Below are 56,848 nucleotides of genomic sequence, written 5' to 3' on the forward strand. Positions count from 1 at the left end.
GCGCTGGCCGGGCCGTTGGAGGCTCCAGCCCCCGCTGCTGCGCTGCCGGCCCCCGCCATCCTGCCGCCGCTGGAGCCTGCCGTGCCCGCCCCGCCTCCGGACGGTCGGGCGGCCGGTGCGGACGGTGCTGCGCCACCGGGGCGGCCTGGGCCGCCGGGGGATCCCGAGCTGCCGGTGGTGCTGCTTGCTCCACCGGCACCGCTGACACGAAGTGCCCCAGACGCGAGTTGCCCGGCGCCGGACGCCGCGGCGAGGGCGACGCCACTGGATCCGCCACCGGAGGTGAGCACCGACACGGCCGGGGCGATGAGCCGCATCAGGGCGGGCAACGCCACGATGGCCATGCAGAACATCACCATGCCGGTGAGTACGTCGGTGAGGGTTTGACCCTGACCGAGCCAGAACACCGTGGCGTAGATCGTGGCGGCGGCCGGCTTGTAGAGCAGCAGCGCGAGCAGCCAGGTCAGGTACCGGCTACGTACCGAGCCCCCCACGGCGGCGGCGGCCGGGAGTAGCCCGGCGAGCAGGACCAGGCCGGCGTTGCGGGCCAGCAGCAACAGCAGTTGCACCATCGAGGATAGGAACACCATGATCGAGATGCCGATCACCACGATCGCTGGCATTCCACCGGTCGCGGCGGCGGGAGCGAGCAGCAGGAGCCGCTTGCCGAGATCGCCGTTCGCGGAGGCGCTGAGGATCCAGTCGGCGTAGGCGTCACCGATCTCGATGAGCAGTTGTACGGCCGGCACACCGGCTCCGGCGAGCACGACCAGCGTTACCAGGTTCTTGGTGAGCGTGCCGGCCTCCTGGCCGTTGCGTTGCCACGCGATCTTGAGCGCGGCGAACAGCACCGTGCCCACGGCGATCGCCGCAACCGCCCAGTTGGTGTACGCGCGCAGATGTTGGACCGCTCCCTCGGCCTGCGACACCACCGGGGTGGGGATGGACAGCCACCCGGTGACCAGCGTCTTGAGCATCTCGGCGGCGGCCTGCGACGACTGCTCGGCCAGCTCGTCGAGGAACCGGGAGGCCGTGTTCTCCAGGATCTTGCCGGGGATGCACGTGGGGAGGACTGGGGGGCAACTGGGCACTACCGCGGCCCCCATTCGACGACCCCGGCGAGGTCGTTGGTGCGGCGGTTTACCGAGATCCAGGAGCCTCCCGGGGGCGCCTGCATCCGCCAGTCGCCGTCGCGCCAGAGCAGGGTCAGCGACAGGATGTGGTACTGCGGGGAACCGGCCGAGGGCGCGCGTAGAACGAGCCCGATCACTGCAGTGTCGGGGGTGTAGGACTGGTACTGGTAGCCGGCGATCTGGCTGAGTGAGCCGGGGTCAACGTCACTGGTGTCCACGCTGCTCATCTGGGCCAGCAGCCGGTCACGGTCTTGGCTGGGCACGAATTGCCCTTTGATCGTCGGCTCCCAGTATTCCCTGCCCAGAGACGACCTCATGAGGACCTGGGCGGCGGCGATGAGGGCACCGTCGGGGGTGTGGGTGAAGCCGGAGGCGGTGGTGCCGTTGACCCGGCTCGGACCTGCGGTGGTGCTGACCGGCACGGGCAGGGATCCGACCAGCTCCCACCGCACGCCGGCCGGCGCGGTGGTCGGTACGGCGGTGGGCAGGTCCTGCGGCGATGTGGTCTGGCTCGGGGTGGGGGTCGCTGGCGGCGGCGTGCCGGTGGTGCTGCGGTCATCGCTGTCGGAGGCGATGGCCACCACCACGCCGGCGATGACGACGATCAGCACGAGCGCTGCGGAGGCGATGAAGCCGGGCCGCGTCCACGGCGGACGGTCGGCGAAGTCCTGGGTTGCAGACGAGCGCGGCATGACGTTTCTCCTAGATGAGCGCGGTGACCACCGAGGCTGCGCTTCCGATGAGAATGCAGGCGGCGAACACCCAACCGAGCGCCGAGACGTTGGTGTCGTCGCCCCGGCGGTGCGCCAGCGCCATCTTCCCGGCCGTGAAGAGCACCCCACCGACGCACGCGGCGATGGCCAGGTTCGCCACCCACTTCAGGAGCGTGAGCACCTTGTCACCGACGCCGGGGGGAGCCTCGCCGACCCCCGGGTCCGGTACGGCAGGCGGCGCAGGGTTGCTCGGCTCGGGTGCCATGCCAGCCAGGAAGTGCTGAGCGTGGTCTATGTAGTCGATCAGGGTCATCGTTTCCCATCCAGGTTCATTCGTGCCCTCTGCCAGATCGTGGTGCGCAGCGCCTCGATGTCCGGAGGGGCACCGACGTCGCGGGGGTCGTCGGCGGCGAGTAGCGCGTCGACCCAGCCGACGCGCCAGATCTGCGGGGCCCAGCCGCGTAGCAGTTGCAGTCGTTCGGTGGCGATGCGCGGCGGCCGCCGCGGCGATGCGGCGACCGCGACGACGCCCAGCAGCGTCATTGAGGCGGACATTCCCGAGCGGCGGCGCCACTGCTCGATGGCGCCGGTCGCGGCCCAGGTGCCGGCCGCGGACGTGCGGCAGACCAGCACCACCTGTGTCGCCGGCATCGCCGGTGTCAGCGTGGGCCAGCCCTTGCCGAAGTCCAGCCCGAAGCCGACCAGTCGGGCAAGGGTGCTGACGCCGGCGCCGCCGTGACACCCGACCCACCACAGCGGTGGCCAGGCGTCGAGATTCGGCGGAATCAGCGCGAAGGGTAGCGCTGGGGCGATCCCGGGGCGCGTGCGAGACGCGGCGACAGGGGCAGCCTTCACCGGCGATTCCACCAGCGCACGCCGATAATCCCCGTCATCCGATGCCTCCCCCGTGTGTCAAGGTCACCGACGAGTACCAGACAGTAGCACTGCGTTTGTGAATGGATCTATGGTGTTGGCTCTGCCGCAACGGACGCGAAAGGGCACCACGGGGAGGCGTCGAATGGCACGCAGAGCAGGTGAACTCACGCGCGCCGACTTCGTCCGTCGGTGGGCTCGCGTCTCCCATGGCGTTGTTCTCGCAGGGGCGATGATGGTCGGCTGCGCGCCCGCGGCTGAGCCGGACGCAGCGGCGCGGCAGGGCAGCGGCGCGGTCTACCCGACGACCGTCGCCAGTGGTGCCTCGCCGTTGGCGGCGGGGGAGCGGCCGGGGACGGACGACCACGACCAGGCGTCAGCGCTGCCTGCACCGCCACCGGCGGCGCAGGCAGCGCCGGTCGTGGCGGCGTTTGCCGCAGCATGGGTGCGATCCGACCTGCCAGCGACGGTGTGGTGGCGCGATGTTGCCCGAACGTGCGACGAGGGCTTCACTGAGGCGCTGCGGACCGTCGACCCGGCCCGGGTGCCAGCGACACGGGTGACGGGCCGCCCGGTGGCCACACAGGCGCCATCTGACGGCGCAGCGGTATACGAGGTGGCGACGGATGCGGGCAAGCTCACCGTCACGCTCGCCGCCGTCGACGGCCGCTGGGTGGTCACCGGCAACGACTTCGTCCGGTCGGTGAACTGATGGAACGCAAGCCGGTCCTGCTGGGCGTCGGGGCGCTGGCCGTGGTGATGCTGCTGTGCGGCGCCACGGTCGGGTTGCCGATGCTGATGTTCGGCCAGGCGGACGCGGAAGCCGCCGCCTGTGAGGTGCCATCGGCGCCGGGGTCATCGCCGGAGCCGGGAGCGGGACGGTGGGACGGCGTCGCGACGACGAACGCGGCCACCATCGTCGCGGTCGGCCGGCAGCGCCAGGTGCCGCCGCGCGGGTACGTCATCGCGCTGGCGACCGCAATGCAGGAGTCCACGTTGCGCAACCTGGCCAACGCCAACGTGCCCGAGTCGCTGAACCTGCCGCACGAGGGCGTGGGCCGCGACCATGACTCCGTCGGGCTGTTCCAGCAGCGCGCCGGTTGGGGCAGCGTGGGCGAGCGAATGACGCCTAGCTACGCCGCGGCGAAGTTCTACGAGGCGTTGGTCAAGGTCGACGGTTGGCAGCGGATGCGACTGACCGACGCGGCGCAGGCCGTGCAACGCTCCGGCCTGCCGGAGGCGTACCAAAAGTGGGAGGGCGACGCCGAGCAACTCGCCGCGCTTGTGCTCGGCCTGCCGAACATCGACGACATCGGCGGCGGTGCACCGACTGCCCCGTGTGGCACCGACGATCTCGGCCCAGTGCCGGTTGGCCCGGGCGGGTGGGTTCAGCCGATCAGGGCCGCCATCGGCAGCGACTTCGGCCAGCGTGGGCGCAACTTCCACGCCGGCGTGGACATGTCGAAGCCCGACGTGCGAGGCGACACGATCCGCGCAGCAGCGACCGGCGTCGTCGAGCAGGTCAAGTGCGACTGGTACACCACGTGCGACCGCGACGGCCACACCAGGGCGCGGGGATGCGGCTGGTACGTCGACATCCGCCACCCGGGCAACACCGTCACCCGCTACTGCCACATGATCCAGCGACCCGAGGTGGCGATCGGTCAGCAGGTCACCGCCGGCACGGTCATCGGCTTCGTGGGCAACAGCGGCGGCAGCTCCGGAGCGCACCTGCACTTCGAGGTGCACCTCAACGTTCCAGAAGGACAGTTCCACGCCAACCGCGACAACGCCGTGGACCCGGTCCCGTTCATGCGTGCCCAAGGCGCGCCTTTGGGTTTGACGACGTGAGCAAAATCAGCACGACGGCCTCCCCCCGCGCAGCGAAGGAGGCCGTCGACGTGTTCCTGTTACGGCTGGGCAGGCTTACTCAGCATGGGGGCCGGCTCATCGGGCATGGAGGGTGTCGCCGGTCGCGGTGCACGGCGACGCCGCGCTGGTGCGGGCGATGGCGCGTCCAGACCGAGCTTGGCCAGTTCGCCCTGCGTCCAGCCGCCCTGCACGGCGGCGGTGTACGTGGCGGCGTAGCGATTCATGGCCTCGACCAGCGCTGCGGCGAGTTGGTCGCGTTCGTGCCGCGCTGTGGCCGCCTCGCCGACCAGGTTGGCGCGCTCGCGCAGCAGTTGCAGTGCCGCCTTCTCGGTTTCGCCGCGAACGGCCTTGGCGCTCTGTTCGGCCATGGAGTCCTCCCCGCGATGACTGTGCTCTGGTGGCTGTGGACGCCGAGCTTAGCCGCCAAGATCGATGCTTGGGGGACGGCTTTTCCACCCTTCCGGCCGGCCGGTGGGGGCGCCATCAGTGCCAGCCGAGGACGTCGACCAGGATCAAGGGTGGGCCGCAGGCCCATCGCGCAGCGACGCATTGCGCCCTTGATGCTGGGCGTCGTCTGGCTATCGTCTCTGGCACCCACGGGGTGGGTTCATGGTGCGCGCCGTCAGGTGCGCTCGACTCGCCCAACGACACGGCCCGCGTCCACACGACCACCCTCCTTCGTCGGAGCAAGTTGGAGTAAAAGTCTGACTTTTGGTCAGACGGGCCGCATTGCGGCCGGCCGATACACGGCGGTCAGCGTCCGCCGGGAGGGTGGTCGACGTGGCTGATCCGTCGCAGGTCGGGGTGGTCCGGTTCGGTGCGAGCCAGCGCCGGCGGCGTGCCCACAGCGACGATGATCCGCGGGTGCACCGGGTGACCGTGCGGTTGTCCGAGGCGGAGATGGCGGCGGTCGAGGCGAACGCGGCGGCGGCTCGGATGGCCACCTCGGCGTACCTGGCGGAGGTCGGATCGGCGCCGCTCGTACCCGCTCCGGCCGGTCCGGCCGGTGCTGCCAACACGGGGCCGCTGCTGGTCGAGTTGATGGGCGTGCACCGGCAGGTGCGGGGTGCGGCGCACAACCTGAACCAGGCCGTAGCGCGGCTGCATTCGACCGGGGAGCCCGGTGGGGACCTGGCCGCTGCGGCTGCGTACCTCGCCCGGGTTGCGGCGCGCGTCGACGAGCTGGTGACCGCGATCGCCGCCGCGCAGACGGGTCGCCGATGATCCCGAAGGTGACCTACGGCAGCCGGGTCCGTGGTCTGCTGGAGTACCTGTGGGGGCCGGGGAAGGCCGAGGAGCACGTCAATCCGCACCTGGTCGCCGGGTACGACGACGTGGCGCTGCTCGCCCCCGAATACCGCGACCGTGAGGTTGGCGGGTGGTCGCTGGAGGAGTTGGCGGCCCGGCTGGACGCGCCACAGATCGCCGCCGGCGAGCGTGGGGTGCAGCAGTACGTGTGGCAGTGCTCGCTGAGCCTGCCCGCGCAGGAAGGGGAACTCGACGACGCGACCTGGTCGCGGATCGCGGGCCGGTTCGTGGCCGAGATGGGCTTCACCGGCGACGCGGAGCGGGCCGGGTGCCGGTGGATCGCGGTGCGGCACGGCCTGTCGGCCAAGGGCAATGACCACGTGCACCTGGTCGTCACCTTGGCCACCGAGGACGGGGCGCCGGTGTGGCTGCGGCAGGACAAGCGGCGCAGCCAGCAGGTCGCCGACCTCCTGGAGGACGAGTTCGGGCTCGGCAAGTGGACGCCTGGCCGGGCCGGGGCGACCAAGCGGCCGGAGCTGAACCGGCCGGAGGTCGACCGGGCCCGGCGTAGCGGCCAGGCGCCGGACCGGGAACTGCTGCGCCGCCAGGTCCGTGCGGCGCTGGCCGGCGCCCGGAGTGAGGCCGAGTGGGTCGCACGGATGAAGGGCGCGGGGTTGCTGGTCGCCCCGCGGACCTCGGCGAAGGACCCGAACCAGGTAGTCGGGTACGCCGTCGCGCTGCGGCCGAGCGGAGCGGGCACGCCGACCTGGTACGCCGGGCGGAGCCTGGACGGCGACCTCAGCTTGCCCCAGGTGCGTAAGCGGTGGCCCGAGGCCGAGCGGCCCTCGACCGGCCAGTGGAAGGCGGCGGATTCCACGGAATCGAGCCTGCGCAGCGAGGACCGCATGGCGGTGTGGCGGTCGTCGGCCGCCGCGCTGGAGGCGACCAGCGGCCGACTGGCCGGGGCGGCACCCGACTCGCCGCAGTGGCCGGCAGTGGCGCGGGCCAGCGCCGAGCTGCTGGCGCGCGTGGCGGCGGCCACCGAGCCGTCGGGACGCGGCCCGGTGAGCCGAGCCGCCGATGCCCTGGCTCGCGCGGCGGCGCCGCCGCGTCGCGCGCCGGCGCCCACGGCGTCGTCGGTGGCAGGGGAGTTGGGTCGCGTGGCGGACGCGCTGCTGGTCGCCGGACATGCCCGCGACGGTGGGGAGGCCGCCGTCCTGCTCGCCGTGGTCGTCCAGGCGGCCCGGCTGGTCGTGGCCCTGGCCGAGTTGCGCGCCGCGCAGCAACAGGCCCATGCCGCAGGCGCGGCTGCTGCTGCCGCCGCGCACCTGATGCCCCTGCTCCAGTCGGGCGCCCAGGTCGTCGACCAGGTGCATGTGCCGACCCAGGGCGGGCCGCCGCAGCGGCCGGTTCACAGCGTGCCAGGCCCGGCCCGGCCCCGCGTTGACCCGAACGTCGACCGGGATCCGCAGCGTTGAGGAGGACGAGGTAGTGCCCGACAACGAGATGGCTGAGATCCACCAGCGGGCCACCGCGGCGGTCACCGCCGCGATCCAGGCCGCCGGTCAACTGGCGCAGGCGGCCATCGAGATCCGCATCGCTCAGCTGCAACGCGCCGCTCGGGCCAGCGAGGAACAGGCCCGTCGTATCCGCGCCCAGGTGCGCGCGGCCCAGCAGGCGGGTGTGAGCGTGTGGCGGCCGGCGACCCGGCCGTCGTGGTGGCAACAGGCGTCGGCTGAGGACATCGCGCGGGCCTGGCGGGCTAGCGCCGAATGGGCGGCCGTCGACCCGCGCGCCGAGGCCGCCCAGCGGGTCATGGTTGTGCGGCTCGCCGAGCGCGGTGTCCACGTTGACCCGCAGACCGGTGCCCGGCCGGGGGACGAGGCGTGGCTGTCCGACCAGCTCGACCGCGCCGCCGTGGATGACGTTGACCGGCCGGCGGAGTCCCGGCCCGATGACGTCGGCGAGCGACGTCGCAGCGCCCAGGAGCGCGAGGAGGCGATGGCGGTGCACGTGCGGGAGGTGTGGACCGTTGACCGGGCGGAGCGGGTCATCGCCTCGGCGGCGTGGCCGGCGCTGATGTACAAGCTCGACCAGTTGGAGCGCGGCGGGCACGATGTGCGCGATCTGCTGCGGCAGGTGCCCGGCTTCGTCGACCGGGCTCACACACCCGCCGCGTACGCGTTCCGGGTGGTCGACGACTACGCCACAAACCAGAACGCCGCTGCTGAGCGAGGCGACGCTCATGGCGGCGAGGACCGGCGCGCCGTCACGCTCGACGGTGAGTGGCGGGAGGGCGGCGCCGCCACCGAGGAAAGCCCTCGCGAAGCGCGCCCGGATGCCGATCAGCCTTCAACGGGGACTGGTGAACGCGATGTGCGTGGGGCTCAGCTCGCGGGCCAAGCCTTTCCCCAGTCGACCGCAGCCGCCGTCATTGACGCCGCGTCGGCGGGCCGGCCCAGTCAGGACGCGCAGGGGCCGACGCCGTCCTCTTCACAGGTCGTGGCTGTAGAGGCACGGGGCCGGTAGAGGCTGGGCCGACGTGGTCAGTAGCGGACCATAAGCGGCGGCGGGACGCTCTCGGCGGGCGATATCGCTCGAGTTCCTCGTCGGCCGGGTATAAGAAGTGCTGCCTGCCAGGCTCGCGGGACTGATCGCTCGCGTCCACGGGTCAGGTTGGCAGGGTGAGACCGAGAGCGGTCGCCTCGTCGGGGTGGTCGCCGCGTTCGACACCGAGCGCGCGGAGTGCCGTGTTCACCGGCCAGTCGGTACGCGGAGAGCTGCCTGGTACGCCCGCCACCTTGGCGCGCTCGGCCCAGGCGGTGCCCGGCCAGTCGCGGACCACGGAGATCTGGGTCGCCTCCGCAGGGACCGGCACGCCGTCGCCGGCCTGGTGCAGGACGATGCTCGCCTGTTCATCGGTGCCTGCCCGGATCAGCGCCACGGTGCCACCCGGGTGCACCGTGAGGCCGAGACAGCGCAGCGTGGCGGTCACCAGGTAACTGCCGTGGCCGGGGTCGACGTCATCATCAAGCCTCTGGAAGTATTCGTCGGTACACTCCCGGTCCCGCGAGGTGACGGGAACGAACGACATGCCCTGCCGCAGCCGGGTGCGGGACGGATGCGTGCCGACGACGCTGTGTTCGGCGAAGACGAGCAGCCAGACCTCCACCTCCTCATCATCGCGCACGGTGACGTGTCACCCCTCGATCGGTACGAACTGGAGAACGATGTTCTTCTGCGCGGCCTCTTCCTTGATGCGCTCCAACGCCGCCAGGAACTTGGCCTGGCCGCTCGGCGTCGGGAAGAATTCCGGGTTGGACGTGCCGGCCGGATAGGCGATCCTCAGGACCCACACCGAGACGGCGTCGGGCGGTACCAGCGGATTCCACAGGTCGAATCCCCTGCGGTAGTTATCGATCGCCTTGACGTAGCCGATGCCTACGGAAGCGATTGTGCCCGGTTCGACCGAGTACGAATCGGATCTCGGGTCGATCGACTTCATACTGATCGCGGTGCCGCCGTCGTGCGCCGAGTAATAGTCGATGTCCCGTACTCCGTCCGGCAGGTTGCCGCCGAGCGCGTCCTCGATCAGCAGGCCGTCCTGGCGCTGACCCTTGGGCTTATTGTTGTCCCACTTGTTGGCGGTGAGGCCGTCGACGCGGATCGGGGCGGCGGTGCCGCTCTGCCGGGCGCCAAGGCTGACCGGGCCGACCTTGATCCCTTCCGCAGGGTAGACCGGCGGCGCGCGGCTGCCACGTGCCTGCTGCCGCTCCTGCTTCTGCCGGTCGACCTCTTGCCGCACCTGGGCCGTTGTCAAGGCTTTCGCGTACACCTCGACCTGCGCGGTGACGACCACCGACACGACGCCGCCCTTGCCACCCGCGGCGGCCTTCTTCTGCGCCAGGACGGCTTGGGCGAGCGCGCCGGACGCCGGATCCAGGCAGGATAGCTGCCCTGCGCCGTTGGTCTGGATCGGAGTGGGCGGACTGACGCAGGTGCCGCCCACTCGTCCGTCGACCGAGATGGTGGCGGTCATCTCGGCGGTTACCTGGGCGCCGGTCACAGTGGTCTCGTCTTGGCCGGTGACCTGGTTCGTCACCGAGGCATTGACGGTGCAGGCGCCGCCGCAGGCGATCTGACCGGTGACCTGGGCGGTGAACTGGACGTTCGGGTCGGCGGCCTCGACCAGTTGGGTGCCGGAGGAGATCAGGTCGGTGTAGAGGTCGTCGGTCTGCTCCGGGGTCAGCGGAGAGACGTCGAGGCCCGGCGGCTGCTGGGCCTGCGCGCCGCCCGGTGGCGTGGGCTGCCGGTGCCGGACGCCGACCAGGGCGCCGCCGGGAAGCGGGGGCAGCGTAGGCAGCGACGGCAGCGACGGGATGGCTGACGGGTCGGGTAGGGATGGCCGCGACGAGGGGGGCGGTGGCCCGGAGGACGCCTGATCAGCCGGTCTCCCGGGCATGGTCGGCAGAGAGGGCAGAGAGGGCAGGTTGGCGATCCCGCGGGGGGTGAACCGGAGCACCCGGTGCGGCTTGGCGGACGTCACGAAAAGGTTGCCGTCCGGTGCGCGCGCGACGTACGCCTCGTTGCCGTTGACCGATGACCGGTTGAACGTGGTGGCGTGGTCCACGACGGCCCTCAGGCGCTGGGCGAGTTGCGGCGGTGCGACGCCGCCCTGGCCGAGACCGGCGAGGCCGGAGTTCCCGACGAACCAGCGGTTGCGCATCCCGGCCACGGCCGCGCCGCCGGGCAGCGCGCCGGACGGCGCCTTCAGGTAGTTCCGGCCGTTCACGGTCATCAGCTCAAAACGCTGCCCAGCCAGGGTGAGAGTGCCGATCGAGTCGCCGTGCCGGGTGACCCGGGTGTCGGTGGTGAGGCCCCCCAGCGACGTCTGGTAGGTGACGGCCTCGGCGGCCGCGAGGCCGGCGACCGCCTGGTCGAAGGGCTTGCGGTCCGGGCCCTTGGGCCACACCCACCAGGTGACCGCGCTGGCTAGGACGACCAGGACCAGGGTGACCACTCCGATGAGCAGAGGTCGACGAGGGTTCCACGCCCGCGGCGGAGCTTCCCTTCCGTCGTCCGTGCCGATGCGCCCCATCCCTGCCCCCCTGCCTCGCCCCGTCTCCGTCAGCCAACTCAGCGTAGTGACCGATGTCGAAGCTGTGTGGCGCCAGGACCGGCCGCCGGGGTAGTCAGAGCGGGCTCTCTAACGTCCATGCACAGTGATCTAAGCTCGACCAGTTGGAGCGCGCCGGGCACGATGTGCGTGACCTGCTGCGGCAGGTGCCTGGCTTCGTCCACCGGGCGCACACCACCGCCGCGTACGCGTTCCGGGGTGGTCGACGGCTAGGCCGCAGAGCAAGACGTCGTCGTGGCGGGAGCCGACGGTGACGCGGCGTCGCCGGGCGTGACCGCCGAGGCGCCGGGCCGGTAGAGGCCGCGCCGACGCGGTCAGGGGCAGGCGTCGCAGAGCGTTAGGGTGGACGCCACCGGGACGGCCTCGCAGCCGACACAGACGTACAACCCGCAGTGATAGCAGGTCAGGGAGTCACTGTCGGCCAGGTCGAAGAACATGCCGGGGTTGGCGCGGTGCAGCACCCGGTTCGTGGACTCGCAGCCCTGGATGCAGCGCCCACCCGGGCCGGTGGGTTGGCGGGGCGGGAAGACGGTGCACTGGGTGTACCTGCGGTCGGCCTGGTGATCGCGCTGGTCGGTGCAGCCGCGCGTGCAGGGCCAGTTCCTCGGTGGGCGAAGCGTGCAGGTGGTGCACGCGCGGGGGTCACCGCTGTGAGAGCAGGCGCGACGGATGGGGAAGTCCTGGCCGTTGACGGGACGCAGGTACCCGGGTGGCGCGTGCAGCGGCCAGAGGCGGTAGGCGCAGTTGTAGCAGTTGGTGTGCTGGTGCCAGTCGACCGTCGGGACGGTGCGAGTGGCGCCCGCAGGCACCGGCGCACCGCACCAGGTCTTGATCCCGTCCTGGCTGACGTGGACCCTGCCGGCCTTCCACCGCACCACGAGCATCGGAGCCCGGCCGGGCGCGGTGAAGCCTTCCGCCTGCTGCATGGTCAGACCGTACGGCCAGCGTCCGACATCGCCCTACGCGGCGGCAGGACGCTCTCGCCGGGCAACCTGAGCCAGCGCACGGACGACGTCAGCAGGCCGCACGGTGATCGACTCATCGCCGGCGGCGTCAAGCGTGGCGTAGTGCGCCTCAACGATCTCCCGCAGGATCGCCCCCGGCTTCACGCCCCGGGCCTCCGCGTCCTCCATCACCCGACGGGCGATGTCGCTCGGGTACCGGGCGGACATGCTCACCTTCGTCGTCGGCGGGGTGTCATCGACCACCGCGTCGGACCAGTCGTGGCTCTCCAACGACTCCTGCGCCGCCCTGATGTCCTCTGCTCGGCTCATCGTCCGCCCCTCTCCATCAACTTGCGCAGCGACTGCGCCTCGTCCTCGTCGAGCCACCGCGCCCCGACCACCACGTACTCGTCGTCGGCCTCCTCGATGAGCGCCACCGCCAGCAGACGCCCGTCCGGCACCGCGCCGACGACGTGCATCACCGCGCCGATGTGGCGCACGATCCGCGGCCGGGAGGCGGTGAGCACGTGCAGGGCCCGCCTGCCAGCCCACGCCGGCGCGGTCGAGCGCCTCATTGATGGTGTACGAAAACCGGTACGGGTCAACCGACATGGAAAAGTATACAAACGCATACGCGGCGTGGAGTGGCTTCCGTCTGGGGCCTCGCCGAGCGGCCGGGAGGTCCGCCAGCTCCTCTTTACCGAAGGTCATCGGCGCATTACGAGGAGACATATTGCCTGGTGAAGGGTGGTATAACGCTCCAATAGTGGCTCAAGTCACACCGAGGAGCCAGGCTCAAGGTGAACCGCAATCAACTGGTGTGACAGCAGCGTGAACCACCAGCGTAAGCGGTGACATAGGGCTGTCGGTGACATTGCGAAGGTGGTCGATGGAACGATCGGACGATGCCCCACTGCCCGACAGGGTGGGCAAGCTTCACGCACGTCTAGTTACTGACTGGTTACATAGTGGCTTGGGTCACGTTTTCCCAGGTCAAACAGTGAGGGGCCGACCGCGCCCACGGTCGACCCCTGCGCCCGATGACGACCCAAGTCCTTGAGAGAAGCGTCTACGGGTTAGCGGCGAAGCGGAGTCCGGTGTACGCCGGTGTTCCATCGTCACTGCCGACAATAGAACGTTGTTTACATCCTGTCCGGCAACTCTCTGGGGCTAATCAGTAAACAACTCTGGCGCGTTGTTTAGCGGCTTTGGGTGCCCTGAACGAGTAAACAACTCGCGTTGCCTGATCCGCGATAGCGAGTTTTGCCGATGTGAGAGCGGATCGCGAGTGTGTCATCTGCCAGACTGTGTAACGCGTGGCAGCCAGTCCTTCTCGGGCGCCCACCCGGGCGGGACACGTTGCGCGGCCACGCGTTCCTTGTACGACCCAAGTCCGGGTAGGTGACCCGCAGAACGGGGCTGCGGGTCCTCTACTCACCATCGAGAGAGGACTCCACCTGTGTGCGCGCAGCGTTCACGGGCCGATGGCGTCGCGAAGTCGTACGCCTCGGACGACCACCCGCCCGTAGTTTCCACCATCGCCGTCACCACGATCATGATCCTGTTGATGGCGTTCAGCCTCATCTCCTGGATCCTCGGGAACATCACCCTTGCCGCGATCGCCGGCACCGCCGCCTGCACCCTGGCCGTCGATGCTGCCCGCCGCCTGCTTGATCTGAAGCGGCGGCCGCACCAGATCGCAGGTAGTGCCCTTGACATGGGCCCGCCCATGGGCGAGGTCGGGGCCGGGGAGGCCGGACGGAGTGACCAGTGACCGGCCGGCCGGAGAAGCCCATCGACCCGCTCGGGGGGTCGGTGGCGCAGTTCGCCATGCTGCTGCGCCGGCTACGTCAGCAGATGGGTGCACCGTCGTACCGGAGCATGGCCAGCAAGAGCTTCTACTCGGTGGCGGCGCTGTCCGTCGCCGCCGGCGGCACCCGCTTCCCGAGCTGGGAGTGCACCGAGGCGTACGTCCGTGCCTGCGGCGTCGACTCGGACGACCGCATCGCGCACTGGAAGAAGGTGTGGGCCACCTTCCACCGGCAGATCCAGGACGAGAAGCGGGCGAGGAAAGAGGCCGCTCAGGCCTTTGCCGCCAATCTCGAGGAGACAGACGTGCCGGTGCACGTACTGGGCCCGCCGGCGCCACTGCCCGTGCCCGGTGAGCAGTACATGTACACCGACCGCGTGCGCTACGTTGACGCTGACCCCGCCGAGGTGGAGACCCTAGAGGAGTTCCTCACCGCTCTCGACCAGATGCGTGTCGAGAAGGGATTCAGCCTCCGCCAGGTCGCCGAGCGGGCACGGAAGGTAAAGCTGCCCGGCACCGATGTGTCGGGTGGGCTCAGCCGCTCCCAGCTGCACGACATGCTCAACGGCCGAGCGCCCCTGCGCAAACGGCACGTGCTCGCCTTCCTCATGGCCTGCGAGGTCTCGCAGGACCGCATTCCCGCCTGGATTGCCCGGCTCTACCAGCTGCATGACCACGACCGGCGCGTACGCGCGGCGCTCGCCGCCCTCAAGACACGACCCGACGAGGACCTGCCGGTCACAATCAACCGGCGTACGGGAAAGGCCCGACGCGACGGCCGAGCCCTAAACGAGGGACCGGCGGTGGTGAACATTTCGCCGGAGGTGCCGGCCGCTGAGACCGACACGAAGTCCGTCCCCCGCGGCAAGCACCGTCAGGCGAGAGGCTGGACAGGCCTGTTCCGTCGGGCAGCGCTCGGGCTCGCCGACGAGGAAGACCATCTCTCGCACTCGTAGCACCTGACGAGGCAGGGCCCTCACCCGCGCGAGGGGTGAGGGCCCTGCCTGCCGTGCGCCCGGCTAGCTCACCGGCTGGCCGGCGACGGGGGCGGGCCGGGCTGAACAACCCCACCCTCGAGAACCAGTGGAGGCAGCGGCTCGGTGTGGTATCCCGGGTCGGCCCCGGAGATCGGAAGTGGCCACAGACTGGCGACCGGCGGAGAGCTCGCGCCGGGACGTGCACGCCGGGACGTAACCGTCACTGGACGCGGACGGTGACCACGGAACCCAGGAGCGAGAGGACCGCGGCCCGCGTCGGTGCGGATCACCGCTCGGGCAAGTGGGCGTGGTCGTGGTGGGCGACCCGGTGGGTAGTGGCGGGAGTGGGTGAGACCGGCGCTGCCGCCGCGGCGGCGGTCGCCGGCACGAACGCCGTGGCGGCTACCGCCGCCGCGTTGACGGGCGGCGTGCCGGCGCCACTTTGCGGATCTGCTGGCCGGGGGGTGAGCTTGTCCCAGACCAGGTTGGTCAAGCCTTGGCGGAACGCCTGATCGCCGTGAAGGTCGGCGAGGCGGACCACGTCAGCGGGATCGTCGAGCTGCCCGATGGCGGTGGTCATCGCGGTGGCGAACGTCGTGCTGAAGGCGGTCTGGTCCCCTGCGCGCGCGGCGGCCTGGACGGCGTCGACGCGCAGGGTCTGCTGAGTGCAGGCGTCGAGCAGCGCCCGATCCGCCGGCGTCGTGGCCGCGATGATGGCGGCTGGCGCCAGCGGGCTGATCACCTCGGACTGGTCCGCTCGGCGGTCGCGCTGCGTCGACGAGCCCGGCGGGGGTGTGTCGCGGACTGCCTGGTGCACGGCCTGCCCGGCGGCGCTGTAGAGGGCTTGGCGCCAGGCCGGGTCGTCGCACTTGAGCATCACCGCGACGGCCATCTCCGTGTTGCTGGGGTCGGCGAGGGCGTGGGTGAGCGCCTTGTCGAACGGGGCGACGAAGGCGGTCAGGTCGGTGGTGCGGGCCGCGTCCTGGATGGCGCCGCCGCCGGCGACGTGTTGCACGCGCCGTTCCAGCCATGCTTGTTCGTCGGGGGTCAGGCTGTCGCGCAGGTCTGTCGGCATCCAGTCGCCGACCGTGACGGGTACGGCGGGCGGGGCGCCCGACGGTGGTGGGGTGGTGTCGGCCATCAGGTCGATGACGGCGTTGATCGCGCGGAGCCGGCGGCGGGTGTCGAGCAGCTCGTTACGGCGGGGGAACGGCTGGTCGAGCTGCTCGGTGGCGCGGGCGATCTCTTCGTGCTGGCCGGCGATGCGGGCCTGCACGGTGGTCCGGGTGCCGTCCAGGTCGGTGAGCTGGTTCTCCAGGCGGCGGACGAGGCCGGTGGGGTCGCCCTCCACGGCGGAGGTCAGGCCGATGGTGGTGGAGGAGTCGGGGATTCCGTCGAATCGCAGGGCGACGAGCATGCCGTCGCGGCCGGACCAGAACACGGCGTCGACGCCGAAGCCGCCGAGCTGGGCGACGCTGGCGGCTTCGCGACGGTCGGTGGAGGCGACGCCCTGCGCGGTGGCGGTCAGGGCGTGTTGCAGGGCTCGGCCGGCTTCGGCGCGTTTGGTGAACCGGTGCCCGGCGACGGTCATGGCGAACTTCTCGCCGCGGGTGTCCTGGCGGCGGGCGATGACGTCGTCGAGCACCTCGACGCGGCGGGTGTCTTTGGTGATCCACGCCTTCAGCTCGCCGACCTGGCGGCGCAGCGCCGCCTGGGTGTTGTGGTGGGTCCGGTCGGCGCGTTCGAGGCGGGTGAGGTCCTGGGCGACCTGCTCGCGGTCCATCAGCAGCGGGTTGCCGGTGGCGATGGCCTTGATCTGGTGAGCCTGGAGGGTCTCGTCGCTGACGTCCTCGATCTCGCGGGCGGAGGTGCCGCGCGTGATCTGGTCGATGAAGGTGCCCTTGCGGGCCACGGTCTGCCAGGAGAAGGCGTCGAAGCTGCCGGCGACGACGTAGCGGTAGATGCTGACCTCGGGGTTCTGGTTGCCCTGGCGCAGGATGCGTCCCTCGCGCTGGGTGACGTCGGCCGGACGCCACGGGCAGTCGAGGTGGTGCAGGGCGACCGCGCGGGCCTGCACGTTGGTGCCGACGCCCATCTTGGCGGTCGAGCCGATGAGCACGGCGACGTCGCCGGAGCGGCAGGCGTTGAACAGGCTGGCCTTCTTGGCGTCGGTGTCGGCCTCGTGGATGTAGCGGATCTTCTCCCGGGGCATCCCCCGCTCGACCAGCAGTTCGGCCAGGGCGTCGTAGGCGTTCCAGCGCTCGGGGTTCGGGGTTGACTGGTCGCAGAAGACGATCTGCAGCGCACCCGGGGTGGGGTGCGGGACGGGGTCGGCCGCGTCGGGGTTGACCAGGTAGACGGTGTCGCGGGTGTCGCGCCAGATCGCCGCGATCCGCTCCGCCGCGGCGTCGATCTTGCCGGGTGCGGTCTGCTGCTCGCCGATGAGCCGCAGGTCCAGGGAGGCGGCGCGGGCCTCGCCGGAGACCTTGAGCATGTTGTCCTGCTGGGGCTCGACCTGGCGGTTGCGGATCCGCTCGACGCGCTCGTCCAGGCCGGAGATGAACTCCTCCAGCTCCGGGGACGGGTCGAGGGTGACGATGTGCGGGGCACGTTCGCCGTCGTCGCGTTGGGTCAACTGCGGGGTGGGCAGGGCCAGGTCCTCGGGGGTGCGGACGTCGCCGTAGGTCCGCATCATCAGCGACAGCTCGGGCACGTTGGCGTACTTGGCCAGCCGGGCGCGCATCTGGAAGCCCTGCCCGGTCGGGGACACCTCGATGGCGGTGACGACCTTGGCGAAGGTGGCCGCCCAGGTGTCGAAGTCGGTGGTTCCGGTGGCCTGTAGGAGGTCGGGTCGGAGCTGGCGGGTCACCACGTACAGCTCGCGTACGGAGTTGGCGATCGGGGTAGCGGTGGCTCCGCACACCACCCGTTGGCCGCGCTGGCGGCGCAGGTAGGACAGCTTCATCCGGAAGTCGACCGCGCGGTCGGAGCCGTCGTTGCCAGCGTCGGGGATGGAGCTGGTGATGGTGTCGTTCTTCAGCTCGTGCAGCTCGTCGCGGTAGACGTAGTCGATGCCGGTCTGCTCGAACGTGACGCCCGGGTCGCGGGCCTTGTCGAGCTTCTCCTTGACCCGCTCCTCCTTGCGCAGCAGCGCCTTTTGCAGGCGCTTGACGCTGCTGGAGCGCTTGGCGTCCTCGCCGTTGGCGATGGCCTGCTCACCGGCGCGGACGATCTTGTCGCGCAGCTCGGCCAGTTCCTCGTCGAGGAAGCGGCTCTGCTCGTCCGGGGACAGCGAGAGCCGCTCGAAGAACGAGGCGGCCATGATGATCGCGTCCCAGTCGCCGGTGGCGCAGCGGGCGACGAACCGGCGGCGCCGGTCGGTGCTCATGTCGTCGCGGCCGGCGGCCAGCAGCCGGGCCCGGGGGTAGATCTGCAGGAACTCGCGGGTGAACTGCTCCAGCATGTGGTTGGGCACCACGATGGCCGGCTTGTTGACCAGGCCGAGGCGGCGCTGCTCCATCGCGGAGATGGCCATCACCGCGGTCTTGCCGGCCCCGACGGCGTGGAACAGCCCGACCGCCGGCTCGGCGACGATGCGGGCGACCGCTTCCACCTGGTGTGGGCGGGGTGTGAAGCCGACTGCGATGCCGGGCAGGGACCGGGTTACCCCGTCGTAGCTGCGTGGCACGGTGGCGTTGAACATCTCGTTGTAGCGGGTGGCGACCTGCTCGGCGCGGTCGGGGTCCTCCCACACCCACGCGCCGAAGCGTTCCTCCAGCTCGATCGCCTTGGCCTGCGCGGCGGCGGTGGCCTCCACGTCGAGGGCGCGTTTGCCCTCCTCCACCTCCACGAACACCCGGATCGGGGTCTTGATCAGCAGCCGCTGCGCGAGGTCCGGCGCGGCCATCCCGGGGGTGCCCCAGGTCGAGCGGGCCAGGACGCCGGCGCGGGAGCCGCGGACCCGCCAGTCGGACCCGCCGACGTGCTCCACCCGCAGGCCCGGGTCGCGCAGCGTCTCCTGGAGGAACTGCTGGATGAGGGGGGCGGGCAGGAACGGGGCGCCGAACGCCGCGTCGATCTCCCCCGGTCCGAGGTCGCGGGGGATCACCCGTTGCAGGGCGCGCACGTTGGTCTCGAAGCGCGGGTCCGTCTCGGCGGCGGCCTGGGCGGCGCGCAGCTTCACGCGCACGTTGCCCGACAGGTACTCCGGGGCCTCCACGAGCCGGCCCTGGCCGGGGTCGTCGTAGACCAGGTCGCCGAGCGCGGCGCGGGCCTCCGGCTCGCTGACCCCGAGCAGCCGGGCGACCTCGGGCAGCCGCACGTCGCCGTGGGTGTCGACGCAGATGGCCAGGGCGTCGGCCGGGGTGTCGGCGCCGAGCTGCGGCGCCCGGGGCAGGATCACCCGGCGGGCGAAGATGTCGGCCTTCGTCGCGGTCTGGGTGGTGTCGTCGAAGTGCTCGAGGGCGAACACGGTGGCGGCGTGCGGGTCGGTCTGCCGGAAGCGGCCCATCGGCGGGTTGATCCGGGCCATCTTCTGCTCGCCCGTCTCCGGGTCGGTCCGGCCGGTGCGGCGCAGGGTGTAGCGGTTGAGCGGCCCGTGGGCGGCGACGTAGGCGTCGTACCGGTCGTTCAGCTCGGCGCGCAGTGCCGCCGGAGACCCCTGCGCGGGCGGGCCGCCGTGCTCGTCGCCGTCGTCGACGGTGGCGGCTTCCGCCGTCAGCAGCGCGGTCACGGTGTCGCGCAGCCTGAGCAGCGCTCGCAGCTCGTCGGCCTGGCTGGCGGGCACCTCGTGCGGCACGATTTGGCCGTCGGCGACGGTGGTGAAGGTGCCGTCGTCGCGGGCCTCGATGTGGCCCTCGGCGCGCCAGTGCGGCGCGAGCACCGCCAGCGGCTCGGCCGGCCGGTCGCCGTCGACGCGCGGCGTCATGGTCAGGCCCTCCCGGCGGGCCTCGTCGACGACGTCGCGCAGCACCCGGGTCAGGGCCTCACCGGTGTTGTCGCTCGCGCGGACGACCAGCTCGCCGTCGCGGTTCATGCCCCGCCCGAGCGTCATCTCGCCGAGCACCCGCTCCGGCCGGTCGACGAAGTATTCGTTGACCTGGTCGGCCTGCTCAGCGGCGGTGTCCAGGTCCAGGGGGCGGGTCTGCTCCCAGGCGATCGGCCCAGGCTCGCGATCCGGCTCGCGCCGGCGCAGGATCAGCAGGTCGGTGATCGCCTGGGTGCCGGCGGTGGCCTGGTGCGCTCCCGACGGCAGGCGCACCGCCGCGACCAGGTCGGCCAGCGCCGCCATCTCCCGCCGGGCGGCGGGGTTCGCCGAGTCCAGGGTGTAGCGGGAGGTGAGCACCGCGACCAGGCCGCCGGGCCGGGTCAGGTGCAGGGACTTGATGATGAAGTGGTTGTGGATGCTGTGCCGGCCGGGGTTGTGCCGCCGGTCGGTCAGCCGCACGTCGGCGTACGGCACGTTGCCCACGGCCAGGTCGAAAGCGCCGGACGGGGCCCGGGTGTCGGCGAAGCTCTCGGTGCGGATCTCCGCGTGCGGGTACAGGGCGGCGGCGACGCCGGCCGTCACCGGGTCTAGCTCCACGCCGACCATCCGGGCCTGCGGCGGGGCCAGGCCGATGAAGTTGCCCGACCCGCAGCCCGGTTCGAGGACCGCCCCGCCGTCGAAGCCGAGCTCCCGCACGGCGTCCCAGATCGCGCGCACGTACGCCGCGTCGGTGTAGTGGGCGTTGAGGGTGGTCAGCTCCGCTGCGGCGTACTCCTGCGGCGACAGCAGCTCCCGCAGTTCGGCGCGCTGCTGGGCGAACCGGGCGTAGTCGGGGTGGTTGGTGCGGGATTCGAACACCCCGGGCACCGCGCCCCAGCTCGCCCACCGCGCGAGCACGGCCTGCTCCTGCTTCGTAGCCGGGCGGCCAGCGGCTTGCACCTCGCGCAGGGCCCGCAGGGCGGCCAGGTTCGCACGGAGCTTGGCCATCTCGCCGGCGGGCGCCAGGTCCTGCTGCCCGCCGGGGCGGAACGATTCCGCGGCATCACCGGCGCCGGCGCGGGCGTCCGCGTCCGCCCCGGCGCTCTGGTCCGGGGCAGTGTCGCTGGCCTCTTCGGCCTGCCCGGCTACCGGGTCGGGGTCTGCGGCTCGTCCTCGTCGTCCTCCTCCTGCGCGACCCGCTGCCACCACGGGTCGTTCGGGTCCTCCACCAGCGGCGTCCACGTCGGGCTGGCCACCGGCGTCGTCGACCCGGTCGGCGTCTCGTCCGCTGGCTGCTCGGCGTTCGGGTCGATCAGGATCAGCTCGGGGAGGATCTCCTCCTCCGCCATCTGCTTCGCCGCGTTCAGCCGGCCGAGCTTGCCGAGGTACCCCTCGCCCGGCTGATCCGGACCGGCCAGCTCCCGCGTCCGCTGCTCGATCTGCTCCGCTGCCTGCTCCCCCAAAGTCGAGAAGAAGCTGCTCGGGTCCTCGATGGTCGCGTACCGCTGGGGCAGGTACGTCCGCCAGTGCTTCTGGGCCTGCGCCCCGTAGTGATTCATCCGTCTCCTCCGCGTCGGCCGGGCCGTCCTGGTCACCGTCGGCGGGCGGGTCAGCGGTCGCCGCCTCGCCCGCGTCGACCACCGGCGGCGCGTGCGCCGTGGCCGCGCCGTCCAGAACGGCCGGAGCGGGAGCCGGCACGTCGACCACGGGCGTGGCCGGCTGCACCTCGGGGGCAGGCTCCGGATCCAGGTGCCGGGCGACGTACGCCTCCAGGGCGGCGATGTCCACCCCGCTCGCGCCGACCTGGTAGCGCAGCAGCGACCGCGCTGAGCGGGCGACGCCGGCGCGGCCCGCGGGCGTCTGGTAGGTGCGTGCCGCCCACTCCACCCGGGCGGTGACCACGGCCTCCAGCAGCGGCCGGGCACGGTCCTGCGGCCGGGGGCCGATCGCCCGCAGCGCTCCCGGCGTCGTGGGGTGGGCCTGCACGGCGGGGGCGAGCAGGTGGTAGGCGCGCTCGGCCGCGCGCCGGCCGGCCTCGCCGGCGCCGATGGCCACGGTCACGCCCGCGGCCACGTCGGTCTGCTCGGTGAGCATCGCGACCTGTGCGGGTGTCAGCGTCGGCCCGCACGGTGCGACCACCACCGGGGCGTCCTCGGCGGCCGTCGCGGACCGCGCGATCGCCTCCAGCGCCGTGGCGGCCACCACCACCGGCCGGCCGGTCCGCTCCGGCTGCTCGGCGAGCCCGACCAGCGCGTCGGCCGGCCGGTGGATCGCGGTGGCCGGGCCATGCAGCACCGGCGGCACCGACTCATCGGCGCCGGGCGGGGCGTACCCGACGAAGCTCACCACGGCGTGCGTCTGGGGATCGCGCACGCCGACCACGACCCGGTCCTGGAAGCGGTCGACCAGCAGTCCGCCCCGGCCGGTCGAGGCCAGCCCGGAGGCCAGGATCTCGGTGTCGGTGAAGCCGGCCCGGCGCAGCTCGTTGACCAGCGCCGTCGGGCGGCCTGGCGCGTACCCGAGCATCCACCGGCCGTCGACCGGCACGCCCTGCCCGGCAAGCCACCGGCGCGGCCCCGCACCGCCCGGCCCGTCGAGCTGCGCCCGGTAGAAGCGGGCCGCCAAGTCCTGCGCGGCCAGTAGTCGGTCCTGCTCGGCGGAGGTCACCCGCGACCGCGTCGGAGGCCGGGGTGCGACCTGGGCGTCCAGGGACGCCGCGCGCAGCGTCAAGGCCGCAGCCCGGTCGCGTGCCGCGTCGACCCGTTCGGCGACCTCAGCCGCCACCTGGTCGTCGCTGCGGTCAGGCATCGTCATCAGGCCCGCTCGTCGTCGGGCTCACCCGCTGCCAGCACCCCTTGCGCACGCAGCCGCTCGAACAGCCGTTGATGGTGCTCCAGCGTGGACGTGAGCTGGTCGATCTGGTCCTGCAAGCCCGCGATCGTGCTGTCCACAGTTCGCGGCGGTGCAGGCTGCGCAGCTTCGTCGGTCATCGTGCCCCCGTAGTGATCGACTCCCCGCCCACGGTAGTCAGCCCCGGCACGCTACGTCGAGATAGATCCGGGCCGCTACCGCCGACGCCCGCCCGAGGGGTTGATGCCGCGGAATCACGGCCAGGGGTAGCGAACCGGGCCAGGAGACGCCGGCCGGCGCCCGGTCGTCGTGGTCGCGCTTTCCAATATCGACGCCTCCGGCGGGGCCTCTCTCGGAGATCCGGGAGGGACCACAGGCGCTAGGTGGGTGAGTGGTCACCCAGAGGTGGGACCTCCCCGCGCCGGCCGCCCAGAGGGCTACCAGACCGTCTCTGGGACGGCCAGGCCAAGCCGCTTCGCGGTCGGCTTCGCCGAGCCTGGCCGCCCCAGAGACGGCCCGGTTGATCGGAGATCGGCCGACACGAGGAGATCCCACCCCACCCCCGGCACCGCGCGCGGGCAAGCCCGCAAACCCCAGCTCAAGGGCCTACGCCGATCCTTGCGCCGCGTCGTGCCGGTCGAGCACGTACTTGACGCTGCTCTTGGCCCACTGCCCCTTCCCCGACGGCGTCGGGACCTGCTCGGCGTTCAACGCCGTGGCGATCGCGGCCAGCGACAGGCCCTCACCCCGCAGCTGCACCGCCCGGGCGGCCGAGGGAGGCAACGGCGCCGGCGGCCGGCCCAACCGCACACCCCGGTCCCGGGCCGCCGCCATCCCCGCCGACACCTCAGGCCGGCGCATCTCCGATTCGCTACTCATGCCCCTCACCGTACGGCAAAAAGGTACAGAAAAAGACCCCCAAGAGAACTTTTCCTATACCTTTTCCTGTACGATAGGAGAGCAAGGAACGGTCCGACCAGGTGAGCCACCACCCAGCCGGACCAGGAAGAACAGCCCCTCTGCGAAAGGGAGTTCCATGACCCAGCGTACGACGAACCCAATTCGCCCCGCCCAGCTCGCCCCCGTCCGCGTCGGTCGCGGGAAGGCCGTGCACCTGGGCAGTCTGAGCAGCATCACCGGCCCCGACGGCAGCCCGCGCTACGTCGCCTCCTGGTGCGGTGCCAGCGGTCGCGGCGACGACGTCCGCGCCGGCGAGGCGATCACCGACCCCATCGGCTGCCGCACCTGCCTGCGGACCCAGCCGCGCCCTAGTGAGCTGATCAACGCCAGCCTGACCGGTGAACCCACCACCCTGCCCCACACCGGTCTCGTCGTCCCCCACACCAAGCTGCGCGTCACGGACGTCCGCCGCGTCCCCGGCACCGGCGGAACCCGCGCCCGGCTCATGCTCGGCGAGCACTTCATCGGCTACATCAGCAGCAGCGTGCACTTCCAGCCCATCGGCGGAACCTGGATCGACACCACCGACCTCGCTGGCTACGCGGCGGACTGCCGCACCGCCGCCGGAAAGACCCTCAACGTCCGCGACGTGCTCGGCACCCTGGTCCGCGAGTACGAGGCCGCAGACCATCGGCACGCCATCCCGGCTGCGGAGTTCGACCACAACAACGAGTGCGTCGGCTGCGGCACCGCCGGCCACGACGAGCCGTGTGATCCGACCTGCCCCTTCAACACCGGCACGTTCGGTCCGGCCGTCACCCTGCGCGCCGCCGCCGGCCGCCTGACGCAGCACCCCGGCAAGATCGGCTACCAGGTCCGCAGCGCGATCCGTGCCGCTGCCCGGCACCTCGCCGGCAGCCCTCGCTGCTACGACCTCGCCGAGGCCGCCATCAGCGTGCTCGGGGACCACCTCAGCGAGCAGGCAGACCCGGCATTCAAGCAGATGACCGGCGGGGAGTTGATCACCTGGTACGGCCAATGCGCTTCCCTGCGCACCATCACCGTTGCCCTGTACGCCGCTGCGGCCCGATACGACGGCAACGACTTCGACCCGACCGAGGACTTCGCCGCTCTCCCGGCGTAGACGCGAAGCGGGCCGACCCCGAACGTGGGTCGGCCCGCCGTCAACCCTCGCCCGTCACCGAGCACCCCGCCGCTGGCCAGCGGTGCGCCTCGGTGATCACGGGCACCAGGCCGCCACCGGCCCCAGCCACAACGCGGGAGAACACTATGACCAGCAGCTACCGGGCCGACGCCCGCACCATCCTCGCCACCGCCACCCCGGCCACTCACCGCCCTCTGCTGGCCTGGGCCGTCGGGATCACCGCGTGTAGGCACGCCATCGACCCCCTGACCTACTGGCGCACCCGAGACGCCCGGCGAATCGCCCCTGACTACAGCGGACAGACGCTGCCCGCCGGCCGGATGCTCCGGCTCACCCGGGCGCGGGTCGAGATCACCGACGGGGACCTCCACCAACCGTTGCGGTTGGCCTGGACCGACCTGGGCGACGTCCTCGACAACGGCCGGGTCACCGACGAGCTGATCGGGCGCTGCGAGCAGGCCGTCATTGCCTGGCGGGACCACCCGGGCGGATTCCGTGGTGTCGGCTGGGCCGACGTCGTCGACGGCTGCTCCCGAGCCGGAGAGGCCGTGTGGACAGCGTGCCGGCCGTCCGACCCCGGTGAGCAGCTCGACCTGTTCGCCCTGGAGCTACGCGGGCCTTGACGGCGACAGCCGTCGACCGCCTCCGCAGGGGCTGAGCTAGCCGACCCTCGATCGGACCCACTACCGTGCCAGCAACGGGAGGTGGGACGTGCGGATCGGCCGGGGGACATTGTGGGCTGCGCTGTCCGTCGTAGTCGCGGTCTTGCTGGCAATGCCAGCGGCGTGGGTGAGTGGCCACGGCACTGGCAGGCAGGAGGGTGCCGGATATTTGCTGGGCCTAGCCCTCGCCGGGGCAGCCGTGTATTTCTATCGCCTCCGGGGCACTCCGGGCATTGCAGGCTTCGCAGTAGGTGTCCTGATAGTCGTCAGCGTGGGCGTTTGGATTCTTGCCCCGAGGTGTTATCTGGCGTCGGAGGGGCACCTTGTCGACGCGGTCGTCACCGAGATCGGGCGGACGCCCAGGCCACCCGGCCCATACGAATATCACTATCGTCTGGCCAACGCCGAGGGTCGTGATCTGGGCTGGCTCCGACGGCCGGACGAGCCCACGGACGAGCCCAGTCGGGTGGGCGACCGCCGTACGGTGGTCGCCGACCCGGGAGGCTGGTTCGTCCCGGTGGAACCGCCAGTGTGGACCCGGACGCACACTATCTACCTCTGGGTGGTGGCGCTGGCGGCGGTCAGCTTGCTACTTGTTGAGATGCGAATCGACTGGGCTGAGTACCACGCTGAGTACCACCCGTGGCAGCGCCCCTAGGCTTCGATAGTCAGATCGCGATGACCGGGCCGCCGCCGGCGATGCCGCCGTACAAGCCGGGCTGACCGGTCAGGACGTGACAGCCCAGGTCAATGGCGGCCAGCACCGCGCTGGCCGCGTCGACCCGGCCCACAGTGTCGAGGGTGACCGCGAGAGCGCGCCAACTGTCCGGATCCGGGCTGAGTACCTCGGCGGCGCGGTGTGTGACGAGCAGCGCCAGACGGTCCTGATCGGCGACGACCCGAGCCGCCTCAGCGAGACACAGCACCGGCAGGCCGAACACGGAGCCCTCTTCGTCGGCGACCTCGGCGATGACCTCGCCGACGTCGATCGACTCACGGCAGAACGCGATGATCGCGGACGCGTCGAGGATGACCCTGACGGCCGGGTCGGTCACGCGGCGCGGGCCGGCAGGCCCAGCTGCTCGCGGGCCTCCGCCTCAAGCGCTGGCGTCCATCGGGCGCGGGCGTCGTCCAGGCGGTGCCGGGCACGCGCCCGGCCTTCGTCGGTGACGACGATGCCGGCCGCAGCGAGCATCGCCGTGGTGTCGGTGGCGGTGTCCGGATCCTGGTCGGCCATCTTTACAGAATACCCCTGGCCAGCCCAGATACCCATGGCCAGACCCGCAGCACCAACACATTGTGAGGATGCCGTGTCAGGTGTGATCAGCGGCGAGCCTGATTGATCACCGCAGCCGGCCTGGCGACCATCAGCGGAAGAACCCGGCAACGCCCGTCGATCCAGTCCCGGGTGACCGGGCACAGCCAGCCGGCCACCTCGATTGCGGTAGCGCGTAGGTCGGCGACCGGCCGGTTGAACATGGGCTCGTGGTGAGCCATCCGATTGCGGGCCTCATGGAGTCGGCCCACCGCGCTGTGCACCACGCGACGGCGCTGACCAGGAAAAACCCGGTGTAAGCACCCACGCCACAGCGTGGCGTCGTAGCGGGTGGCCAGGAGGAACCGCCAGAAGCCGAGGTTCAGTTCGGCAATCACCCGCCCGGGTGCCTCGGAGCGGCCGTCGCGGGTCGCGCGGCCCCGCGCCTTGGCGACGTCCCGGCGGGCCTCGTCGGTCAGCACCGCGCCCGGATCGAGATACCAGCAGGGCTCGGCAAAACGCCGTCGCGACCATGCCGTCAGCTCCTCATGCAGAGCGTTGCGCAGCAGGATCTCCAGATGCCCCAGCGTCGTGCCGAGCGCGGCCGAGATCTCGGCGTTCCACTCGTACAGCGCCACCGCGGCGGCCAGGTCCCCGCCGCACGCCGCCCGGTACGGCGCCAGGCGCTCCGGCGACCACCGCCGTTCCAACGTCGCCACCTCAGACGCGCCCACCGAAACTCCTCTTTCGCCGACCGAGCTGGGCAAACGCGCTATGCTTGCCCCGAAGACCCCGGCCAGCCTCTGCCCCTCGCGGGTATGCAGCCGGGGTTTTGACTTGTCCAGGGCCCTACACGGAGGCGGCAGCCAGCCCCGTGTCCGAGGCGGCTGGGTCCAGCGCACGCAGCATCACCGGCAAATCCAGCACCTGCAGGTAGGCGTAGTGCGGGCTGCCGTTCGACCGGTCGAGTGAGGTCATACCTCGCAGTGCGCGGGAGGCCGGGTGTTGGAGGTCCGCTGCGGCCTGCCACAGCATCGCCGCGACCCGGTGCGGATCAGGGCCCCTACGCCACTCGATCTTCCAGGTCTGGTCCGCGCTCCACCATCGGAGCGCCGTCATCTCGTCGAGAACACCGATGAGGGCCAGGGCTTGCATGACGCGGCCCAGCGCCTCGAAGTACCGCTCCGGCTGATGCCACTCACTGGCAGGCTGACTCGTCATGCCCTGCTCAACGACCCAGCCCTCCGTCCGGCGAGCGCGAACGCGGCGCTGCCCTCAACCCGCGTCTCTGGTCATCGCTCAAGCTGCTTGCGCTGCCCGTTCGAACGTGAGGCGACGTAGATGACGGCCACTGTCACGTTGTCAGGGCCACCATGGGCGAGCGCTGACGCGATCAGACGTTCCACCGCTTCCTGTGGTGTTACTGAGTTCGCCAACGTGGTGTGGACTTGGTCATGCGGCACGTAGGAGCTGAGCCCATCGGTACACAGCAAGATCCGGTCGCCGGGAGCCAAGGTCAACAGGGTGATGTCGGGTGATCGGCCGTCCGGCCGGCCATCCAGGAAGCGCGCCAGCCTGTCGGGAAGGTTGGGCACATCGGCGGCGTCAGCGACCAGATGCTTGTAGAGGTGATCTTCGGTGATCTGCGTGGTCTGACCGTGCAGTGGGTCGGTTCCGCGCAGGAGGTAGGCCCGCGAGTCGCCAACGTTAGCTAGGGCAACTGTCTCGCCGGATTTAAGCATGGCGACCAGCGTGGTGCCCATGCCGGCTAGGTCCGGTTCGGCTTCAGTGCGTTGTCTCAACGCTTTGTTCGCGGCGTCCACCGCCTGGCCAAGCGCAACAGACAGTGCGTCCGGGGTTACTACTTGGTCGTACCGCCGCACTGCCTCGATCGCCGTGGAGCTAGCAACGTCGCCGGCGACGTGCCCGCCAAGGCCATCGGCGATTGCGATCAGGAAGGGCCCCACATGGATGGCGTCTTCGTTGCGTCGCCGGACGAGCCCCACGTGAGAGCCCCCCGCCGCCTCGACGTTGAGAATCGGCGCCACCTGTCACCCCTCCGTTCGCTCGCTGCTGTCGTCGGGCCATGGATCCTGGGCTGACTCATCACGATGCAGGACGTGCATGGTCTCGACACGGTCGCTGGCAACGATGTACTCGGTTACCTCGACCGGCTGACCGTCAGCACCAGAGGTCCCAACCCGAACGATCTCTAACACTGGGAGGTTCGTGGGGATTTCCAGCAGGGCTGCCTCTTGCTTGCTGGGCATCCGTGCCCTGTGGATCTCTATCCAGCTGATCGGCCAGTGGCCGGCATTCTCCAACCGGTACAACCAGTCGCCAGGTCCGGGGGCCTGCGAGGCAACCCCAGGAACCGTGGCCGCCCGGGGGTGAATCCACGAGATATTGATCTGGAACGGCGGCTCTGCCTCGGGACCGGTGACTCGGAAGCGGCGCATCACTTGGGTGCCTGGCTCAACCTTGAGCAGCTTGGCGATACGCGGATCGTTCAAGGGCTCGGCCGCCGCCACGGGCGGGATGTGATGCTTCCACACCTCCTGGCTCGTAGCCGAAGGGAAGGAGTACCCGGTGCCGGTGGCGTTCCGCTTCACCAGGTTTCCCCGAGGTCTGCGTGGGCGGATCGTTCCGTACCGCACGATGATCCCCCGCCCCTGGACAGCCCAGACGTAGCCCTCCGCCTCCAATGCTGCGATGGCCCTGCCGATGGTGTCGCGGTTGGCTCCGTACTCGGCGGCGAAGTCGTCCAGTCGCGGCAGCTTGGCACCGGGCTCCCACTCGTTGGCCTCGATCCGATCGCGGATCTTGGCGGCAATATCTAGGTAGCGCGAGTGCATAGCCACCGCATCTCCCCCTTCTAAAAGTCTTGGGACAATCGTTGACAGAGGACCGGACTGGCGTCAACATTGTCCCAAGATAAGTCGACGGGCTTCAACGGATCGCACCCATTGAGCCCCTAAGAAAGACCGCGCGGCGGATCGCACCCGCCGCGCGGTCACGCCCTGCGGATTGCACCCGGGGCGTCGGCATCTCTACCTGAAGGAGCAACAGATGCCTGCAACAAGGGTACGTGCTGCCCGGATACATCCGGTGGGGCCCCATCTCCGGTCGATGGCCGGCGAGGTTTCTGCGCTGGTAGCGCGGGCGCAGGCTGGTGACGCTGAGGCGTTCGGTCTGCTCTACGACCGCCACGTCGATCAGCTGTACCGGTTCTTGTCGTCCCAGGTGCGCGACCGCCAGACGGCCGAGGACCTCACTTCGGAGACGTTCCTGCGGGCGCTGCACAACCTCAGCGCGTTCCGCCCAGGCGGCGACTTCGGCACCTGGCTCACCGCCATCGCTCGAAACCTGGCGGGTGCCCACGAGTCGCACACCGTCGAGTTCCCGGTTGCCGAGGTGCACCTCCAGGCCGAGCCGGCGAGCGACCCGGCGACGACGGCGGTGGACCGCCTGGCCCACGCCGCGCTGATCGCTGGCGTCGACCAGCTCAGCGCGCCGCAGCGGCAGTGCATCGTGCTGCGGTACTGGCGGGAGCTGTCGATCGACGAGACCGCCCAGGCGATGGGCAAGACGCCGAAGGCCATCAAGGGACTGCAGCACAAGGCGCTCAACGCGCTGCGCGGGCTGCTTCCGTCCGGGGTGGTGATGCCGGCATGAGCGCTCCGACAATCACGTTGACCAACGGCGCTGTCCCGGCTGAGCTGCTGCGCGCCGCCCAGGGCAAGCCGGCCGTCCCGACTCAGCGGGTGCCGATGGGCATCCGGGTCATCACCGGCCCCGGCACCACGCCGGCGGGCCGGACCAATGCTGCCTCCGCGCCGGCCGCTCGGCCGCCGCGAACGCTGGATCAACTGCTGACCCTCGCGCAGGGCAGCGAGAACGCGCGGACCCGCCAGCTCGCGGAGAAGATCACCGGCCTCGTCGACGAGCTGACCGGCCGGCTGGAGGCCGAACTGGCTGCCGTGGCGCGTGAGCTGGCCGCAAAGGAGGCCGAGTTGGCCGCCGAGCTGGCCGCGGTGCGCCAGAAGATGGGCACCGGGTCGGTGGACGCCGCCCAGCGCGCCGCGATCCGCCAGTGGGCGCAGGCCAACGGCTACGACGTGGCCGAGCGCGGCCGGATTCCACGGAATGTACTGCAGGCGTGGGCGACCGCGACCGGGTCGGAGGTGACCCAGTGAGGGCGCTCAAGATTCTGTTGCCGGCTGTCGGCGCGTTGTCGCTGGTCGGGCACGTTTGGGCCGCCCAGGTGACCCGGTCGCAGCGGACCCGGCTGGCGCAGGCTCGCCGCGCCGCGACCACGGACCCGCTGACCGGCCTGGCGAACCGCGCTGGCCTGGCCGCCGCGCTCGACGAGTTCGAGGGTGAGTCGTACGACCTGGTCATCGCTGACCTGGACGGGTTCAAGCCGGTCAACGACACGTGGGGCCATGCCGCCGGGGACCGTCTGCTGGTCGAGATCGCCCGCCGGTTGGCGGAGTCGCTCGACGGCGTCGACGACGCGGTCGTGGCTCGCCTCGGCGGTGACGAGTTCGTGCTCGCGTCGCCGTCCTCGGTGCCGCTGGCGCATTACCTCGGCGCGGAGGTCATCCGGGCGCTGGCCGAGCCGATCGAGGTCGCCGACGGCGTCAGCGTGACGGTGACGGCCAGCGTTGGCGCGATCCACGCGACCGCCGGGGAGGACCGGGATCGGGTCATGGCGGCGGCGGACGCCGCCGCGTACGAGGTCAAGCTGCGCGGCGGCAACGGCCTGGTTGAGCACTGCCCGCTGACGGCGTTGCCCGAGGTCGACGAGCGTCCGCTGCTGCGGATGCGGGAGCTGGCCGCCCTGACGCACGCGTTGGAGGTGGCGGCGTGACCGCGACGAACTCGACGAACCAGCCCGTGGTGGCCTGCCGGCCGCCGCTGGACGGTCCCTTGCTGCGGACAGTTTCTCCCGTGCCGCCGGCGTTGCGTCTGGACGACGTCGGCGCGCTGTGCCCGCTCGACGACGTGGTGCTGGACCGGCAAGTCGACGGCTGGGCGTGCCCGGCCTGCGGCGCTGCCTGGGACAGCGCGGGCCGCGACGGCTGGTGGCCGATCACGGCGTCGGTTGATGGCGAGCTGGTTGACCAGGACGACGCGGGCACGAGCGGCACCAGCCGTCGCACCCGGATCGCGCTGGTCAGCGTCGTCGCGCCCGGCCTGGCCGCCGCCACGGTGGACCTCGGCCGCCGGTACGCCGAGCACGCCAGCGCGGTGCCCGAGCAGCTCGTCTACGCCCCCGCCGTCGCTGTCGGCCTGGCTGGCGCGGTGCTGGCTGGCCGGCGGGTCGTCCGCTGGGTCGGCGAGCACCGCCACCCCCTCGCCGTCGACGTCGACGAGGCCGACCTCGACCCCCTCGGTAAGGAGCTGCTCGCGCAGGTCCGGGCTCGTCGCGGGGAGGCGTCCTGATGGCCGCGGAGCTGGTGGTGCGAGTGCACCTCGACTGGACCGGACCGGGCCACTACGACCGTGACCGGTCGTTGCCCTGCCGGGTCTGCGTGACGAACACCAAGATGCGCGACTCCCAGGGCGTGGCCTGCCACCAGTCGTGCGCCGAGGACGAGATCGCGCGGGAACTGCTGGGCGTCGGTCGGGCGCTGATCGCCGACGAGCGGGTGCCGGCATCCGCTCAGAGCTTGTTGGAGGTGGCGTCTTGAGCGTCGACCAGGACCTGACGTACCCGGCGCCGTCGCAGTGGCGGGCGCTGGACATGGGCGCTGAGTTCGAGCGCCGTGGGGAGCTGCTCGTGCCGGCCGGCACGCAGGCCGCGCCGGCCGCCGTCGAATCGACGGTGGCGGCGTTGCCGGCCCCGGCCCCGGTGCCGGTTGCGACGCCGGTGGTGCGGCAGTCCGAGATCGAGTACGAGCCGGAGTTCGAGGACCGGCCCGTGGAGGTGACCCGCCGGCGCAAGCCGCGCCGGGAGGTTGGTTCGGCTGACGAGCTGCGTGAGCAGTTGGAGGAGGCCCGCGCGGTTATCGATGTGCGGCGTGAGGACGAGCGGGACCGCCGGGAGCAGGACGTCGAGCACCGGGTTGCCCTGGCTCGGGTTCAGGAGCGGGAGCGCACTGAGGCGCGTCTGCGTCGGGAGCGGGACCGCGACGCGGCCGAGGACGTGGCGTTGGCCGAGCTGTACCGGCGGGCGAAGCGCTCCGGAGAGCGGGCGCGGATCCGCGCGGAGATCGACGGGTCGGCGGAGATGCGGGCGCTGCGGGTGGCCAAGGTGCGCAAGGTCGCGCTGCTGGCCGGCATCCCGGTGCTGACCGCGTTCGCCGCCTGGAGCACAACTGGCGTGCAGGCCGGCGTGGTGAGGCTGCTCAACCTCGACGTCGGCACCGCGTCCTGGACGGCGGCGTGGGCGGTGGAACCCGCGCTGATCACCATCGTCGCGCTGATCATCATCGGTCGGGCGGTGCTGCGCGCCTCCGGCGGCAACGTCGACTGGAAGGCCGGCGTCGTCGAGTGGACCGCGCTGGGCCTGTCCCTGGCGCTGAACATCGTCGGCGGCTGGCACGGCGGCTGGGACGGTCTGCTGACCGCCCTGCCGCACTCCATCGGCCCGATCGGCTGCGCCGGCACGGCCTTCCTGATCGGCCTGTTCGACGGCTACGTCACCGCCGCCCGCCCGTGGGAGGGCGCTCCGCGCCTGGCCGACCTCAAGATCACCCCACCGTCGGCGGCGGGATCCGACGATCTCCGTACGGCGATCAAGCGGGGAAAACACGGCCCTGCCGGCGTCGAATCCGGTGGCCTTCCGGACGACGTCCGGACGCTTCTGGCCGACGTGCAGACGGCCATCGAGGACGGCGTGCTGAGCGCGGACCCGTCGGGCTACGCGATCTACAAGCACGTGATGGGCGGCAAGGGCGACCGCGCCCGGGCCTCCAAGACGGCCGCCCTGGTCGCCGGCTGGCGACCCGGACTACGCGCGGTCTGACCGGCCCGCCCAACCGATCCGCCCGGGGAGCGGCGATGCAGGCCACCGCCGCTTCCGGGTCCGACCCGAACAGTCCACTCACACCAATGAGGAGGTGATCTGGTGAGCGCCCTACCCGTCGAGGACAACTACCATCCGTCACCGACGCCGCGAATTCCATTCCGGCGTCCGGCGGACGTCGTTTCCCTGGTTCCGCAGAGGCAGGAGGCCCTTCCGACCCCTCCCCTACTGGAATCCAACCAGGACGAAACCGCACGAACCGAACCGACCTCTTCCGGCCCCAACTCCGGCACCGGAATTACCCTGCGTCACATTCCGGGGGACTGGGAGAGCGTCACCGCCGTGTGGACCGGCTCCCCGGAGCCACTGTCCGACATGGTCGAGCAGGCCGGCCGGGCCCGCGAGGGCCAGGACGCCCACGCGATCGCGATGGCCTGCTGGGCCGTGCTGGTCCTCATCCCCCGCGGGCTGCTGCACCTGGCCTCCTGGGTCCTGGCCCACCCCCTGCGCACTCTGGCCACCGCTGCGGTGGCCGCCGTCTTCATCGCAACCCTCTGAGAGGAGGCACCACCCATGACCAGCGCCCTGTTCGTGCTCGCCGGCCTCGTCTACATCGTTCTGTCGATCGTCTTTCACTTCACCCCCCGCCTGCGGGTCGTGGCCGGCCTGGGCGTCGGCGCGCTGCTCGCCGGCGACGTCGTCTCGCAGGTCAACAAGTGGCTCGCCAAGGGCATCACCGCGATCGCCGAGCCGATCGGCGACTGGATCGGTCAGGGAACCAAGGACGTCGCGCTGGCCATCCCCACCGCCCTCGGGATCGGACTGGCGATCGTCGTGGCCGTGTTCCTGCGCGGAATGGGCGGCGGTAAGTCCGCCGGCGCCGGTAAGGGCGCGCTCGGCAAGGGCGGCGGCGGGGGCGGCAAGACGAAGCTGGCCCACGCCGCGCTGACCTGCGCGCTGCTGCTGCCGATCGTCATCGGCAGTCTCGGCGAGACGATCCGGGACGTGGTCCAGTGATCTTCTTCGACATCGTCGTCTACCTGGCGGTGGCGAAGATCGCTGTGCTGCTGTTGGAGGACGCCTCCTACGCGGTGCGGGGCAAGCAGTCCCCGCGCCGGCAGGCACGCGCCCGCCAGCAGGCCGCCGCGCAGAAGGCCACGACCGACGGCCCGGCCGGGGCGAGCGCCCCGGCCGGCGCCGGCCGGCCCGGAAGCGGCAGCACGGTTGCTGCCGCCAACGGCTACTTGGCCGGGCTGATCGAGGACGCCACCGAGCGGTCCCGGGCCCGCCGCCGCCGCGCCGTCGCCCGCAAGCGCGGCACCCAGGCGGTCGACGGGGTCGTGGTCGACGTCGACGAGGACGGTCGCTGGTACGCCGACTGCGACCACTGCGGATGGGCCAGCCGCCCGTACCGGATCGAGGCCAACGCCCTGGGCGCCGGCCGGGAGCACACCCGCACCGAGCACCCCGAGCGGTATACCGGCGGGCAGGAGGACACCCCGGGTAGCGGTGCCGGCGGTGATTCCGCCGAATCGGCCGACGACGGTGCGGGCGAGCAGATGCCGGGCCGGCCGGTGCTGCGGGTCATTCCCGGCGGCGCCCAGGAGCCGGCACCGCCGGCCAGCCAACAGCCGGCAGCGGCACCGCAGTCGGTGGCCAGCGCCCCGGTGCCCCCGGCACCGAAGTTGACCACGAAGGAGTGGCCGCAGCGGTTCCACCACACCAAGTGCGACCGGTGCGGGAAGACCAGCGTCACCGCCGAGATGCCGAGCCGCTGCCCGAGCTGCGGTGCCGACGACAGCCGGCTGCGGGAGGTTCCCGACCCCGCCCCGGCACCGGATGTCCCCACGTTCCGGTGGCGGTGCCCGACGTGCGACGCCACCGAGACCGGGTTCGCCACCCGCACCGCCGCCGACGCCGCAGCGGCCAAGCACACCTGCGCCGCGCGCGATGTCCCCACGTACTACTGGCGGTGCCCGAAGTGCCGCGCCTACGGGTCGGGTTTCGCCTCGCAGGCCGGCGCTAAGGCAGCGGGCGCCCAGCACATCTGCGTGACGGCGACCGAGACACCTGCGCCGACCACGCCGACCGACACCCCTGCGCCGACCACGCCGACCACCCAGGCTGATCGGGAGCGGCTGCGCACCGAGCTGTACGGCAAGTGCGCCTACCGCGAGGTCCGTGAGGGGCACCCCGACAAGTGGTGCGACAACCCGGTCGACGGGCAGGACCCGTACTGCGGCGAGCACCGCCGGGCGGCCACGCCGGAGCCCACGAACGAGGCGAGCGCCGCGTCGGCCGCAACCACACCGGCGGCCGAAGCGGACCAGCCGGTCGAGCAGCACTACACCCGGTGCGCGGCCTGCGGCCTCGTCAACGGGCCGACACAGATGTGGCCGTTCCACTGCCCCCGCTGCGGGGCCGGGGACGACCAGCTCCACCCGGCGAACGACCTCGCCGGCGACATCGAGGGCATCCGCGCGGGCTTCGAGTTCGAGCTCTGCTCGTCGTGCGGCAAGGACCTCGACGCCCACGACATCGTCGTGGGCCCATTCGGCCTCCCTCTGGCCATGTGCTGCTCGGAGGGGACCGACGACGACCAGGGGACGGGCACCCGGCCCAGCCCCATGACCAACAGCTTCACCGATCTGAAGGAGATGACCGTGAACCTGGAAGCCACTGGCCCTGACGAGATCCGGACCGCGTTCACCCAGGCCGCCGAGGCCGCCGGGGAGCGGGCCGAGGAGGTCGCCGGTGTCGCCGGCGTCCTGACCGAGGCCGCTGACCGGTACGAGGGCCTGGACATGGCGGCGTCCACCGTCGGGCACCTGCGCGACGCTGCGGAGGCGTTCGCCGCCGCCCAGACCTCGCTGAACACCGCTCAGGAGGAGCTGCAGGCCGCCCTGGCCGACTTCAACAGCAAGGACGGCCAGGTCGCCGAGGCCGTCGCCGAGGCGGGCGGCAACGTCGCCAGCAAGGAAGTCCTGGTCGGCTGACCGATCCCCACCCCGGGCCCCGGGGCGAGCACCGCTCCGGGGCCCCTCCCCCTCGAACCGCCCCGCTCAGCCCTGAACGTGAGGAGACCGCGATGTCGACCCGGACCAATGACGAGATCCGCGCGGACCGCCTGGCCAAGGCCGGCCAGGTTCTGACCGCCCTGCTCGCCGTCACCGCCTACGCGGTTGCCTGGCTGATCAAGCGCTCCTGGCGGCGGCTGCTGCCCGCGTACTGGGTCGCCGCCGAGCTGGCCGTGGCGTGGGTCGCCGGCCCGCTGGGCGTGTCGTGGCAGACCGTGGGGATTCTCGCCCTGGCCATCACCGCGACGGCGGCCTGCTGGCAAGCCCGCTCCCGCACCGTACGCGCCTGGCGTGCCGCGATCGCGGTTGTGCTCGGCGGCGCTGCCGTGGCCACTGTCGCCGGGGGTGGACCGGCCGCCATGGCCGCGCACCCCACGCTCACGATCGCGGTGCCGACCGCGCTCGGCGCGGTGCTGGGCTGGCCGTGGTGGCACCACCTGCGTCACCTCGCCCCGCCACCGCCGCCCGAGCCGGTGGTGATCGACGAGCCGGTCGACGTGGTCGACCCGCTGACCGCGCACTGGGAGCGGCGCTGGCAGAACGAGGTGGTCGGTCAGGGCGTGTGCGCCGGCACCACCCTCGTCAAGGCGGTCGAGCCCCGGACCGGGATCACCGAAGCCCTCGTGCGGCTGGCCCCCGGCACCAAGCCCGGTCCGCTGTTCAAGTCCGGGGTGGACGTGGAGGTCGCCCTGGATCTCAACGAGGGCGCGGTCGGCTGGCGCTCCACCGGTAAGCGGGCGTGGCTGCGGGTGGTCCTGGTCGAGAACTCCTACATCGCCACCGGCGTGCCGTGGACCGGCCCCACCTACAACGGCGGTCGCTTCGAGATCGCCCGGTTCGCTGACGGCTCCCCCGGTGAGTGGGTGGTGTCCCGGCCGAAGTACGGCGTGCTCGGTGGCCTGGTCGTCGGCTCCACCGGCGCCGGCAAGAGCCGGGCGTTGGGCGCGCTGATCGCGAACCTGCTCGAAGGTGGCGTTCAGGTCGCCGTCGGCGACCCGCAGAACGGCCAGTCCCTACCCGCGTGGCGCGATGCCGTGGAATACCACCCGGGCATCGAGAAGACCACGCTGCTGACCCGCCGGGCGCACGCCGAGATCATGCGCCGCTCCCAGATGCTCGCCGCCGCCGGCGTCGAGGCCTTCGACGCCAACGACCCCCGGGTCAAGGCCCTCGGCCTGAGCGCCTTCGTCGTGATCATCGACGAGTGCCAGCTGATCCTGATCCCGAACACCCCCATCGTGGCCTTGGCCGAGCAGGCTGCCGAGACCATGCGCAAGACCGGCTTCGGCATCGTTCTGGCCACCCAGTTGCCGCAGATGAAGTCCCTCGGCGGGTCGGTGCGGCTGCGCGACGCCCTGGTCGCCGGCAACGCCCTGATCCTGCGGCTGTCGAACCGGGGTTCGGGCACCACGATCCTGCCCGACGACTTCGTCGGTGATCCGTTCGCCCTGCAGCCGGAGATCGACGGGAAGTCCACCGCCGGCATGGGCTATCTGCGCCACAGCAACCGTGTCGGGATGCTCTGCCGCGTCCCGAACCTCGACGAGGTCGCCGCCGCCGCTGCGGCCCCGCGTGTGCCGGTGCGGTGGAACGTGCCCGAGGTCGACCCCAAGAGCCCGATCGTGCTGCCGGGGCACCGCGCTCCCGGCAGGGCGGCCACGACCGCAGGCGGTGGCAGCGCGGTGGACCGCCTGCGCGCCGCGTTCGGCGCGGGCGGCGGACGCAAGACCACGAGCGCCGTGGTGGAGCAGGTCGCGCCGCTGACCCCCGCTGAGTGGGTCCTGGCGTGCCTGCGTCGCGGACCCGCCTCCGCGCAGGCGCTGCTGGACCGCCCGGACTGCCCGGTCAACCAGTCCCAGCTCTACGCGCTGCTGAGCCGGCTCAAGGACGCCGGCCGGATCACCCCGCCCGCCCAGCGCGGCGGCCCGTTCACCATCTCGGCCTGACCGCCTCCGTGACAGCCGGCCGCGCCCGGGTCGGCTCTCGCGGTGGCCGCCAAGCCCACCCCACCCTGCCGCTCACCCTGGACAAGGAGACTCCCATGGCCAGCGCCCGCCGCAGCAAGAAGCAGCCCGAGGTCAACCACGGCGCCGAACTGGCCCGCCGCGTTGGCCTGGCCGCCCTCGCCGCCTGGTACGCCACGGCGGCCGGCGCTGGCCGCCTCGCCCGCAAGCTGCCCAGCCCGCACCGAACCTCGGGCGTCGACCTGCCCGGCCACGACATGGCCGGCCTCGTGCTGCTGCTCACCGGCGTGGTCACCGCGGCCGCCGTGTGGACCCACCCCGCCGGCGTGCCCGGCCAGCTTCTGGGTGTGCCGGCCGGCATCGCCCAGGGACTGCTCGGGCACCTCGCCGTCGTCGCGCCGGTCCCCCTGGTCTGGCTCGCGATCCAGGCGATGCGCCACCCCGCCGGGAGCCAGACGGTGCGGACCCTCGCCCAGGCCGCCGGCGCTGTGCTGACCGCCGCCGGCCTCGCCGGGCTGCTGGACCTGCCCGCAGCCGGTGCCGGAGGGCTGCTCGGTGAGATCACCGGCGCTCTCGATGCGGTGCTCAGCATCTGGGGGGCAGTACCGGTCCTGCTCGGCCTGATCGGCGCCGGGCTCACCGCCGCCACCGGCATCAGCCCGGTCGCCGTGGTGACCGCCCTCGCCGCCACGCGATCCCGCCGGGCTGCTCGGGCCGACACCGATGAGGACCTGGACCGGCTGGTCGACGACCTCAACGACGTCGACCACGGCGACGCGGCCGAGGTGCCGGCAGCCCCACGCCCGGCTACCACCGCGGCGGCGCCGGCGGATTCTGTGGAATCGGCACCCCGCCCGCCGCGTCCATGCCGCGAGGTGACCGGGGCGGCCCCGGCGGCCACGCCGGCGCCGGCCGCCCCTGCGGCACCGGTGACGGCGGGCGGCTACCAGTTGCCGCCGCTGAGCCTGCTCGCCGCCGGCGACCCACCGCAGCGGCGTACCGCCGCCACCGACACCGGCAAGAAGGCCCTCCAGGGCGTCCTGGACGACTTCAAGGTCGCTGGGACGGTGTCCGGCGCGCACCGCGGGCCGACCGTCACCCGCTACGAGATCACCATCGGCCCCGGGGTGAAGGTCGAAAAGGTCATTGGTCTGGCGAAGAACTTCGCCTACGTCGTCGGCAAGCCCGAGGTGCGGCTGCTGTCCCCGATCCCGGGCAAGAGCGCCGTCGGGGTGGAGGTACCCAACTCCGACCGGGAGACGGTGACCCTCGGCGACGTCATCCGCTCTCGCGCCGCCCGCGATGGGCACCGGCTGCTCGTCGGGCTGGGCAAGGACATCGACGGCAAGGCCGTCACGGCGAACCTGGCGACCATGCCGCACCTGCTCCTGGGTGGTGCCACCGGATCCGGCAAGAGTGGCTGCCTCAACACCCTGCTCGTGTCGATCCTGACCCGGGCGACGCCCGGCGAGGTGCGGCTGCTGCTGATCGACCCCAAGCGCGTCGAGCTGACCGCCTACGCCGGCATCCCCCACCTGGTCACCCCGATCGTCACCAACGCGCGTAAGGCCGCCGACGCCCTGGACTGGGTCGTGCGGGAGATGGACATGCGCTACGACGACATGGCCGCCCGCGGGGTGCGCCACGTCGACGAGTTCAACCGCAAGGTCCGCGCCGGTGAGATCACGTCGCCGGCCGGCAGCGAGCGGGTCCTGGAGCCGTACCCGTACCTGGTGGTGGTCGTTGACGAGCTGGCCGACCTGATGATGGTCGCCCCCCGCGACGTCGAGGACGCGGTCGTGCGGATCACCCAGCTCGCCCGCGCCGCCGGCATCCACCTCATCCTCGCGACCCAGCGCCCCTCGGTGGACGTGGTGACAGGGCTGATCAAGGCCAACGTCCCGTCGCGGCTCGCGTTCGCCACCAGCTCCCTTACCGACTCCCGGGTCATCCTTGACCAGCCCGGCGCGGAAAAGTTGCTCGGCCAGGGCGACGGCCTGTTCCTGCCCATGGGCGCGTCCACACCGGTCCGGATCCAGGGCGCATGGGTCAGCGACGCCGAGGTCACCGCCGTCGTCGAGCACTGGCGTTCCCAGGCCGCCACCGGTGGCCAGCCCTCCGCGCCGGCCACCGTGACGCCGCCGGCCGTCGAGACCCCGACCCGGCCGGCGATGAACACCGCTGCGGTCGATGGACTCGACGACGACGAGCGGGCCCTGCTGCGCGAGGCCGCCGAGCTGATCGTCACCAGTCAGTTCGGGTCGACCTCGATGCTGCAGCGCAAGCTGCGTATCGGCTTCGCCAAAGCCGGCCGGCTCATGGACACCCTCGCCGACCTGCGCGTCGTCGGCCCCTCCGAAGGCTCCAAAGCCCGCGACGTGCTCGTGCGCGTCGACGAGCTGCCCGACCTGCTCGCCGCGCTCGGCGGCGACTCCCCCGCCGACTCCGATAACGCTGGCGCGACCGTGCTGGCCTTCCCCCGCAACGGCAGCCGCCGCTGACCTGCCCCGCACCGCCCCATCCGGATCCGCCAGACGAAGGAGAGCCCCATGGACACCTCCCCCACCTCCGGCGAGCAGCACCTCGCCCCCATCGACCACATCACCACCAGCGAGGCCGGCGAGGGCCACCGATGGTCACTGGCCACCTGGTGGCGCGACAACCGCGGCACGCTGTTCGTGCGCGACAACTGGCTGCTCGGCGTGGTCGCCCTGGCCGCCCTCGCCATGCTCAGCGTGCTGCTGCGGGCCATCTGGGTCATCGTCGCCAAGCTCGTCGACGTCGCGGACGCCGGCCTCGGCGCGGCCGGCGCCTGGATCACCGACGGGCCGATCACCCACAGCATCTCCGACCCGATGCGCGTCTACCTCGACACCCACACAGCCGGCCTGCCCGCCACCGCCCGTGACCTGTGGATCATGTGGCTCGTCGCGGCCGGCGCCCTCTACCTCGGCGCGCTGTTCGGCTCCACCTACGCCCGCATCGGCTGGGCCGCGATCGGTGCCCTGACCGGCGTTGCCGTGTACGCCGGCGCCCCGGCCGGCACAGGGCCCGCCGCCGCCAGCCTGACCGCCGTGGTGTGGCTGACCCTGTCCCTGCTCGCCTACGCCGGCCGCAGCAACCTCACGGTCGGCGACATCCTGCCCAGCCTCGCCCACCGGCGCGATCGCGATCCGGTCATCGACAGCAATTACTGACCCCGCACACACGGCGGGCGGCCCACGCCTCCTACAGCCAGGGCCGCCCGCCACTCCCCCATCCAGCAGACAGAAGGAGCTACCTCCATGGTGCCCGATCCGGGTGACCCGACCTACCTCGGCGCGGCCTACGCCAGCGACAAGGATCCGCGTGGCCAGCGCCGTCTGTTCCAGATCCCCACCGCCGGCTCTCACGCGGTGCTGGTGGAGATCCCCACCAGCCTTGCCGACAGCACCTCCCACTGCACCGGCTGCGGTCACACCGACAGCGACTTCAGCGAGCTGGAGATCCTCGCCCGCGCTGGCGCGCACGCTTCCGCCTGCGGGCGAGGCACCGTCACCGCCGCCCTGGACGCCGAGATCGCCACCGTCCGCACCGAGCTGGCCCGCATCGACCCCAAAGCCGGCGGCTACCTGCAGATGGCCGGGGTGCTGCTCGGCGCCGGCCTAGCGGTACTCGGCGGCGCCGGAGCCGGCGGCCACCTCCCCCCGTCCGCGCTGCGGGTTGGCGCGGCCACCGCCGTGGTGGTCCTCATCGCCGTCGCCCTGCTCCTGCTGGCCTCCCGCCCCCGCCTCGGCGGCGACTTCGGATTCATGGCCTACGCCGATGCCGACACCGCCCAAGACGTGCTCGCCCGCATCGCCGGCGGCGACGCCGACCAGGTCCCGCAGATGACGCCGCTGACCCGCGCTCGCGAGCTGTGGTGGCTCTCCCGGGCCGTACGCGCCAAGTACGTGGCGATCGCCCGCGCGGTGCCGCTGCTGCTCGCCGGGTACGTCGGCGCGGCCGTCACCGCGGCCCTGGCGATCTGGGGGCGGTGAACGCGATGACCCGCCCACAGTTCGCCACCGATGTCCTCGGCGCCACCGACGAATACCGGCTCGACATCGTCACCGACCCCGAACCCGACAGCCCTCAGGCCGTCAGCTACTTCACCGCCAGCGACCCCGAGACGGCGAGCCGTCAGGCACAACGTCTTCTCGCTGCGGTCGACGGTCCCGACGACCGCTACGGCGAGTTGTACGCCCACGATGGCGACGGCGGCGCCGTCCACTTCGACACCATCCATCTACCCGAATGATCATTCACTACGCGCGAGTAGGCGGCCCGAATCGTCGGGCCGCCTACTCGACTACATGTAGTCGAATCCCTTTACCTCGCAAGGCAGCCCGACTCATAGGGGTATGTACCGATTTTGAGCGGCGGTCCACACAGGACATAGCGCGTCTGGTGGTTTCGGAGCGTGTTGAGGTGCCTGCTGCGGCGAGAGTCACCGTAAGATCCTCGGGTCACGCGTCTGAATTGATCTTGAGGGAGCGCCAGCGCTCAACCACTAACTCCATAAAAAAACAGAGCCCCAGACCCCGATCGTTTGGCCGCGGGAAGGGTCTGAGGCTCTCAACAAGCTCGGAGGACACCATAGCACCCACCTCCGGGCTGGGTGCATCTTTGTCTCTCGACACGGCTACCGCGTGTCGCAGCGATAGCTGCCTGCGCCCAGCCTCCCCCATTTCGCGTCCCACCTGGGGTGGATTCGTAACCCCACACTGGGTGCACCATCACACAGAGTCTTCGCGGGGCCGATTGCGCTGCCAACGGACTGCGGCGGATGCTGGCCCAGGACGTGAGCCTGTTGGGTCCACAACGGTGCCGCGATGATCACGGCATCTTCCCGCGCGTTGGACTCGGATCGTGTGGCGGCGCTCGGGTACTGCCCCGACTGCTACGCCACCGGGACGGCCGTACTCGTCGTACCCGGACAGCACCACTGCCGGGCGCACCTGGTCGATCAGCGCCTGCTGGTCGAGACCACCGCCGTCGGACAGGCCCGCCTGGTGGCCCCGCCCGGGGCCCGCCGCAGGCCGGTCTACCCGACCGGTGTGCAGGTGTCGTGTGTGTCCTGTGCCGCTGCTGGCCGGGACAAGCAGGGCCTCCCGCGCGACGGCGCGGGGTCGGATCCGCTGTGCATGCCCTGCTGGCGGGGCCGCACCGAGCGGCGAGACGCCGCCCAGCGGCACCGCCTGATCGCCGCCCTGCGCGATCGCCTCGACGACGTCCAGGACGTCGTCGACACCGGTTGCGCGGCCTGCGGTGAGCCCGAGCCGGTGCCGACCTGCTGGCTGTGTGGGTACTCCTACCTGGAGCAGGCCCGCGCCGATCACGCCCACGCGCAGGCGCTGGAGGCCGCCGCCGTCGACGAGCACTTCGCGCAGCTCGCCGAGACGGCGGACGCCCGCGAGCGGGTCGACGAGCTGACCGCGTGGATCCAGCGCCTGATGGAGACGCTGAGCGCGTTCGACGCCGGCGACAGCTGGGGCCGGCCGGTGTGGATGCTGGCCGACCTCCTCGCCCGCGACGCTGCGAGCCGTGCCAGCCGCCGGGGCCGACGCTCCGCGCTGGGCCGGGTGGGCGCGGTGCTGGCCGTCGACGCGGACCGCCGCTCCGGCCGCCGTGCCATGCCCGGCCGCGCCGAGACCGCCCTGCTCGCCGGCTGCGAATCCACCCGCCCCGTGACGGACGCCTGGCGCCGCGCCGAGGCCCTGGGCTGGCACACCCGCGTCGAACAGGGCCGCCGCCTTAGCTACGCCGAGCGGTGCGCCACCGGCCGCGCCCAGGCTCGGGCTGTCTTCGACATCACCTCGCTCCACCGAGGCGACACCGCTGCCCAGACGGCGCATGTGCCGGCCGCGCTGACGATCCTGGCCGAGCTGCTCGACCACGCCCGCGCGCTGCTCACCGAGGCGCAGGACCGTGTCGACGAGCTGGACGCCCGCGCCGGCGGCTGGGTCGACCACCACGAGCGCGTGCGCCGCCACCAGATGCGCCAAGCAGTGGCAGCCGCCCGCGATCACGCCCGTGACCAGGCATTGAATTTCCGCACCCCCCACACGGTGTCTCAAGGTATGAGCGTTTACTCCAGCTTGTCTCGGGGTCTGCTGATTCCACCGCCGATCGCCCACTCTCACGTCGTGGCAGACCGGCAAAGCCGGAGGAAGATTGGCGCTTCGCGCTCACCGAGAACGAGCCGGCGAAATTCCGGTGTTGCCAGGTCACGTCCTGTAGGGCGTCCTAGGCCGGTCCAGACGGTGTCTGAGCGCCCACAGCTGTCTCGTCCACGTCCTGAGTGGGCAGAGTGGGCGTACGACCTGGCACGGGCCCTACGAAGCCACTGGCGTTGGCTGGCCGACGCTCCCCTGCCGCGTGTGGCTGCCACCCTGGGTGCCGCGCTCAGCCGCGAGTGGAACGCCGAGGTGCTGACCACTTGGGCCAGCCAGCAGCGTCCCCGGCCTTTGCTGTCCGCGCCCCGCGATCCGGTCGCCTACCTCAAGGCGATCATCGAGGACATCCTCACCGGCCCCGATGCGCCACCGAACCCGGCAGCTCGGCACGTCGTTCACCGCCGCAGGGCCGTGGCTACCGATGCCGAGATCCGGCGGGCCGGCCGCGCGTCCTGGTGCGGACGCTGCGACCGGCACCGCCGAGTCGAGGTCGACGACCACGACCAGGTCGTGCCCTGCCCCCGCTGCTCAGGGGCGGACGAGCCCGCCGTGCAGCCTCACCGCCGGGCCGCTGCCCGCAGCGACCATGCCGCAACCAGCGCCCTCGCGGCTGCCGCCGAAGGCGATTGGCCCGACGTTGCCCAGCCCGGATCAGGCATCATTCCGGAGCGCCGCTGACCCGCCGCCCAGCGCTTGGTCGCGCCCCAACACGTGCTGGCACTGATGGTCGGCGGCGTCGCTGGCCGGAGGCCGCTCGGCCCGGCGCTGATCTCCGCCTAACCGGATGTTCAGAAGAGAGGTTTGGCTGCTTTCCTCGGTCTCCTGAATGCGCGCGGCGGCACCCTAGGGCCTCAGGGTGCCGCCGCGCTTGTGGGTTGGTTCACGTTTTATGCGTCGGAGTCTGCCGCTGGTCCACGCAGCAGGAGCTCAGCCAGGGCCCGCAGGGCGTCTGGCTCCAGTTCTGCTCGCAGCGACTCGGCGATCTTGTCAGGAGTGCCACCGAGGCGTCGGATGGCAGATGCGGCAGAAGACCTTCGCAAAGGCGCGCTACGCGGGTTGGCATCACCCCCAACGTCAGGCTCGTTAACCGCGGTTAACTCGGGCTCGGTGGTGGGCCGCTGCCGCTGCCGCAACTCATCGAGCTGCTTCTCGGGCGGTAGCTGATGGAGATCTCGCACATCCCGCAACGGCACCTCACCAGCCCTGAGCATCGACTGAACCTCCGGTGCCAACTTCAGCAGGTTGAGTCGTTGCGTAACCCAGGGGGGAGTGCGAGAGAGCAGAGCGGCTGCCGCCTTGGCAGTTCCGCACTCCTGCGCCAGTAGCTGTACGGCCCGGGCCTCTTCGATGGGGTCCAGGTTCTCGCGATCGAGGTTCTCGGCGGCGGTGGCGCTGACCCACGCCTCCCTGCTGTCGGCCAAGCCGTTCTTGACCACGATGTCGAGGTTCGGCTGTTCCGCCATCAGCGCCGCCGCGCGACGCCGGCCGCCGGTGACCTGAACCCAGATGGCGCTACCGATCGCCGTGGCGTGTTCGGGGTAGATCCGCAGGAACGCCTCTCGCGCTACTACGGCACACGGCTGGAGTTGGCCGTGCGTCCGCATGGACTCCGCGATGCTCTCGATCTTGGCGCGATCAGATGCCAAGTCCCGAGTGTTGAGCGGATTCGCGGCGACCTGATGGACGCGAGCGGTACGCGGCGCCGACTCGACGAAGGCGGGCACCCGGGCCTCGGGAAGCACCGCCTCGTCCGCGAGGTCTGAAAGGTTGACTCGCCTGCCCGCCACGTCAGACCTCCTGCAGGTTCGGCGCGCCAGACTGGCTTGGGATCGCCGCAGCCCCGCCGTAGCCCATCTCCAGAGCCAGCCGGAAGAAGTCCTCGCGAGCTTCCATCGCGGTCCGGTTTTTGGGGTACTGCGTGACTACCAGGCCCTCTGCAGAGGCGCGGGAGTGCAGCTTGTACCGCCTGACAACCGTGTTGCACATCGGCCAGCCCTTGCGCTGGATGAACTGCGCGGTCTGCTGGAGATCGGGCAGTCCGTCGCGCGGATCCCAACTGTTGACGACCACCCGGTACGGAATTCCGCGTGGCGCGATGACGGACTCGATCGTCCGAGCGGTCGGGTCGTAGCAAAGGGGCTCCGGCACCATCGGCACCAGGACGTCGTCGCACTCGTCGAGCGCGGCCTGAAGGATCCGCTCGTCCTCGAGCGAGCCCGGGGTGTCCACGAAGATGTGCTCGTAGTGCAAGTTCCGCAGCTTCCGGAGATCGCGAGGATCTTCGACCTGAGCGAAGTCGAACGGCAGACCACCCTGCCGTTCCACCCGTCGGGACCACCACACCGAAGAAGCCTGCGGGTCGGTTGAGGCAACCATGACGGGGCTCTCCGGATCGCCGATGGCCTCAGCGGTCTTCTGCAGGATCGGCTCGGGATTGACCAAGACGTCGTAGGTCACCGCCCCGAGGTTCACAGCGAGCGTCGTCTTACCGACGCCGCCCTTTTGGTTGGCGATGACATGCACCTGAGTCATGCGGGCTCCATTCCGTGTGCTTCCCGGGCCGGTTGTGGCCGCGGTACTTCGGACGCCCGTCATGCTAGGGCCGACCCTGCCCTGCTCAGTAGCCCGGTACAGGTGGTGTCGCCGATTAACCGCGGTTAACTGCGTTCGCATGGGCAGGGGGCGTTCGAAGCGCCACGCCCACGGTGGCCTCCGAATGTGCCCCGATCTAGCGTGTGCGCCGCATGCCCGGCCGGGCCGTTGCGATGCGGCGCGGCCACTGCGGATGGAGTGTTGCGACCGACTCGCCGCCTCCGGCATCACCAGATCTGCCCCAGGTCGGCGTCGACGTCCGCCTGCCCAGCCTATGTCCGCACCAACGGCGCCGAGGCGCCACCAGCTCGACCCCCGTCCATGCGCCGATGGGTAGGTCCTCCCTGGCCCCCTGCCTGCCATTTGCACGTCGGTGTCGGCCCCAAGAGGGCGTCATTCTGGAGGGCGTCTTCGCCTGACTCCCAGCGGTAGCCTCTCGGCGAGGCAGAGATGATGGTTGTTGAGCAACGAGGTCAGGAATTCTGCAGTGTCTGAGACTGAACAGTCGGGTACCAGCGACAGCCCCAGGATCGAGCTGTTTCGGGAGTTGTTTCGCCTGCACCGAAGCGCTGGTGAACCTAGTGTTCGCGAGATCGGCCGGGCAGTAGCGATGAGCCATACAACTGTCTATACCGCTCTACGGGGGCCACGGCTGCCCCGGTGGCAGACGTTGGACCTCATCGTGGAGCATCTCAAAGGAGACCGCGATGAGTTCCTCCGCAGGTGGATCGCCGCACGGGATGCGGAATCCCCCTCACCTTGGGATCTTCTGAGCAACTTCAGCGGCCCTGCTGCTCCCGGGCAAGGAACGTATCGTCCTGACCCGCCACTCGTCGTGACTGAGTCCAGTGCGCGGGTCACCTCGTCCCGGCTCGTCGAGATTCTCAACAAACTTGAGGTGCAGCACGTCAGCGACGATGCAGGAAACCTGCTTGCCGTCTGGAAGCGGCATGTCGTGCAGATCAGTCTTGAGGGGCCTGATGAGTCAATCCTCGTCGTTCGCATGCGCCCCAACGCGACTGCTCGCCTTGCACTGCGCGAAGCGACGCAGGTAGTCGTCAACGAGTGGAATCACACCCGCAGATTCCTCAAGGCGTACATCGCCGATCCCACGCCTAACGGGAGACTTCCCCTGTACGGCGAGATGCAGCTTCCGGTCTCAGCCGGTGTTAACGACGCCTTCCTGCTCGAGTTTCTCGACGCCGGTTTGGCCGTGGCCACGACCTACACCGAGTGGCTCTTCACCGAGGGCGTTTTAGAAGAGATGTAGCGCGTTCGCCTGTCGACGAAAGCTGTAAATCTTCGTTCAGCAGCTGTCCGTTGCTGGTGAAACCCGTTGTGGCGCGGAAGACACGCCTCCTGGCGCTGCCAGGCTTGATTCATGACGAAGAACCAAGCGGAGCAAGATCCGCTGATGCGTGTCCACCTGACCGTTCCCCGCTCGGTGTGCTGGCTCCTTGCCGGGGCGCTGCTGGGCAACCTTGATGACGGAGGGGCCATCCTCAGCGCCATCGGCGCGCTGCTGAACTGATCTTGCCGCGTCGTTCAGCAAGGGGCAGCAGTATCTGCGGCCGCCCTCCGCCACCAGGCCCTGGTGGGGGAGTACCGGCTGCTGCACGACACGGTCGACGACGTCCGGCTGCTGTTGCCCGACGACAGGCCCCCACGCCGACCACGACGGCCTGGCCGCCGCGGACACCGAGGAGGCGTGCCAGTGGGCCACCGAAGTGCTGGCCGAGCCGGGCGTCGTCTGCCACGGTTGGACCGCCCGCGTCAGCCACATCGCCGCACTCGAGTACGTGGCCGACCTGACCGGGGAATGCTGACGGTAAACCTCGATGCCACCCGCCCGGACGGATCCGCGCCGCGTTCGGTCAGGCTGCCGGGGTGGCGGGGGAGCGGTCGCAGGAGGTGGACGGCATCGCCGGCGTGCTCGGCGATGCCGCCGACCGGTAGAGGCAGGTCGAACAGAGCTAGCAGTGCGGCCCTGATGCTTCCCAGGAGACGGGTGAACCGCCAGCGCTGCCGGTCATCGCGGTGCCCTACGGTCGGGTGATGGCATCGGCCCCGCTGATTCTCGAGAACACCTGCCCGGGCGTCGACGATCGACGGCATCCCCTTGAGCGTTCACGGCGTTGTTGCCCTGACCTGCGATCCGGACGGCAGTGCGTTCATGAGCTTCAGCGTCGGCCCCGTGGGCGCGTCCGCCGAGGACTGCGTGTACAGCGAGTTCGTCTTCTCGCCCGAGCAAGCCGACACCCTGGCCACATTTCTCGCGATCCGGCCTGAGGGCATGAGGTAGAGGTCCGCGAACCCACAAGACGTGCGACCACGCGAGACGGGTCGGAGTCGCCTGAGCTACAACTCGCCGAGGATGCGTTCGCGTTGCTCCGCGTACTCGCTGTCGCTGATCAGACCGTCTCGATAGATGACGGCGAGTTGCCGAAGTCGTTCGGCGATCGGGCTGCGCGGTGATGTCGGGTTGTTGTGCGAGTGCGTGGGACGGTTGTCGGGGTCCGACCCGACAGGCTCGTCAGGGCCGGGCAACCGGGCCGGAAGGGCCGCCGGGTCGACGGTTCCGGCGATGCTCCAGAAGCACTCGTCGAGGGCGGTGGCGTTGCTGGCGGCGGTGCTGAGGTACCGCAGGGTTTCCGCCACGCAGTCCAGCACGGTGGCCAGGCGGGTGGCGTGGGCGGCGGTGGGGACCAGGCGGCCGGCGAGGATGTCCATGGTCACGGTCACGGCGATGTCCGCCCGGCTGGCCAACTCTGTGGGGGACACCCCGACGATTTCGGCGTACGCGCACAGGTAGCGTGCCAACGCGCGCCGCGCGGGCGGCGCCTGGCTGTCGATTGAGGCCACCAAAAGTCCGAAGTGGATCCGGCGCCGGGCGACGGGTGGCTCCGGCAGGTCGATGATTGGCTTGCCGCGCAGCGTGGGCGCTGCGATGAACTCCAGACAGGCGCATTGGCGGGCGTAGTCCTCGCGCAGCGTGGCGACCTCCGCGGCGATGGTCTTGGCCCTGAGCAGCTCATCTCGGGTCTGGTGGAACTGTGCTTCGAGCTGGTTGGCGCGATGCAGCTCGTAGTTGAGGCTGTTCTGCGAGGCCCGCAGGTTCTCGATGTAGCGGGTGGTCTCGTCTCGGAGACGGTCCTGCAGGCGGGCGAGCTTGCGCTGCAGGACTGGCACGGCGGGCTCGCTCTCGGGCACGTTGCGCTGGCCTGGCTTGCCCGGCGGCCGGCTGACGGGACCGTTGTAGCCGAGGGGTCGGTGACCGCGGGCGCACTCGTACCATCCCGCCGCGAGTGCCCGGATGCTGGCGGTGTCGCAGCTGTCCGGCAGGCAGCCGATAATCAGCTCGGTCATCTCCCACGTCGGGCCGAGACGGTAGCGGCTGAGCTGCTCGGACAACTTCTGCCGGTTCAGGCCAGGGAAGTCCAAACGGCGCTTGCGGGCGTTGCGGATGATCGTCGACTGCCCGCCGATCCCCAGGTAGTCATCGATGAGACTGCGTACGTAGAGGGTGTACTCGGCGGCGTCCGGGTTAGCGCACCGGCGCCGGATCGTGGCTTCGTCGACGGCGTACGGGCGGGTGTTGCGAGGCGGCGGGCGGCGGGCGGCGGTACTCATGCGGGTCGTCCTCGAGGCACGAGAGGTGGCCCGGCAACGGCGATGTTGTCGGGAGTCTGCCGGATCCTCTTTCCCGACATTAAGGACGCCGAGGAGAGTTGCCGGTGCCGATCAGTGCTGACTGTCTGGTCGGTCAGGGTGCTCCGCGCGAGTCGGTTGGCCGCCTGATCAGCGCGGGGCACCCCGCCATCTATACATGATGCGAGACGGCGGTGACAGAGTGCAGTATCCGATCAGGGTTCGACGCGTAACGGCGGTCATCAGCGCACTGGTTGTGCGCCCTTACACCCTCAGTGCCGCCAAGAAGGATCGCCCAGCTCAACCCCGCCGACACCAGCCTCAACACCGTCGTCCACGACGCTGGACGAGGCGTCCATACCCGCGGACGCCCCGCTGGCTCGGCCCACCAAATGAGACACCGCAGCGTGATCGTGCGGGCCGCGCCGGGCACGCCGGCAGAGCCTCTGCGGCCGGAACCTGATGGATGGGGTGGTCGGGGGTGCGACCATGGCCGCCGGCAGGCCTTAACCATCGTGCGGTCGTGTCGGGCGCTGAGCGAGGGCAGCCCTCGTCTGAACGTTGCCGCAAACCCCGCTAGGACGCCGTAGGGCAGCGGCCGGCTGCAACCGCCGGAAAATTTCCGCGATCCGCGGTTCACGCATGGCCGCTCGGCGCTCTCTAAGAGGCAGAGCGGCGCGACGGGCGCCGGCCGGAGCAGAGCGAGGTGCAGTGGAAGACATGAGCCGGGGGTGGATCGCCGCGGCGGTCATCGTCAACCTCAACGGCTGGCCGGCCTGTGGATCCGCGCCCGGTGGCGCGCCCGCGCTGAGAAGGCCCGCGGCGACTCTCTCATAGCGATCGCCGAGGCCCTGCCCAGCGGCGGCCGGCTACGCGACGTTACGGGGCGGGTGCGACGGCGACCCCCTGGTGCCAGCGGCATCCGCACCGGCTGGGCACAGTTGTCGCCCGTGTGCGGTGAGCTGTCGGATCGCCCATCGCGGGGAGGCGCATGTAGGTGAGAATCGATACGGTCGTGGCTGTCGGTAGTTGGACGCTTGCAGGGCGGTGGACGCATGAAGTGGTTTGGCAGGCAACGGAAGCCGGGTGGTGAAGGCCAGGAGCCGCAGCAGGACGGCCTGCAGGAAGTCCGGGAGATGCTCGATCCGTACCACCATCGGGCGAGCGTGGAGGACGGCGGCCGGCTGATTGTGCAGCCAGGGCAGGTGTTGGAGAACATCACCGTGGCGATGGAGCGGCTGGACATCGACATCAACACCCCAATCAGCATCGAGGATGACGTAGCGACCCAAGACGAGCTGGTGGGGATGATCCAGACCCTGGGCTTGGGTGCCCTGCTCGCAGCCCACGTGGTCAACACCGCGATGAGGATCATGTCGGCGCGCTACCCCGCCGAACTGGTCCGCCGTCCGCTACCGGAGCAGTACGACCTGCGGCAGCTGTACCCGCTCACCTTCACCGACCGCGAACACGAGACCGCACGGAAGATCTTCAACGAGCGTGCTGCCAGGACGGTCGATCTCGACGCCGACGACCTTCGCTCGAGGATGGAGCCCCTCGCCACCGGCCAGCAGGTCCAGGTCGTTCTGGCTCTGTTCTTTATGTTCGGCAGCAAGGTCGGCGCGATGAAGCACCGCACTGGCATCCAGTAGGCCGGCCTCTGGAAGGTGCAACACCCCAGCGCCGCCCCTTCGCCGGAGATCGTCCAGGGCCACCAGCCGGCGTCAAGGGCGCTGTGCGTCGCTGCGCGATGGCCTGACGACGACCACCCTTGACCCCGGCCGCCGGTCCTGGTGGACAGGCTTCGGAGGGGTGGCCCGGGGGAAGGTTGGCAACCCACTGGCCGCCGCGGTGCTCAGTAGGGCAGGGGCGGCGCCGGTTCTGCACTCATGGGGCCGCTGCTCGTGGCCCACTCGGTGGCACCTGACGAGCGACCAGCTTGCGTACCTCATCGGCCGATGACCCCCGCACGACAACCGGCTGGGAGATACGTCGGCTGTCGTCTGTGAAATCCGCAGAGTGCTCGAAGTCGCGGGCGGTGACCAGTTCTGCCAGAGGCGAGTCCGCCTGGGCCGTGAGCATCCACGACTGGCAGACGGGGAGGAGCTGCTGCCGTAGTCCATCGTCATCGCGGATCTCGACCAGCGCCCAGCAGTCCACCGGATCCACCGTGATCTCGTAGGAAATGACCGCGGTGGCCTTCCACCCGTCCTTGTCGCTCTGCCCGATCGCCGTTTCGGTGACCACCGCCACCCAGGTGTCCGGGTGAGCCGGCACTACCTGGAGCACCCTCCGGCCGACTTCAGCGGTTCCCGCATCGTCCGTCATGGATCAACCGTACTGGTCCCTCGCAGGCCCAGGTGAAGCACTGCTCTGCGGGGGGCGACAACTGCTACGCGGGTGGGTCGGGGAGCCGGTCGCGGATGCCGTCGAAGTCGGCCAGGGCGTGCTCGACGATCGCGGCGAGGATGACGTCGTGGGCGACCGGATCTCCAGACGGTTTCTACACGCCGGATGACTGGCCTTTCCCCCGAGAGACGCCACCACGGCCGTGAGCTGCAGTAGGCGGCGAACAGCACAGGGCCTCCACCGATCGGTAGGGGCCCTGTCGTAGGCGAGGGGTGCTACTCGCGGCGTTGCAGGATGCGGGCGAGCCACGGCAGCTCGGGCAGGTGGACGGTGACCTTCTGCTGGCTCCAGGGCCGGCGGAGCGCGAAGAGGCTGAGCGCGATCCACCACAGAGCGGCGATGCCGGCGGTGGTGGTGCGGGCAGGGCCGGTGGTGGTAGCCCAGACCATCGCCGTGGTGGCGGCGCCGAAGAGGATCCAGCCGAGGCGGGCGGCAACGGCCCGCCAGAAGGTAGCGACCAGGAACAGGAAGACGCCGGCGGCGCACCAGGTCCACCACAGCGTCTCGGCGTTGATGGGCAGCCCGGCGGAGTGCGCGGTGAGGTAGTCCCGGACCGGATCGAGGACAACCCGGGTGAGATTCCAGTCCCGCAGCCAGTCGACGCCACCGTCGACGGTGCCGACGACGAGGCGGCCGGCCCAGCGCAGCAGCGGGAGGACAAGTCCGAACAGCAGGAGTGCGACGAGTAGCACCCCGGCGATCCCGGCGGCGGGGATGAGCCATTCGGGCGGCCAGTCGTCGCTGTGCCGGCCGCGGTGCAGACGGCGCCACAGGTCGCCGGCCCATTCGTTGAGCATGGCTGGCCAGTTGGTGTCGCTGTCCTCGATCGGCGCCGGCCGCGCCGGCGTGGTGGTGTCGGTGCTCATTCGTCGTCCTCGTCTTCGTCCTGGTCGACGTCGTCGACGGCGATGATGACCGGCTCACCGCGGCGGGCGGCTTCCAGCTGGGCGCGGGTGAGCACGGTGTGGTTGGGCAGCTTGCGGGACAGCAGGGCCTCCAGGCCCTCGGGTGCGCCGTTGATGTCGGCGGGGGCTTGGGCGTTGATGTCGTCGAGCAGCGCGTCGACGAGCAGCGCCAGCGCGCCGGGGCCGGATCCGCCGTAGCCCCAGCTGATGCCGTAGTAGGAGTCGCGAGGCGCGGGGTAGACCTTCCCGTCGGTGGTGCGGATCCACACCGGCCCGTCGAGGATCAGCTCGGCCAGCGGCGCGGTCGCGGGCAGCCGTTGCGGCATGGCGGCTGTGTAGTTGCCGCCGCTGCGCCACACCGGGGCGTCGGTGTCGGGGTCGACCAGCGCGTCACCCTGTTCCCCGGCCTCGGCGAGCAGCTCGAACGCGGCGGTGCGTTGGGTGGGGATCAGCCGCTGCGTCCACTTATACGCCCAGGTGCTCTCGATCTCCTCGATCTGCTGCGGGTTGCTGAAGGGCAGGTCGCCGCCGCCGTCCCAGCGGGTGCCTTCCCGTACGCAGCGGCGGGCGAGGTCGTCGGCGCGGGCGAGCAGGTCGATCCAGCCGGCCCGGCGCTGGGTGGAATCGATGTCGTCGGCGTCGGGCACGGGCAGCGGACGGGCCGCGATGTGCAGCACCCCGTCCGGCAGGTTGGCCTTCTCGACGATCTCGACGTCCTGCTCGGCGGAGCCGGCGGCTTGGGCGTGTGCGAGACGTGCGAGGTTGACCAGCACCCGGGCCGCGGGGTGGCCTTCCTGGTAGGTGGAGGCCATCGTCAGCAGGGCGCCGGTGTCCAGTGCGGGAACGGCCATCGCGGTGACGGTGTCCGTTGACGGTTTCCAGTCCAGCAGCAGCTGCTTGTCCCGCAGGTTCATCGGCCACCACGGCACCGGCTGGCCCAGCACCCCGGCCAGGTCGAGCCACGTCGGCTTGTAGGTGCGGTCCGGCAGTGCCGGCAGCAGGGCCTTGAGTTCCGGACCGTGCCGCATGGAGAAACCTCCGGACACCACGACGACCGCGCCGTCACCACGCGGGGCGAGCTGCTCGGCCCACTCCCGGTGCGGCCGTCGCCGGCCGTTGGTCAGCGGCCACACCAGGTGGACCGGACCCTGCCGGGTCTGCCAGCGCAACGCGACCGCCCCGGGCAGCTCCACAGTGGTGTCGAAGGCAGTGTTGTACGGCATCGGCGGCCAGGACGTGATCGGCACCCGTCCGGACCACCGAGTACTGCGCGGGTCCAGCGCCCACTCGTAGACATCGTCCTCGGACCACCACGGCTGGCCGTCGTCGACGCCGGTCGCGGTGAGCTTCCCGGTCTTGACCCACCACCACACGGTCAGCCGGGGCACGCCCAGCAGCTGCCCCACTGCGCCCATGCCGAGCCGCCGCTGGTGGTCTTCCGATTCATCCACGTCCGCGATCCTCCGTCACGAGGGGATTGCCCTGCGTTACTGCCGTGTCAGCGTGCCAGAGCCGTCCGACACCGGCTAGCCCCAATGTGAAGATCGCCCGCCCAGCGGATAAGCTTCGTTATCCGCTGAGCAGCGCGACCATCTCAGCGGATAACGTGGTTTAGCCCTGGCCGAAAGTCCGGCCGGCACTCAGTGGATAAGAAGGACGGTGGAGCACCGTGGCCCGGACCGCGACCGCGAAGGTCATCGCGCTACGCCCCGCAGACCCGATCGCAGCCGTCGGCGGGGCTCTCGCGGCGCTGAACCGCCACCTCGACCGGTGCGCCCTGGCTGCCAACACCACCAAGGCGTACCGGGCCCGCACCCGCGCTTACGCCGCCTGGCTCGGCCAGCACGCCGGCGAGCACCCGGACGCCTTCGTCGACCAGGTCGGCGCCGAGGCCGCCGTCACCGCCTGGCGTCGGCATCTCATCGCCACCAAGGTCGGCCCGTCCACCGTGAACCAGGCCCTGGCCGCCGTCGACCTGCTCTACGAGATCGGCGCCGGGCTCCGGCTGAAAGTCAAGCGGGCCCGCGTGCCCCGGCCCGGCGAACCCGACGCGCTCACTTCCAAGGAGCAAGGTACGGTCGAGCGGGCCGCGGACCGCCGTGGCGTCCGCGACGCCGCGATCGTCGCCGTGCTGCTCTACACCGGCGCTCGGGCGGAAGAGTGCGCCGGTCTCGACGTCGACGACCTCGCCCTCACCGCCCGCACCGGCACGATCCGCCTGCACGGCAAGGGCGACGAGGTCCGCCAGGTCCCGGTCCCGGCACCGGCACGCGAACGGCTCAGCGCCTGGCTGCGCCATCGCGGCAGCGAGGCGGGACCGCTGTGGACCGGGCAACGCGGCCGACTCACCACCTCCGGCATCACCCAGGTGGTGCTCACCGTCGGCGACGCCGCTGGCCTCCCTGGCCTGCGCCCGCACCGCCTGCGCCACACTTACGCCACCCGGCTACGCCAAGGCGGCGCGGACTCCGCGCAGGTCCAGGCCCTACTCGGGCACGCCTCGCTCGACACCACCGCTCGCTACTTCCGCGCGGGCGTCGCGGAGCAGGCCGCCGTGGTGGAGCGGGTCTTCGAATGA

General features: G+C 71.0%; 52 protein-coding genes. 27 read left to right on the forward strand and 25 right to left on the reverse strand.

The features are described from left to right. The 4 genes from FHG89_RS13985 to FHG89_RS14000 form a co-directional block, all read right to left on the reverse strand. Positions 1-1,106: TrbL/VirB6 family protein (locus FHG89_RS13985; RefSeq protein ID WP_139584818.1), on the reverse strand; the 1,106-nt coding region annotated here is incomplete at its 3' end. Further along, a complete protein-coding gene (locus FHG89_RS13990) occupies positions 1,091-1,825 on the reverse strand; it encodes a DUF8175 domain-containg protein (RefSeq protein WP_139584819.1) in 735 nt (244 codons plus the stop codon). The genes FHG89_RS13990 and FHG89_RS13985, both read right to left, overlap by 16 nt. 10 nt (positions 1,826-1,835) lie before the next feature. Then, positions 1,836-2,159 (reverse strand): hypothetical protein, encoded by a 324-nt coding sequence (locus tag FHG89_RS13995; RefSeq protein WP_244295426.1) that lies wholly within the window; start codon positions 2,157-2,159, stop codon positions 1,836-1,838. Further along, positions 2,156-2,701, reverse strand: coding sequence for a DUF6668 family protein (locus tag FHG89_RS14000; RefSeq protein ID WP_244295427.1), 546 nt, complete (start codon positions 2,699-2,701; stop codon positions 2,156-2,158). The genes FHG89_RS13995 and FHG89_RS14000 overlap by 4 nt, the downstream gene beginning before the upstream one ends. A 729-nt stretch (positions 2,702-3,430) precedes the next feature. On the opposite strand from FHG89_RS14000, the gene FHG89_RS14010 reads away from it, so the two are divergent. Further along, positions 3,431-4,570, forward strand: coding sequence for a M23 family metallopeptidase (locus tag FHG89_RS14010; protein ID WP_208760961.1), 1,140 nt, complete (start codon positions 3,431-3,433; stop codon positions 4,568-4,570). A 59-nt stretch (positions 4,571-4,629) separates the two neighbouring features. Here the strand turns inward: FHG89_RS14010 and FHG89_RS14015 are convergent, their stop codons facing one another. Next, the gene (locus FHG89_RS14015; protein ID WP_139584821.1) at positions 4,630-4,959 is read right to left on the reverse strand and encodes a hypothetical protein; all 330 of its coding nucleotides are present in this window, start codon (positions 4,957-4,959) and stop codon (positions 4,630-4,632) included. Positions 4,960-5,371: 412 nt separating this feature from the next. On the opposite strand from FHG89_RS14015, the gene FHG89_RS32945 reads away from it, so the two are divergent. Genes FHG89_RS32945 through FHG89_RS14030 form a run of 3 tightly spaced genes read left to right on the forward strand, consistent with a single transcriptional unit; the run spans position 5,372 to position 8,368 of the window. Then, positions 5,372-5,815: a plasmid mobilization protein gene (locus tag FHG89_RS32945; protein ID WP_167517414.1), complete on the forward strand. Its 444-nt coding sequence runs from the start codon at positions 5,372-5,374 to the stop codon at positions 5,813-5,815. After that, complete coding sequence (locus tag FHG89_RS14025; RefSeq protein ID WP_139584822.1) at positions 5,812-7,317, forward strand: relaxase/mobilization nuclease domain-containing protein; 1,506 nt, start codon at positions 5,812-5,814, stop codon at positions 7,315-7,317. The genes FHG89_RS32945 and FHG89_RS14025 overlap by 4 nt, the downstream gene beginning before the upstream one ends. A 13-nt stretch (positions 7,318-7,330) precedes the next feature. Next, on the forward strand, positions 7,331-8,368 hold the full coding sequence (locus tag FHG89_RS14030) for a hypothetical protein (RefSeq protein ID WP_244295428.1): 1,038 nt from the start codon (positions 7,331-7,333) through the stop codon (positions 8,366-8,368). A gap of 142 nt (positions 8,369-8,510) precedes the next feature. Here FHG89_RS14030 and FHG89_RS14035 read toward each other — a convergent pair whose 3' ends face one another. The 5 genes from FHG89_RS14035 to FHG89_RS14055 all read right to left on the reverse strand — a co-directional run bounded on the left by FHG89_RS14035 (position 8,511) and on the right by FHG89_RS14055 (position 12,495). Then, on the reverse strand, positions 8,511-9,029 hold the full coding sequence (locus FHG89_RS14035) for a hypothetical protein (RefSeq protein ID WP_139584823.1): 519 nt from the start codon (positions 9,027-9,029) through the stop codon (positions 8,511-8,513). A 9-nt stretch (positions 9,030-9,038) separates the two neighbouring features. Next, positions 9,039-10,859 (reverse strand): hypothetical protein, encoded by a 1,821-nt coding sequence (locus tag FHG89_RS14040; RefSeq protein WP_139584824.1) that lies wholly within the window; start codon positions 10,857-10,859, stop codon positions 9,039-9,041. A 431-nt stretch (positions 10,860-11,290) separates the two neighbouring features. Continuing rightward, positions 11,291-11,902 (reverse strand): hypothetical protein, encoded by a 612-nt coding sequence (locus tag FHG89_RS14045; protein WP_139584825.1) that lies wholly within the window; start codon positions 11,900-11,902, stop codon positions 11,291-11,293. Positions 11,903-11,935: 33 nt separating this feature from the next. Further along, complete coding sequence (locus FHG89_RS14050) at positions 11,936-12,250, reverse strand: hypothetical protein (protein ID WP_139584826.1); 315 nt, start codon at positions 12,248-12,250, stop codon at positions 11,936-11,938. Further along, positions 12,247-12,495, reverse strand: a complete 249-nt coding sequence (locus FHG89_RS14055; protein ID WP_139584827.1) for a hypothetical protein — start codon at positions 12,493-12,495, stop codon at positions 12,247-12,249. The genes FHG89_RS14050 and FHG89_RS14055 overlap by 4 nt, the downstream gene beginning before the upstream one ends. A gap of 884 nt (positions 12,496-13,379) precedes the next feature. Between FHG89_RS14055 and FHG89_RS14060 the strand changes: the two genes are divergently transcribed. Continuing rightward, positions 13,380-13,694 carry a hypothetical protein gene (locus tag FHG89_RS14060; protein WP_139584828.1) on the forward strand — a complete coding sequence of 105 codons (315 nt, stop codon included), beginning with the start codon at positions 13,380-13,382 and terminating at the stop codon, positions 13,692-13,694. Further along, entirely contained in the window at positions 13,691-14,686 is a 996-nt protein-coding gene (locus FHG89_RS14065; protein WP_139584829.1) for a helix-turn-helix domain-containing protein, read from the forward strand. Before FHG89_RS14060 ends, FHG89_RS14065 begins: the two co-directional genes overlap by 4 nt. 307 nt (positions 14,687-14,993) lie before the next feature. Here FHG89_RS14065 and FHG89_RS32950 read toward each other — a convergent pair whose 3' ends face one another. The 3 genes from FHG89_RS32950 to FHG89_RS14080 form a co-directional block, all read right to left on the reverse strand. Further along, a complete protein-coding gene (locus FHG89_RS32950; RefSeq protein WP_167517415.1) occupies positions 14,994-22,487 on the reverse strand; it encodes a helicase-related protein in 7,494 nt (2,497 codons plus the stop codon). After that, a complete protein-coding gene (locus tag FHG89_RS32955; RefSeq protein WP_167517416.1) occupies positions 22,487-22,663 on the reverse strand; it encodes a hypothetical protein in 177 nt (58 codons plus the stop codon). The genes FHG89_RS32950 and FHG89_RS32955 overlap by 1 nt, the downstream gene beginning before the upstream one ends. 466 nt (positions 22,664-23,129) lie before the next feature. Continuing rightward, positions 23,130-23,402, reverse strand: coding sequence for a recombinase family protein (locus tag FHG89_RS14080; protein WP_139584830.1), 273 nt, complete (start codon positions 23,400-23,402; stop codon positions 23,130-23,132). Between the two features lie 157 nt (positions 23,403-23,559). Between FHG89_RS14080 and FHG89_RS33720 the strand changes: the two genes are divergently transcribed. Together FHG89_RS33720 and FHG89_RS14090 are read left to right on the forward strand one after the other, a co-directional pair. After that, positions 23,560-24,567, forward strand: a complete 1,008-nt coding sequence (locus FHG89_RS33720) for a hypothetical protein (protein ID WP_244295429.1) — start codon at positions 23,560-23,562, stop codon at positions 24,565-24,567. A gap of 146 nt (positions 24,568-24,713) precedes the next feature. Beyond that, complete coding sequence (locus tag FHG89_RS14090; protein WP_139584831.1) at positions 24,714-25,211, forward strand: hypothetical protein; 498 nt, start codon at positions 24,714-24,716, stop codon at positions 25,209-25,211. Between the two features lie 707 nt (positions 25,212-25,918). Here the strand turns inward: FHG89_RS14090 and FHG89_RS14095 are convergent. From FHG89_RS14095 to FHG89_RS14120, 6 genes are all read right to left on the reverse strand, one after another. Next, positions 25,919-26,305: a hypothetical protein gene (locus FHG89_RS14095; protein ID WP_139584832.1), complete on the reverse strand. Its 387-nt coding sequence runs from the start codon at positions 26,303-26,305 to the stop codon at positions 25,919-25,921. Continuing rightward, entirely contained in the window at positions 26,302-26,487 is a 186-nt protein-coding gene (locus FHG89_RS14100; protein WP_139584833.1) for a hypothetical protein, read from the reverse strand. Before FHG89_RS14100 ends, FHG89_RS14095 begins: the two co-directional genes overlap by 4 nt. Positions 26,488-26,573: 86 nt before the next feature. After that, the gene (locus FHG89_RS14105) at positions 26,574-27,143 is read right to left on the reverse strand and encodes a hypothetical protein (protein WP_208760963.1); all 570 of its coding nucleotides are present in this window, start codon (positions 27,141-27,143) and stop codon (positions 26,574-26,576) included. A gap of 211 nt (positions 27,144-27,354) precedes the next feature. Then, positions 27,355-27,726 (reverse strand): hypothetical protein, encoded by a 372-nt coding sequence (locus FHG89_RS14110; protein ID WP_139584835.1) that lies wholly within the window; start codon positions 27,724-27,726, stop codon positions 27,355-27,357. 71 nt (positions 27,727-27,797) lie between these two features. Continuing rightward, positions 27,798-28,511 (reverse strand): PP2C family protein-serine/threonine phosphatase, encoded by a 714-nt coding sequence (locus FHG89_RS14115; RefSeq protein ID WP_139584870.1) that lies wholly within the window; start codon positions 28,509-28,511, stop codon positions 27,798-27,800. Between the two features lie 45 nt (positions 28,512-28,556). Then, on the reverse strand, positions 28,557-29,360 hold the full coding sequence (locus FHG89_RS14120; RefSeq protein ID WP_139584871.1) for a GntR family transcriptional regulator: 804 nt from the start codon (positions 29,358-29,360) through the stop codon (positions 28,557-28,559). 253 nt (positions 29,361-29,613) lie between these two features. On the opposite strand from FHG89_RS14120, the gene FHG89_RS14125 reads away from it, so the two are divergent. From FHG89_RS14125 to FHG89_RS14200, 15 genes are all read left to right on the forward strand, one after another. Continuing rightward, the gene (locus tag FHG89_RS14125; protein WP_244295430.1) at positions 29,614-30,180 is read left to right on the forward strand and encodes an RNA polymerase sigma factor; all 567 of its coding nucleotides are present in this window, start codon (positions 29,614-29,616) and stop codon (positions 30,178-30,180) included. Next, complete coding sequence (locus tag FHG89_RS14130; RefSeq protein WP_139584836.1) at positions 30,177-30,701, forward strand: Lsr2 family DNA-binding protein; 525 nt, start codon at positions 30,177-30,179, stop codon at positions 30,699-30,701. The genes FHG89_RS14125 and FHG89_RS14130 overlap by 4 nt, the downstream gene beginning before the upstream one ends. Continuing rightward, on the forward strand, positions 30,698-31,378 hold the full coding sequence (locus FHG89_RS14135) for a GGDEF domain-containing protein (RefSeq protein ID WP_167517417.1): 681 nt from the start codon (positions 30,698-30,700) through the stop codon (positions 31,376-31,378). The genes FHG89_RS14130 and FHG89_RS14135 overlap by 4 nt, the downstream gene beginning before the upstream one ends. Further along, the gene (locus FHG89_RS14140; RefSeq protein ID WP_139584838.1) at positions 31,375-31,953 is read left to right on the forward strand and encodes a hypothetical protein; all 579 of its coding nucleotides are present in this window, start codon (positions 31,375-31,377) and stop codon (positions 31,951-31,953) included. The genes FHG89_RS14135 and FHG89_RS14140 overlap by 4 nt, the downstream gene beginning before the upstream one ends. Next, on the forward strand, positions 31,953-32,201 hold the full coding sequence (locus FHG89_RS14145; RefSeq protein WP_139584839.1) for a hypothetical protein: 249 nt from the start codon (positions 31,953-31,955) through the stop codon (positions 32,199-32,201). The genes FHG89_RS14140 and FHG89_RS14145 overlap by 1 nt, the downstream gene beginning before the upstream one ends. Further along, positions 32,198-33,478 (forward strand): hypothetical protein, encoded by a 1,281-nt coding sequence (locus FHG89_RS14150; RefSeq protein ID WP_244295431.1) that lies wholly within the window; start codon positions 32,198-32,200, stop codon positions 33,476-33,478. Before FHG89_RS14145 ends, FHG89_RS14150 begins: the two co-directional genes overlap by 4 nt. Positions 33,479-33,820: 342 nt before the next feature. Then, positions 33,821-34,036, forward strand: coding sequence for a hypothetical protein (locus FHG89_RS14155; protein ID WP_139584840.1), 216 nt, complete (start codon positions 33,821-33,823; stop codon positions 34,034-34,036). Between the two features lie 15 nt (positions 34,037-34,051). Beyond that, positions 34,052-34,495: a hypothetical protein gene (locus FHG89_RS14160; protein ID WP_139584841.1), complete on the forward strand. Its 444-nt coding sequence runs from the start codon at positions 34,052-34,054 to the stop codon at positions 34,493-34,495. Beyond that, the gene (locus tag FHG89_RS33730; RefSeq protein ID WP_244295432.1) at positions 34,492-36,474 is read left to right on the forward strand and encodes a hypothetical protein; all 1,983 of its coding nucleotides are present in this window, start codon (positions 34,492-34,494) and stop codon (positions 36,472-36,474) included. The genes FHG89_RS14160 and FHG89_RS33730 overlap by 4 nt, the downstream gene beginning before the upstream one ends. Positions 36,475-36,566: 92 nt before the next feature. After that, positions 36,567-38,501, forward strand: coding sequence for an ATP-binding protein (locus tag FHG89_RS14175; RefSeq protein WP_139584842.1), 1,935 nt, complete (start codon positions 36,567-36,569; stop codon positions 38,499-38,501). Positions 38,502-38,596: 95 nt separating this feature from the next. Next, a complete protein-coding gene (locus tag FHG89_RS14180) occupies positions 38,597-41,020 on the forward strand; it encodes an FtsK/SpoIIIE family DNA translocase (RefSeq protein ID WP_139584843.1) in 2,424 nt (807 codons plus the stop codon). A gap of 48 nt (positions 41,021-41,068) precedes the next feature. Further along, positions 41,069-41,716, forward strand: a complete 648-nt coding sequence (locus tag FHG89_RS14185) for a hypothetical protein (protein WP_139584844.1) — start codon at positions 41,069-41,071, stop codon at positions 41,714-41,716. Between the two features lie 87 nt (positions 41,717-41,803). Further along, positions 41,804-42,538, forward strand: a complete 735-nt coding sequence (locus FHG89_RS33320) for a Pycsar system effector family protein (RefSeq protein WP_139584845.1) — start codon at positions 41,804-41,806, stop codon at positions 42,536-42,538. A gap of 5 nt (positions 42,539-42,543) precedes the next feature. Then, on the forward strand, positions 42,544-42,798 hold the full coding sequence (locus FHG89_RS14195; RefSeq protein ID WP_139584846.1) for a hypothetical protein: 255 nt from the start codon (positions 42,544-42,546) through the stop codon (positions 42,796-42,798). A 613-nt stretch (positions 42,799-43,411) separates the two neighbouring features. Next, a complete protein-coding gene (locus FHG89_RS14200; protein WP_244295433.1) occupies positions 43,412-45,394 on the forward strand; it encodes a hypothetical protein in 1,983 nt (660 codons plus the stop codon). A gap of 209 nt (positions 45,395-45,603) precedes the next feature. Here the strand turns inward: FHG89_RS14200 and FHG89_RS14205 are convergent, their stop codons facing one another. Both FHG89_RS14205 and FHG89_RS14210 read right to left on the reverse strand, forming a co-directional pair. Then, positions 45,604-46,503: a ParB/RepB/Spo0J family partition protein gene (locus FHG89_RS14205; RefSeq protein ID WP_139584847.1), complete on the reverse strand. Its 900-nt coding sequence runs from the start codon at positions 46,501-46,503 to the stop codon at positions 45,604-45,606. A 1-nt stretch (position 46,504) separates the two neighbouring features. Then, positions 46,505-47,248, reverse strand: coding sequence for a ParA family protein (locus FHG89_RS14210; RefSeq protein WP_112583584.1), 744 nt, complete (start codon positions 47,246-47,248; stop codon positions 46,505-46,507). Positions 47,249-47,978: 730 nt separating this feature from the next. On the opposite strand from FHG89_RS14210, the gene FHG89_RS14215 reads away from it, so the two are divergent. Together FHG89_RS14215 and FHG89_RS32965 are read left to right on the forward strand one after the other, a co-directional pair. Further along, entirely contained in the window at positions 47,979-48,578 is a 600-nt protein-coding gene (locus FHG89_RS14215; protein WP_244295434.1) for a type III secretion system chaperone family protein, read from the forward strand. A gap of 111 nt (positions 48,579-48,689) precedes the next feature. After that, positions 48,690-48,839, forward strand: a complete 150-nt coding sequence (locus tag FHG89_RS32965) for a hypothetical protein (protein WP_167517418.1) — start codon at positions 48,690-48,692, stop codon at positions 48,837-48,839. An 827-nt stretch (positions 48,840-49,666) separates the two neighbouring features. On the opposite strand, the gene FHG89_RS14220 is transcribed toward FHG89_RS32965, so the two are convergent. After that, positions 49,667-50,938 (reverse strand): hypothetical protein, encoded by a 1,272-nt coding sequence (locus tag FHG89_RS14220; RefSeq protein ID WP_139584848.1) that lies wholly within the window; start codon positions 50,936-50,938, stop codon positions 49,667-49,669. Between the two features lie 1,073 nt (positions 50,939-52,011). Here FHG89_RS14220 and FHG89_RS14225 point away from each other — a divergent pair. Then, positions 52,012-52,608, forward strand: a complete 597-nt coding sequence (locus FHG89_RS14225; protein WP_139584849.1) for a hypothetical protein — start codon at positions 52,012-52,014, stop codon at positions 52,606-52,608. A 235-nt stretch (positions 52,609-52,843) separates the two neighbouring features. Here the strand turns inward: FHG89_RS14225 and FHG89_RS14230 are convergent, their stop codons facing one another. The 3 genes from FHG89_RS14230 to FHG89_RS14240 form a co-directional block, all read right to left on the reverse strand. Continuing rightward, on the reverse strand, positions 52,844-53,284 hold the full coding sequence (locus tag FHG89_RS14230) for a hypothetical protein (protein WP_139584850.1): 441 nt from the start codon (positions 53,282-53,284) through the stop codon (positions 52,844-52,846). Between the two features lie 296 nt (positions 53,285-53,580). Further along, the gene (locus FHG89_RS14235) at positions 53,581-54,231 is read right to left on the reverse strand and encodes a hypothetical protein (RefSeq protein ID WP_139584851.1); all 651 of its coding nucleotides are present in this window, start codon (positions 54,229-54,231) and stop codon (positions 53,581-53,583) included. Next, positions 54,228-55,721, reverse strand: a complete 1,494-nt coding sequence (locus FHG89_RS14240; RefSeq protein ID WP_139584852.1) for a helix-turn-helix domain-containing protein — start codon at positions 55,719-55,721, stop codon at positions 54,228-54,230. Before FHG89_RS14240 ends, FHG89_RS14235 begins: the two co-directional genes overlap by 4 nt. Positions 55,722-55,939: 218 nt before the next feature. Here FHG89_RS14240 and FHG89_RS14245 point away from each other — a divergent pair, with 218 nt between their 5' ends. Next, positions 55,940-56,848 (forward strand): tyrosine-type recombinase/integrase, encoded by a 909-nt coding sequence (locus FHG89_RS14245; RefSeq protein WP_139584853.1) that lies wholly within the window; start codon positions 55,940-55,942, stop codon positions 56,846-56,848.

This window comes from Micromonospora orduensis, from assembly GCF_006228125.1.
GTDB classification, from domain to species: domain Bacteria; phylum Actinomycetota; class Actinomycetes; order Mycobacteriales; family Micromonosporaceae; genus Micromonospora; species Micromonospora orduensis.

What these genes read in the sequence shown, in the direction of transcription:
- FHG89_RS13990 (WP_139584819.1), bottom strand. Translation starts at nt 1,825, where the DNA reads ATGCCGCGCTCGTCTGCAACCCAGGACTTCGCCGACCGTCCGCCGTGG.
- FHG89_RS13995 (WP_244295426.1), bottom strand. Translation starts at nt 2,159, where the DNA reads ATGACCCTGATCGACTACATAGACCACGCTCAGCACTTCCTGGCTGGC.
- FHG89_RS14010 (WP_208760961.1), top strand. Translation starts at nt 3,431, where the DNA reads ATGGAACGCAAGCCGGTCCTGCTGGGCGTCGGGGCGCTGGCCGTGGTG.
- FHG89_RS14015 (WP_139584821.1), bottom strand. Translation starts at nt 4,959, where the DNA reads ATGGCCGAACAGAGCGCCAAGGCCGTTCGCGGCGAAACCGAGAAGGCG.
- FHG89_RS14025 (WP_139584822.1), top strand. Translation starts at nt 5,812, where the DNA reads ATGATCCCGAAGGTGACCTACGGCAGCCGGGTCCGTGGTCTGCTGGAG.
- FHG89_RS14045 (WP_139584825.1), bottom strand. Translation starts at nt 11,902, where the DNA reads ATGCAGCAGGCGGAAGGCTTCACCGCGCCCGGCCGGGCTCCGATGCTC.
- FHG89_RS14050 (WP_139584826.1), bottom strand. Translation starts at nt 12,250, where the DNA reads ATGAGCCGAGCAGAGGACATCAGGGCGGCGCAGGAGTCGTTGGAGAGC.
- FHG89_RS14055 (WP_139584827.1), bottom strand. Translation starts at nt 12,495, where the DNA reads ATGAGGCGCTCGACCGCGCCGGCGTGGGCTGGCAGGCGGGCCCTGCAC.
- FHG89_RS32950 (WP_167517415.1), bottom strand. Translation starts at nt 22,487, where the DNA reads ATGACGATGCCTGACCGCAGCGACGACCAGGTGGCGGCTGAGGTCGCC.
- FHG89_RS32955 (WP_167517416.1), bottom strand. Translation starts at nt 22,663, where the DNA reads ATGACCGACGAAGCTGCGCAGCCTGCACCGCCGCGAACTGTGGACAGC.
- FHG89_RS14080 (WP_139584830.1), bottom strand. Translation starts at nt 23,402, where the DNA reads ATGAGTAGCGAATCGGAGATGCGCCGGCCTGAGGTGTCGGCGGGGATG.
- FHG89_RS33720 (WP_244295429.1), top strand. Translation starts at nt 23,560, where the DNA reads ATGACCCAGCGTACGACGAACCCAATTCGCCCCGCCCAGCTCGCCCCC.
- FHG89_RS14090 (WP_139584831.1), top strand. Translation starts at nt 24,714, where the DNA reads ATGACCAGCAGCTACCGGGCCGACGCCCGCACCATCCTCGCCACCGCC.
- FHG89_RS14100 (WP_139584833.1), bottom strand. Translation starts at nt 26,487, where the DNA reads ATGGCCGACCAGGATCCGGACACCGCCACCGACACCACGGCGATGCTC.
- FHG89_RS14110 (WP_139584835.1), bottom strand. Translation starts at nt 27,726, where the DNA reads ATGACGAGTCAGCCTGCCAGTGAGTGGCATCAGCCGGAGCGGTACTTC.
- FHG89_RS14120 (WP_139584871.1), bottom strand. Translation starts at nt 29,360, where the DNA reads ATGCACTCGCGCTACCTAGATATTGCCGCCAAGATCCGCGATCGGATC.
- FHG89_RS14130 (WP_139584836.1), top strand. Translation starts at nt 30,177, where the DNA reads ATGAGCGCTCCGACAATCACGTTGACCAACGGCGCTGTCCCGGCTGAG.
- FHG89_RS14145 (WP_139584839.1), top strand. Translation starts at nt 31,953, where the DNA reads ATGGCCGCGGAGCTGGTGGTGCGAGTGCACCTCGACTGGACCGGACCG.
- FHG89_RS14160 (WP_139584841.1), top strand. Translation starts at nt 34,052, where the DNA reads ATGACCAGCGCCCTGTTCGTGCTCGCCGGCCTCGTCTACATCGTTCTG.
- FHG89_RS14175 (WP_139584842.1), top strand. Translation starts at nt 36,567, where the DNA reads ATGTCGACCCGGACCAATGACGAGATCCGCGCGGACCGCCTGGCCAAG.
- FHG89_RS14180 (WP_139584843.1), top strand. Translation starts at nt 38,597, where the DNA reads ATGGCCAGCGCCCGCCGCAGCAAGAAGCAGCCCGAGGTCAACCACGGC.
- FHG89_RS14185 (WP_139584844.1), top strand. Translation starts at nt 41,069, where the DNA reads ATGGACACCTCCCCCACCTCCGGCGAGCAGCACCTCGCCCCCATCGAC.
- FHG89_RS33320 (WP_139584845.1), top strand. Translation starts at nt 41,804, where the DNA reads ATGGTGCCCGATCCGGGTGACCCGACCTACCTCGGCGCGGCCTACGCC.
- FHG89_RS14195 (WP_139584846.1), top strand. Translation starts at nt 42,544, where the DNA reads ATGACCCGCCCACAGTTCGCCACCGATGTCCTCGGCGCCACCGACGAA.
- FHG89_RS14210 (WP_112583584.1), bottom strand. Translation starts at nt 47,248, where the DNA reads ATGACTCAGGTGCATGTCATCGCCAACCAAAAGGGCGGCGTCGGTAAG.
- FHG89_RS32965 (WP_167517418.1), top strand. Translation starts at nt 48,690, where the DNA reads ATGACGAAGAACCAAGCGGAGCAAGATCCGCTGATGCGTGTCCACCTG.
- FHG89_RS14220 (WP_139584848.1), bottom strand. Translation starts at nt 50,938, where the DNA reads ATGAGTACCGCCGCCCGCCGCCCGCCGCCTCGCAACACCCGCCCGTAC.
- FHG89_RS14225 (WP_139584849.1), top strand. Translation starts at nt 52,012, where the DNA reads ATGAAGTGGTTTGGCAGGCAACGGAAGCCGGGTGGTGAAGGCCAGGAG.
- FHG89_RS14230 (WP_139584850.1), bottom strand. Translation starts at nt 53,284, where the DNA reads ATGACGGACGATGCGGGAACCGCTGAAGTCGGCCGGAGGGTGCTCCAG.
- FHG89_RS14235 (WP_139584851.1), bottom strand. Translation starts at nt 54,231, where the DNA reads ATGAGCACCGACACCACCACGCCGGCGCGGCCGGCGCCGATCGAGGAC.